At 45.2% G+C, this 45,036-nt stretch carries 36 protein-coding genes and 4 pseudogenes; 20 read left to right on the top strand and 20 right to left on the bottom strand.

What is annotated here, in order from left to right:
* The 4 genes and pseudogenes from ACO4R2_RS05600 to mtaB form a co-directional block, all read right to left on the bottom strand.
* Positions 1–352, bottom strand: a pseudogene (locus tag ACO4R2_RS05600) (hypothetical protein); the annotation flags it as partial.
* Between the two features lie 44 nt (positions 353–396).
* Positions 397–1,116 carry an SAM-dependent methyltransferase gene (locus ACO4R2_RS05595; protein WP_484769504.1) on the bottom strand — a complete coding sequence of 240 codons (720 nt, stop codon included), beginning with the start codon at positions 1,114–1,116 and terminating at the stop codon, positions 397–399.
* A gap of 32 nt (positions 1,117–1,148) precedes the next feature.
* Positions 1,149–2,192: a glycosyltransferase family 2 protein gene (locus ACO4R2_RS05590; protein ID WP_484769503.1), complete on the bottom strand. Its 1,044-nt coding sequence runs from the start codon at positions 2,190–2,192 to the stop codon at positions 1,149–1,151.
* A 65-nt stretch (positions 2,193–2,257) separates the two neighbouring features.
* On the bottom strand, positions 2,258–3,595 hold the full coding sequence (gene mtaB / locus ACO4R2_RS05585) for a tRNA (N(6)-L-threonylcarbamoyladenosine(37)-C(2))-methylthiotransferase MtaB (protein WP_484769502.1): 1,338 nt from the start codon (positions 3,593–3,595) through the stop codon (positions 2,258–2,260).
* Between the two features lie 252 nt (positions 3,596–3,847).
* On the opposite strand from mtaB, the gene ACO4R2_RS05580 reads away from it, so the two are divergent.
* Positions 3,848–4,051: a hypothetical protein gene (locus tag ACO4R2_RS05580; RefSeq protein ID WP_311491264.1), complete on the top strand. Its 204-nt coding sequence runs from the start codon at positions 3,848–3,850 to the stop codon at positions 4,049–4,051.
* Positions 4,052–4,309: 258 nt separating this feature from the next.
* On the opposite strand, the gene ACO4R2_RS05575 is transcribed toward ACO4R2_RS05580, so the two are convergent.
* On the bottom strand, positions 4,310–4,777 hold the full coding sequence (locus ACO4R2_RS05575) for an Lrp/AsnC family transcriptional regulator (protein WP_311491265.1): 468 nt from the start codon (positions 4,775–4,777) through the stop codon (positions 4,310–4,312).
* A gap of 240 nt (positions 4,778–5,017) precedes the next feature.
* Here ACO4R2_RS05575 and ACO4R2_RS05570 point away from each other — a divergent pair, with 240 nt between their 5' ends.
* Positions 5,018–6,301, top strand: coding sequence for an O-acetylhomoserine aminocarboxypropyltransferase/cysteine synthase family protein (locus ACO4R2_RS05570; RefSeq protein WP_484769501.1), 1,284 nt, complete (start codon positions 5,018–5,020; stop codon positions 6,299–6,301).
* 109 nt (positions 6,302–6,410) lie between these two features.
* Here ACO4R2_RS05570 and ACO4R2_RS05565 read toward each other — a convergent pair whose 3' ends face one another.
* Positions 6,411–6,974, bottom strand: a complete 564-nt coding sequence (locus ACO4R2_RS05565) for a DUF4738 domain-containing protein (protein WP_311491267.1) — start codon at positions 6,972–6,974, stop codon at positions 6,411–6,413.
* Between the two features lie 126 nt (positions 6,975–7,100).
* On the opposite strand from ACO4R2_RS05565, the gene ACO4R2_RS05560 reads away from it, so the two are divergent.
* Complete coding sequence (locus tag ACO4R2_RS05560; protein WP_484769500.1) at positions 7,101–7,541, top strand: DUF4488 domain-containing protein; 441 nt, start codon at positions 7,101–7,103, stop codon at positions 7,539–7,541.
* A 158-nt stretch (positions 7,542–7,699) separates the two neighbouring features.
* Here the strand turns inward: ACO4R2_RS05560 and ACO4R2_RS05555 are convergent, their stop codons facing one another.
* The gene (locus tag ACO4R2_RS05555) at positions 7,700–8,446 is read right to left on the bottom strand and encodes an acyl-[acyl-carrier-protein] thioesterase (RefSeq protein ID WP_484769499.1); all 747 of its coding nucleotides are present in this window, start codon (positions 8,444–8,446) and stop codon (positions 7,700–7,702) included.
* A 223-nt stretch (positions 8,447–8,669) separates the two neighbouring features.
* On the opposite strand from ACO4R2_RS05555, the gene ACO4R2_RS05550 reads away from it, so the two are divergent.
* Complete coding sequence (locus tag ACO4R2_RS05550) at positions 8,670–10,868, top strand: S9 family peptidase (RefSeq protein WP_484769498.1); 2,199 nt, start codon at positions 8,670–8,672, stop codon at positions 10,866–10,868.
* A gap of 609 nt (positions 10,869–11,477) precedes the next feature.
* Here ACO4R2_RS05550 and ACO4R2_RS05545 read toward each other — a convergent pair.
* From ACO4R2_RS05545 to ACO4R2_RS05530, 4 genes are all read right to left on the bottom strand, one after another.
* Positions 11,478–12,731, bottom strand: a complete 1,254-nt coding sequence (locus ACO4R2_RS05545) for a type II toxin-antitoxin system HipA family toxin (RefSeq protein WP_484769497.1) — start codon at positions 12,729–12,731, stop codon at positions 11,478–11,480.
* A 3-nt stretch (positions 12,732–12,734) separates the two neighbouring features.
* On the bottom strand, positions 12,735–13,055 hold the full coding sequence (locus ACO4R2_RS05540) for a helix-turn-helix domain-containing protein (RefSeq protein WP_484769496.1): 321 nt from the start codon (positions 13,053–13,055) through the stop codon (positions 12,735–12,737).
* Positions 13,056–13,210: 155 nt separating this feature from the next.
* Positions 13,211–13,918 (bottom strand): DUF4230 domain-containing protein, encoded by a 708-nt coding sequence (locus tag ACO4R2_RS05535; RefSeq protein WP_484769495.1) that lies wholly within the window; start codon positions 13,916–13,918, stop codon positions 13,211–13,213.
* Between the two features lie 6 nt (positions 13,919–13,924).
* The gene (locus ACO4R2_RS05530) at positions 13,925–14,653 is read right to left on the bottom strand and encodes a DUF4230 domain-containing protein (protein ID WP_484769494.1); all 729 of its coding nucleotides are present in this window, start codon (positions 14,651–14,653) and stop codon (positions 13,925–13,927) included.
* 203 nt (positions 14,654–14,856) lie between these two features.
* Between ACO4R2_RS05530 and ACO4R2_RS05525 the strand changes: the two genes are divergently transcribed.
* The 8 genes from ACO4R2_RS05525 to ACO4R2_RS05490 all read left to right on the top strand — a co-directional run bounded on the left by ACO4R2_RS05525 (position 14,857) and on the right by ACO4R2_RS05490 (position 22,630).
* Positions 14,857–16,080, top strand: a complete 1,224-nt coding sequence (locus ACO4R2_RS05525; protein ID WP_484769493.1) for a sigma-54 interaction domain-containing protein — start codon at positions 14,857–14,859, stop codon at positions 16,078–16,080.
* A complete protein-coding gene (gene lptE / locus ACO4R2_RS05520) occupies positions 16,064–16,585 on the top strand; it encodes an LPS assembly lipoprotein LptE (protein WP_484769492.1) in 522 nt (173 codons plus the stop codon). Before ACO4R2_RS05525 ends, lptE begins: the two co-directional genes overlap by 17 nt.
* A gap of 25 nt (positions 16,586–16,610) precedes the next feature.
* A complete protein-coding gene (locus ACO4R2_RS05515) occupies positions 16,611–17,378 on the top strand; it encodes a tetratricopeptide repeat protein (protein WP_484769491.1) in 768 nt (255 codons plus the stop codon).
* A 7-nt stretch (positions 17,379–17,385) separates the two neighbouring features.
* A complete protein-coding gene (gene secG, locus ACO4R2_RS05510) occupies positions 17,386–17,724 on the top strand; it encodes a preprotein translocase subunit SecG (RefSeq protein WP_484769490.1) in 339 nt (112 codons plus the stop codon).
* Between the two features lie 113 nt (positions 17,725–17,837).
* Positions 17,838–19,151, top strand: a complete 1,314-nt coding sequence (locus ACO4R2_RS05505; RefSeq protein WP_484769489.1) for a UDP-glucose dehydrogenase family protein — start codon at positions 17,838–17,840, stop codon at positions 19,149–19,151.
* A gap of 286 nt (positions 19,152–19,437) precedes the next feature.
* Entirely contained in the window at positions 19,438–19,797 is a 360-nt protein-coding gene (gene trxA / locus ACO4R2_RS05500) for a thioredoxin (protein ID WP_315090280.1), read from the top strand.
* Positions 19,798–19,822: 25 nt separating this feature from the next.
* A complete protein-coding gene (locus ACO4R2_RS05495) occupies positions 19,823–22,249 on the top strand; it encodes an FAD-dependent oxidoreductase (protein ID WP_484769488.1) in 2,427 nt (808 codons plus the stop codon).
* Between the two features lie 9 nt (positions 22,250–22,258).
* Positions 22,259–22,630, top strand: coding sequence for a MarR family winged helix-turn-helix transcriptional regulator (locus ACO4R2_RS05490; RefSeq protein WP_484769487.1), 372 nt, complete (start codon positions 22,259–22,261; stop codon positions 22,628–22,630).
* A 509-nt stretch (positions 22,631–23,139) separates the two neighbouring features.
* On the opposite strand, the gene dinB is transcribed toward ACO4R2_RS05490, so the two are convergent.
* Complete coding sequence (dinB, locus tag ACO4R2_RS05485; protein WP_484769486.1) at positions 23,140–24,246, bottom strand: DNA polymerase IV; 1,107 nt, start codon at positions 24,244–24,246, stop codon at positions 23,140–23,142.
* A gap of 101 nt (positions 24,247–24,347) precedes the next feature.
* On the opposite strand from dinB, the gene ACO4R2_RS05480 reads away from it, so the two are divergent.
* The gene (locus tag ACO4R2_RS05480) at positions 24,348–24,770 is read left to right on the top strand and encodes a Fur family transcriptional regulator (protein ID WP_484769485.1); all 423 of its coding nucleotides are present in this window, start codon (positions 24,348–24,350) and stop codon (positions 24,768–24,770) included.
* Positions 24,771–24,846: 76 nt separating this feature from the next.
* On the opposite strand, the gene ACO4R2_RS05475 is transcribed toward ACO4R2_RS05480, so the two are convergent.
* Positions 24,847–25,278 carry a hypothetical protein gene (locus ACO4R2_RS05475; RefSeq protein ID WP_484769484.1) on the bottom strand — a complete coding sequence of 144 codons (432 nt, stop codon included), beginning with the start codon at positions 25,276–25,278 and terminating at the stop codon, positions 24,847–24,849.
* Between the two features lie 101 nt (positions 25,279–25,379).
* Here ACO4R2_RS05475 and ACO4R2_RS05470 point away from each other — a divergent pair, with 101 nt between their 5' ends.
* The 3 genes from ACO4R2_RS05470 (at position 25,380) to ACO4R2_RS05460 (ending at position 29,919) form a co-directional block, all read left to right on the top strand.
* Positions 25,380–27,152 (top strand): glycoside hydrolase family 20 protein, encoded by a 1,773-nt coding sequence (locus ACO4R2_RS05470; RefSeq protein WP_484769483.1) that lies wholly within the window; start codon positions 25,380–25,382, stop codon positions 27,150–27,152.
* A gap of 133 nt (positions 27,153–27,285) precedes the next feature.
* The gene (locus ACO4R2_RS05465; RefSeq protein WP_484769482.1) at positions 27,286–28,656 is read left to right on the top strand and encodes a TrpB-like pyridoxal phosphate-dependent enzyme; all 1,371 of its coding nucleotides are present in this window, start codon (positions 27,286–27,288) and stop codon (positions 28,654–28,656) included.
* 90 nt (positions 28,657–28,746) lie between these two features.
* Entirely contained in the window at positions 28,747–29,919 is a 1,173-nt protein-coding gene (locus tag ACO4R2_RS05460) for an iron-containing alcohol dehydrogenase (protein WP_484769481.1), read from the top strand.
* Between the two features lie 417 nt (positions 29,920–30,336).
* On the opposite strand, the gene ACO4R2_RS05455 is transcribed toward ACO4R2_RS05460, so the two are convergent.
* The 7 genes and pseudogenes from ACO4R2_RS05455 to glmS all read right to left on the bottom strand — a co-directional run.
* A complete protein-coding gene (locus ACO4R2_RS05455; RefSeq protein ID WP_484769480.1) occupies positions 30,337–30,819 on the bottom strand; it encodes a hypothetical protein in 483 nt (160 codons plus the stop codon).
* Between the two features lie 99 nt (positions 30,820–30,918).
* Complete coding sequence (locus ACO4R2_RS05450; RefSeq protein WP_183695841.1) at positions 30,919–31,230, bottom strand: DUF4387 domain-containing protein; 312 nt, start codon at positions 31,228–31,230, stop codon at positions 30,919–30,921.
* A 134-nt stretch (positions 31,231–31,364) separates the two neighbouring features.
* On the bottom strand, positions 31,365–32,723 hold the full coding sequence (locus ACO4R2_RS05445; RefSeq protein WP_484769479.1) for an acyclic terpene utilization AtuA family protein: 1,359 nt from the start codon (positions 32,721–32,723) through the stop codon (positions 31,365–31,367).
* A gap of 16 nt (positions 32,724–32,739) precedes the next feature.
* Positions 32,740–33,984: a methylaspartate ammonia-lyase gene (locus ACO4R2_RS05440; protein ID WP_484769478.1), complete on the bottom strand. Its 1,245-nt coding sequence runs from the start codon at positions 33,982–33,984 to the stop codon at positions 32,740–32,742.
* A gap of 61 nt (positions 33,985–34,045) precedes the next feature.
* On the bottom strand, positions 34,046–35,524 hold the full coding sequence (locus ACO4R2_RS05435; RefSeq protein WP_484769477.1) for a methylaspartate mutase subunit E: 1,479 nt from the start codon (positions 35,522–35,524) through the stop codon (positions 34,046–34,048).
* 22 nt (positions 35,525–35,546) lie between these two features.
* Positions 35,547–36,911 (bottom strand): methylaspartate mutase accessory protein GlmL, encoded by a 1,365-nt coding sequence (glmL, locus tag ACO4R2_RS05430; protein ID WP_484769476.1) that lies wholly within the window; start codon positions 36,909–36,911, stop codon positions 35,547–35,549.
* 107 nt (positions 36,912–37,018) lie between these two features.
* Positions 37,019–37,423, bottom strand: a pseudogene (glmS, locus tag ACO4R2_RS05425) (methylaspartate mutase subunit S); the annotation flags it as partial.
* 942 nt (positions 37,424–38,365) lie between these two features.
* Between glmS and ACO4R2_RS05420 the strand changes: the two are divergent.
* From ACO4R2_RS05420 to ACO4R2_RS05405, 4 genes and pseudogenes are all read left to right on the top strand, one after another.
* Positions 38,366–39,559 carry an Lnb N-terminal periplasmic domain-containing protein gene (locus ACO4R2_RS05420; RefSeq protein WP_484769475.1) on the top strand — a complete coding sequence of 398 codons (1,194 nt, stop codon included), beginning with the start codon at positions 38,366–38,368 and terminating at the stop codon, positions 39,557–39,559.
* Positions 39,556–41,061, top strand: a complete 1,506-nt coding sequence (locus tag ACO4R2_RS05415; protein WP_484769474.1) for an alkaline phosphatase family protein — start codon at positions 39,556–39,558, stop codon at positions 41,059–41,061. Before ACO4R2_RS05420 ends, ACO4R2_RS05415 begins: the two co-directional genes overlap by 4 nt.
* A 128-nt stretch (positions 41,062–41,189) precedes the next feature.
* Positions 41,190–43,229: pseudogene (locus ACO4R2_RS05410) on the top strand (preprotein translocase subunit SecA); the annotation flags it as partial.
* Between the two features lie 117 nt (positions 43,230–43,346).
* Positions 43,347–44,618 (top strand): annotated as a pseudogene (locus ACO4R2_RS05405) (preprotein translocase subunit SecA); the annotation flags it as partial.
* Positions 44,619–45,036: the final 418 nt, after the last annotated feature.

Raw genomic sequence — 45,036 nt, 5'->3', positions numbered from 1 at the left:
TTTTATTGAAACTTTTTTTGAGGAAAAAGAAGTATTGCTTATCCCGAATTGGGGTGTAGATACGTATTTCAGAGAACGATTGCTTTCGCTGCCACAAAATGAAAGTGCCGATGGCCAGAGGTATAAGCGCAACCCAAAACTCATTGATAAGAAAATTTGCATTTTTAGTGCCTCCTTGGACACCACAAACAGAAATCGCAAAATCGGTAATTTCTGTTTGGATAAAAGAGAAACGCGTTGCAAGAAGTATGGAGATAACAACAGTCCACACGATGACTACTCCTTTCCATTTACCTTTTCCTGCGTATTGGCTCATATCCAATACGTGCTTAGATACCAATATATCTTCCATTTCTAAATTGTGTGTATGTAGTAAATAAAAAGATATGCACGAGCCTACCGCGCATAGATTGCAAAGATAGCAGGAATTTTCGCCAGTTCGGGAAGTCCACTCTGTTTCCACTGCTTGAGCGTCTGTGTCTTTATCCATTCCTGCTCTGTTGTTATGCCCGCTGCCAAGCAGAGTCGGGTTGTTGGTGAACAGGCACGGAGAATATCATCGAACATCTTTTTGTTGCGATAAGGCGTTTCGATGAACAGCTGCGTTTGATGCTCGCGTCGCGAAACCTCCTCCAGATGCTTCAACTTCTTTTGGCGCTCAGAAGGATCTATAGGCAGATAGCCATGAAAAGCAAAACTCTGCCCATTGAAACCGCTGGCCATAACGGCCAAGATGATACTCGAAGGACCAACAAGCGGGACGACACGGAGCCCTTCACGCTGAGCAATGGCTACAATATCTGCACCAGGATCGGCCACAGCAGGACAACCTGCTTCGCTGATAACACCTACGCTTTCTCCCTTGCGCAACGGAGCTAAATAAAAAGCAAATCTATCAATATCGGCGTGCTTTCCCATGGGATAGAAGTGCAGGTCATCGATATTTATTTCGCGATCCACCTGCTTGAGAAAGCGGCGAGCGGTGCGGATTTCCTCCACAATGAAATGGCGAATACTGAGAATCACTTCCTTGTTGTAGGCAGGAAGCACTTGTTCTATGGGGGTTGCACCTAGGGTGCAGGGAATCAGATATAATGCGGGAGAAGATTTTTCCATACTTTATTTACTAAGAATGAATGATAAGAAATTTAGGAGCGAACTTTCGGAAAAATATCACTAAACTTCTTCTTTCCCTTCGCATAATAGAGCCACAAAAGACTTTGAGGAATGCGCTCGGGAATGGGATTAGTATTCCCCTTTACCTGAATGGCTTTTGCCAAATTTTCTTGGCGAGATGGGTAAAAATCAGATTTCAGCCGGTGAAACTCACAGCGCGCATCATAAACAGCTTTGGCGTGTTTCCAACCATCGGTAAGTAGCATTTTTGCAGCTGCCACATAATCAAGAATAGCTCTTATCCGCATCACTGGCTTCAGTTCTGCTTCAGGCAAATTCTTGTAGAGCATCAGCAAGTTATTACGGAAATTGAGGAAGGTCTTACGCGGATGACCTGCATTGAGCGTTCCACCACCAACATGATAAACAACGCTCTCGGGCACACACACAAGGCCTCGACCGCGACTACGCAAACGCCAGCAGAAATCAATCTCTTCCATGTGGGCAAAGAAGCGCGCATCCAGCCCACCTACTTCGTGCCAATCAACACTGCGCACCATCAACGCTGCTCCAGTAGCCCAAAAGATGGGGGTTATATCATCGTACTGTCCATTATCTTTCTCGACATCAGCAAAAAGACGGCCGCGACAGAAAGGGTAACCATATTTATCGATAAAACCACCCGAGGCACCAGCATATTCAAAACTATCGCGCTCACGTTCGGCCAACAATTTAGGCTGACAAGCGGCCACTTCAGGATGCTTATCCATATAGTTCAACAACGGTTGCAACCAATTCGGCGTGACTTCCACGTCTGAATTTAGCAGCAGATAGTATTCAGCTTCCACCTGCTCTAAGGCTTTATCATAACCTTCTGCAAAACCATAGTTTTTATCCAAGAGAATGAGTCGGACAGAGGGAAACTTCTGCTTCAACATTTCAACAGAATCATCTGTCGAACCATTGTCAGCTACAATCACTTCGGCTTCTTCACTATTCTGTATCACTGAAGGAAGAAACTTCTGCATCATGGCCGCCCCATTCCAATTCAGAATAACAACTGCAATGCGTGTCATTACGTTCGTATTTGTATAAAACTAAAAGGGACTATTCGGGCAAACTCGAATAGTCCTCTATTTTATTATCTCACCGTCAAAGCCTGCCCGTCTGCTGTAAAGTCACCCAAAGTGACAACAGAAACGGTATTGTCGGGCATCTCAACACCTAAAGGCAATTCAACGCGGATATAATTATCTGTAAAGCCATGAATAGGATGTCCTGGCTTAGCATGCTCCCAAAGTACAGGGCGTTCTTTCCCTATAAATTTTGAATAAAACCCTTTTCGCTTCTCTTCCGAAAGATTTAGCAAACGCTGGCTGCGTTCGCGGCGAGTTTGTGGCGACACTACATAAGGTATCTCCAAAGCCTTTGTTCCTGGGCGCTCGGAATAGCTAAAAACGTGAAGTTGGGCAATGTCCAAACTCTGGATAAACTCATAAGCCTCTTCGAAGAATTCATCCTTCTCACCGCGCGTACCGACTATAACATCCACACCGATAAAGGCATCAGGAATGGTCGCTTTTACTCGCTCCATCTTCTGACGGAAGAAAGCTGTATCATAGCGGCGACGCATCAGCTTGAGAACATCGTCCGAACCGCTCTGAAGAGGAATATGGAAATGCGGCATAAAGGCACGCGAATGAGCACAGAAATCAATAATTTCGTCAGTAATCAAGTTTGGCTCGATAGAAGAAATACGATAACGCTCAATCCCTTCCACCTGATCTAAAGCCTTAACAAGACTAAAGAAATCTTCGCCCGTAGAACGACCGAAATCTCCAATATTTACACCAGTAATAACAATTTCTTTTCCGCCTTCTGCTGCTACCGCTTCAGCTTGGGCCACTAGCGAAGCAATAGAACCATTTCGGCTCCGCCCGCGAGCAAAGGGAATGGTGCAATAAGTGCAATAGTAGTTGCAACCATCTTGCACCTTAATGAAATAGCGAGTACGATCGCCACGCGAACAACTGGGAACAAAAGTTTGTATGTCCTTTGTTGGAACAGCATAAGCCTCGTGGATATTCTCGCCCTGCTCTAAAGCCATGCGTTGGGCCAGTCCTTCTTGCAGATAGTGGATAACATTTCCTTTCTGTTCCATACCCACCACCAAATCCACTCCAGGAAATTTTGCAATCTTTTCGGGCTGCAACTGCGCGTAGCAACCCAAAACAACAACAAAAGCTCCAGGATTTTCACGAGTTAGGCGATTGATAGCCTGCCGACACTTATGGTCAGCAACATCTGTAACGCTGCAAGTATTTACAATACAGATATCTGCATGCTCCCCGTCTGCCGCAGGCTCCACACCATATTTACACAGCGCATCGCTTAGCGAAGACGTCTCGGCAAAGTTCAGTTTGCAGCCCAATGTTTGATAGGCAGCTTTCTTCCCCTTTAATATATTATATGTATCCAAGGAAATAATCTCTTTAAAATTTCACTTGCAAAGATACAACAAAGTTAGCGATTAGCAGAAAAAGAGGGTAATAGCCCCACAAATACCCATTTTTGATAGGTATTAATAGCAAAAACAGCTTTTTATTGTTAAATCTGCATTTTTATACTAAAAATAATTACCCAAACTCTTGCATGGATATAAAAAGTCCGTACCTTTGCATCGTTTTAATAAAGGCAATTGATTGTTTTACATTTAAAAATTTCAAAACCAATGAAAAAGTTAGTTTTCATGCTCGTAGCTTTCGCAGCTATTTCTTTCGCTTCTTGCGGTAACAAAACAGACAACAACGCTGCTACTACCGATTCTGATAGCGCAACTGCTGTTGATTCTATGAACGATTCAGTTAAGGCTGACAGCACTAAAGCTGCTGATTCAGTTAAGACTGACTCTGCTACTCAGACTCCTGCTGCTTAAGCAAAGCTACCTACATGGTAAAAGATCAGCCCTTCAAGCTCAGCTTGAAGGGCTTTTTGTTGTAAGAAAGCTCTATCCTTTACGAAAAAGAAAAGGGAAATGTATTTTCACTTCCCCATCTATGCCTAATCTTAATTGCTAAGACACAAAAATATCCTTATAGCGTTTGAAAATTTCCTTATTGTGTCAGCTGACGCAATAAGGATGTCAGCCAATACCCTTATTGTATTTTAGATACATAATAAAGATACTGACAACTTAGAAGTATAAGCCATAACTTTGCTTAATTTCGTCCATCACAAAAGTACTTTCGATGGAGCCTAAACTTTCTATTCCGCCCAGCGTATTGATGACAAACGACTGGTAAGCACGCATATCCGTGGCATGAACCTTGAGTAGATAGTCATAATTACCAGATATATTATAGCATTCCGACACTTCTGGAATGTCTTTTATAACATCTACAAAACTCTGCGCTATATCGCGATTCATTTGTTTAAGCTTCACTTGACAAAACACCGTGAATCCCTGATTAAGCTTTTCTGCATCAAGAATTGCAATATATTTCTTAATAATACCATCGCGTTCCAAGCGTTTTAAGCGTTCAAACACAGGGGTTGTTGAGAGGTTTACCTCATGAGCCAACTCTTTTGTCGTCATCCGTGCATTCTGCTGCAACACGCGCAAAAGTTGCAAGTCTGTCTTGTCTAATTTGTCCGTTCCCATTATTTTCTTTTTTTACTGTGCATTGGGAAAAGCAAGCGTTCACTTTATTTCTCTATCCTGCAAACAGAAAAAAATTCTATTCAAATAGGAAGAAAAAAGAAGCGACTTACTTATTTTCCTTTTTGTGAATGCAAATATAGTATTATTTTTCAAATCATGAAAACCACTTGGTATTTATTTCTATTATTTCTTACCTTTGCAGTCAGAATAGAAACAGAATAACAAATAAATACAATAATTATGAGTAACAAAAAATGGCATTTTGAAACGCTTCAACTTCATGTAGGTCAAGAGCAAGCAGACCCAACAAGCGACAGTCGGGCAGTACCTATTTATCAGACTTCTGCGTACGTTTTTCACGACTTCCAGCATGCAGAGGATCGTTTCTCACTTAGCGATGCAGGCAACATTTATGGTCGTTTGAACAACACAACTCAAGGAATCTTTGAAGAACGCATATCTGCTCTTGAGGGTGGGGTTGGTGCATTAGCTGTAGCCTCTGGAGCTGCAGCTGTAACCTACGCCATCATCAACATAGCTAACCAAGGCGACCACGTCGTAGCATCTAAAACAATCTACGGTGGAACTTACAACCTCCTAGAACACACGCTACGCCGTTTTGGAATTTCTACGACCTTTGTAGATTCAGACGACTTGGATGCTTTCGAGAAAGCAATTCAGCCCAACACAAAACTTCTATATATTGAGACGCTTGGTAACCCCAATTCGAACATTACAAATATCGAAGCCACTGCTGAGATTGCACATCGCAACGGAATTCCCCTCTTGATTGATAATACGTTTGGCACTCCTTATCTGATACGCCCCATTGAGCATGGAGCAGATATCGTTATCCATAGTGCCACAAAGTTTATCGGTGGACATGGCACTTCTTTAGGCGGTGTCATCGTTGACGGTGGCACATTCAACTGGGCAAAGAGTGATAAATTCCCTCAATTCACTGAGCCAGATCCTTCATATCATGGTCTGAAATTCGGAGCAATCCCCGCCCCATTCGTGACACGCATCCGCGCACTCATATTGCGCGACACGGGTGCAGCTATTAGTCCATTCAACGCTTGGGCACTTCTACAAGGACTTGAGACTCTTTCTTTACGCGTAGAGCGTCACGTTGAAAACGCATTAAAGGTTGTGGATTTTCTCCAACAACATCCGCTCGTGGAGAAGGTGAACCACCCGAGTTTGCCCACACATCCTAATCACGATCTTTATCAGCGCTACTTCCCTAATGGAGCTGGCAGCATCTTCACCTTTGAAATCAAAGGTGGCAAAAAAGCTGCACAACAATTCATCGACAGCCTGCAAATTTTCTCATTAGTGGCCAACGTGGCAGATCTCAAATCACTTGTCATTCATCCTGCTACAACTACCCATTCACAGGAAACTCCAGAGGAGCAAGCCAGCCAAGGCATTTTCCCAGGCACTATCCGCCTCAGCATCGGTACGGAACATATCGATGATCTTATTACTGACCTCAAACAGGCCTTTGATAATGTAAAATAAAAAAATATAACTTACAACTTCATAGCAGAAAGGATTCTGTTCCCCTCCTTTGCGGCAGGACAGAATCCTTTCTTTGTTCAAAAAAAATAAAGAAGTGGTGTAAGATTTCTCAATCCATGCCCTCCATATCGGTCTTCGTTGTCACTTGGTTGGACACACTGCGGATTACAACAGAACCATCATGAGAAACACTTACAGAAAAAGCCGGACCTTCACCATCCAATCCTGGCTGGCCTATTTGTGCTCCCAACACAATCGTTTGTGCCGAAGAATGGTCCTTATCGAGAGCCATTCCTTGCATAACATCCCGAGCGGCATCATCAGCAGAAATTTTATCGACAAAGTCTTTTTTTGTAAACGTTCTTGTAAACATTTCTTCGCCGTCACATAGAATGCGCACATCCACCTTATTGTCGTAGAAAAGCACATCCATCTCGTCTTTAACAGTTGGCAAACTCTTATCCGTTTGTCGGTTCGTTGTGATTTCAAAAACGTGGCCTCCTACGCGCAACGTATCGGTGCGATTGAGTGGAGTAGTCGACTCGTTAACCCCCCCCGTTGTAGCTGCCGCTAAAGACTTTGGAGTTGCATCTGCTTCGGTCTTATTCTTTTTGCCGCAACTGGCAAATGTTAATACAACAAGACAAGAAGCAACAAGAAGTATCTTTTTCATTTCAACACTGACATTTATTTATGCGGACAAAGTTATAAGATTTTACTGAAAAAAGATAAGCGAAAGTTGTAATACCACTAAAATCTTGTACATTTGCGGAAAATATCAACCTAAACACAGTTAATTATGAACAAATTCAGACACATCATCCTCTTATTGGCCTTCATCGTAGGACTCACGGCTTACGCACAACATTCTCACCCTTTGCTCGGCATTTGGCAACAAGAAATAATAACGCAAGAAGGCAACCGCATACTTATTCCTGTATGGAAAATCATCAGTGGCGATGGGACGTTCAGCGTTATTCTTATGACCAAAGACAATGGGCGCACAGTACAGACCATTGAGGGCAACTACGTTATCAACTCGGATAAGACTTACACTGAACAGGTCAAGACCAACGTTTTTGACCCTCAGCAGAAGAATACAACAAATACGTTGAATTATTCCTTTGATACACCCGACCGACTACGCATTTCATATCACTTGCAAGGTAGAAGCGTTCCTGCTATTGAATCCTGGCAACGTGTCAAACTGGAGAATCCTTTTCCTCAAAACGATAAATAACCAAGTAAAAAGTAATTAAGCAACTAAGAAGAAAGAAGTCCCACTAATCTCAAAATACTTATGAGATAAAGAGGAACAATCTTTTGCTTTTCAAAATACACATTTATGACACAAAAGGAGGAAGCTGGCAGAGATGCTAACTTCCTCCTTCTATCTTTCTAAAGCTCAGCAGTTTCGATTTCCGCTCTTACTATAACGGAAGCGCCCTTACGGATTTCCACGTCGCAAACGTTCTCTTTCTTATCTTCCCTAAACAGTAGCAACGTGTCGCCACAATAGCTCTCATTACAGAACTGAAGTTCTATGCGACGTATTTGATGTGTTCGATGATAGTCGGCCGAAAAGAGATTGAGAATCATCTCCAAATAGCGCATAGAATTGACATGTCCGTTAATATCCAAGTCGCTAAAACCAGCACGATACTGACAGACCGGCTCTTCGCTTTTCACCCTGACGCGTCCTGCTCCAGAGATAGGAAAATCCTCCTTGGGCAGAAGGACAGAAGTAAAGCCGCCGTCAGGAAGTTTCTCCAAATCAATGGGCTGCCGCGTTTTGTAGTCGATAGCTGCCCAAATGCTGAAACCATACCCCGTCGGTTCTCCGTTTTCTGCCTCCAAACGGAAGAGGCGCTCCGTAAACTGGCGGTAAACCTTCGTCACCCACGTTGAGATAGTATAATGTTCAAGCGTTTTCGGGCGATCTTCAAATGTTAGTACCAAGCGCGAGAGCACCCAAACAAGATTGTTCGCAATGAGTTGCTCATAACCAAAACCATGAGCCGTGGCGTGCATTCCTGCACAACGCAAAATCTGATTTCCCAAGAAACTCAGGCTCACATGTCCCGTGGCATCTTCCGTATAAGGTTCCACACAGAAGCCGTAACAGCCTATATTTCCATTTTCCATAACTATATATTTGAGCATGTGGGACAAAGAGAAAGACAGAGCTGCGAGTGGCCAAAACTTCGTTTATCACCCCGACTCGCAGGCACATGTAAACCTCCAACTTGTCCTATATCACTGATTTACTACTTTGCAAAGTTAAGAAAAAGTATTAACTTCGCAAACGTAATTCTTTACGAACAGAAAGGTTTCCACCTTCTGCTTGAACCCTGAAACATAAACACTTATGAACAAATTACTCGTATTGGCCACCTGTGCCGTTCTTTCCGTGAGCAACCTTGCAGCACAGAGCGAACCGCTCAATCTGAAGGATATCACGTCTGGTCGGTACTACGCGCACCGCATTTATGGTGTGCGCCCTGCCAATGATGGCAACAGCTACACTCAACTTTCGGAAGACTCCCGCCGCATTATTCGCCGCTCCTTCAAGAATGGTGAAGAAATTGGTACACTCTTCGATGCCAGCACAGCCCGTGGACCGATCAAACTGGAGCACATCGATGGTTATATCATGTCACCTGACGAAAGTCGCATCCTACTTCAGACAAAAACGAAAAGCATCTATCGCCGCTCGTTCACAGCCGAATACTACATCTTCGACGTTAAAAACAATCGTTTCACCCATCTGAGCGAAGGCGGCCCGCAGCAAGTGCCCGTTTTCTCCCCCGACGGAACGATGATTGCCTTTGCGCGCAAGAACAACCTTTTCCTCGTCAAGCTCCTCTTCGACAACGCCGAGAGTCAGATTACGAAAGACGGAAAATTCAACGAGGTACTCAACGGCATCCCTGATTGGGTCAACGAAGAGGAGTTCTCCACAAATTGTAGTTTCACTTTCTCGGCCGACAGCAAAATGCTGGCGTGGATTCGCTATGATGAAAGCAAAGTGCCCATCTATTCTATCCAAGAATTCAAGGGCTCTCACCCCACTCTCGAGCAATACGACGAATACCCAGGTACATACGACTACAAATATCCTGTTGCAGGCGCGAAAAACTCGGAAGTTTCTGTCAAAACCTTTGATATAAAGAATCGCGTAACACGAACGATGGCCGTCCCCGTAGATTCTGACGGTTATATTCCACGCATACAATTCACGAGCGACCCAGACCGTCTGGCTGTGGTCACGCTCAACCGCCATCAGGACAGAATGGACATCTACATGGTCAATCCGCGTTCAACGGAAGCCAAACTGGCTCTGCGCGAGAATGGCACTAAATATATTCAAGAGAGTGCCTACGATGCCTTGACTTTCTATCCAGGACAATTTACTTTTATCTCTGATCGCACCGGCTACCAGCACGTTTATCTCTACAATCTCAACGGACAACTCGTGCGGCCCCTCACGAAGGGCAACTACGATGTGACGACTTTCTATGGCTACGACCCGAAAACGGGCAACTGCTATTATCAGTCGGCACAGGAAAGCCCGCTACGCCGCTCGGTTTACATGAACGACAAAAACGGACATACGCGCAAACTCTCCACTGAAACAGGTACGAACAGCGCTACCTTCTCCAAAAATTTCAACTACTTTATGAACGTGTGGTCGAACACTACTACACCTTATGTTACCACTCTGCGCGATGGCAACGGAAAGACACTGTCTACACTTTTGGACAACAAAGAGCTGAAAGAAAAGGTGGCGTCCTTCACGGGTCAGCAGGAGTTCTTTACCTTCACTACGAGCGAGGGCGTTCAGCTCAATGGCTGGATGCAAAAACCTAAAAACTTCGACGCCACAAAGAAGTATCCCGTCATCATGTACCAGTATAGCGGTCCTGGCTCTCAAGAAGTGACCGACAACTGGAAGATAGGTTTCAGCGGAGGCGGCATCTGGGAAAGCTACATGAACGAGCAGGGCTACATCTTCGTCATCGTCGATGGACGCGGCACGGGTGCTCGCGGCTCTGAGTTTGAAAAATGCACCTATCTGAAACTTGGTGAACTGGAGTCCAAAGATCAGGTCGAAGCCGCACAATATTTGGGCACACTCCCCTATGTTGACAAAAACCGCATCGGCATTTGGGGCTGGAGTTTCGGCGGATTTAACACGCTCATGTCCATGAGCGAAGGCCGCCCCGTATTCAAAGCTGGTGTAGCTGTGGCTGCTCCCACCAATTGGAAGTACTACGACACGGTTTACACAGAGCGATATATGCGCACTCCAAAAGAAAACGAAGGCTACAATATCAACCCAATCAACCGCGTAGAGAAGCTCCACGGCAATCTCTTGTTGATTCACGGAACGGCCGATGATAATGTCCACTACCGCAATTGTGCTGAATGGGCAGAGGCAGCTGTTCAAGCCAACAAGCAATTCCAGATGCAAATCTATACGAACCGAAATCACTTCATCTCAGGCGGAAACACACGTCTCCACTTGATGACGCGCATTTCCGAGTTCTTCAAGAACAATCTCTAAAGTGTGCAGACCGACAGAACTAAACTACAATTCAGTAGCAGCCTGCCCAACTTCCACACATCTATTCTATCCACAATGCCTCTTGAGCATTGTGGATTTTTCTTTTTCATAAGCTACGGTTTCCTACACACAGCAAACCACACATTTATCATAGCGTAAAGAACAAACACTTTTGTCAATTATTTTCGCATTCTACACCTCCGAGAATGCCGCGAAATTCAATTTTTCTGCCAGCAACTCGAAAAAATGCAAATTTGAAACACTACTAAAAAGGAGCTTTTTCTAATTTCTATACTACAAATTTTATTTTCTCCTTGAGAAATTAAAAATACAATAAGGGAAATTTCAAAGATAATAAGGCTATCGACTGACATCTTTATTGTATCAGCCGAAAGAATAAGGAGAAAAACGCCTGGCTAAAAGAAAAAACACGCTGTTTTTATGTTGTAGAGCATGAAAACAAAGAAAAATCTAAAAAGGACAATCCTGCCAAAGCCTTTCTTGCGATAATTCACTCATCTAAGTGCTCTACTCGCACTCCAGATTGAGAAAACAATTTGTAAAAATATCGGACAGTATGTTATCTCTATAAAAAGAAACATACAGGGTTCAAATTGTCTTGTTATAAACCTGAGCAAACATATTTCTCTCGCGCTTACTAATGCCCAAACTTATTGCCAACGTCTCCCACTGTCTCACACCTTGTCGTACCTCCTCTATAATAGCACAGGCATCATTCTTAGCTATCATATACTCTCCGCAAGAATCTTGTAAAATTTGGAGACTAGCATCATTGGTATAAGAATTGATAAGCAAACTCTGACAGTTATTCAAAGTGGGGTTCATATCGTAAGCTGGAGATAGAGTCCAACCACGAGAAGTCAATACAAAACCATGATTGCGAAAGTGGTCATCACTATTACCTATAGCTATATTAAAAGCTACACGCCGAAATAACTGAGAAAGATTCTCACTCACATCACAACAGTGCTGAAGAATAAAATCAACGATATCAAGATAACCATTCCCCGTTTTAGCATCACAGCCATCAGATAGTCCTAACAGAGTCATTGCAGAAGCAAAATGAATTCGCCTACCACTATGCGTTCGATCAAACCGCAGAGAAAGAAGCGCATGATATTTCGCTCCAGAATTTATCACACGCGTTTCCGCAGCAACAACTCCGCACGCTTTTGCTAACAAATGGCTATGATGCTCCCAAAGGGCTACATCATAATCATCTTTTCGGGAAGGGAATTTAGCCATATAAAGTTTTCCACTCTCATCCACAACTCCTGCTTTAGGACGAGCCCCTCCCAAAGAAGTTCCAGGGAGAACAAGCTGTTGAATCCATTTTTTCTCAGGCAATAAGTTCTTTTCTTCACTTCTTTCAAGTGCCATACTAGCTACGGCCAATGTACGAATATCGGTCAAAGGAGGAATACGAAAATTCTCCTTACTATTGATAAACTCTCCGTTTCTTTCTGTCGCAAATCTAAATCCTCCCATGCGAGAAAAATCATCAATTCCCGTCAGATAGTCAAAAGAAGATAGGCTTCTTACTGGTCGCTTCTCCTCTGCGGCTTGTATCTGTTCACAACGATTTAAGAGTGTTCGTCCCCAGCGGTCGGGCAGCACATCACTAAAGCAGCCAAAAATATCTTTTCCAAGTTGGGTGTACTGCGTACCCACATAATTATTGATATCTGCACTCAACATGAGATTACCATACCTCGCCAACCAATTCTCATCAAAACAAAATGAATAAGAATCAGATCCACGGAGAGATTCATAGCCAAGCTGACCGATTAGAAGGGGATTTTCCAACCAATCAAAGTCGCCATAAACAAACAACCTATTCATCTCTTACCCTTTTTTAGATGCACGCAGCCGATGCTTAAGGGAAAGATCCTGCAAAGCTCTCCCAAGCTCATCCTTTTGCGCTAACAGCAAAATGTCTTCTTCTAATTGCAGCGCATACAACACACGGAGATAAATACCTATGGCTACGGTTGGTGTACCCTTCTCCACTCTGTTGATGGTGACAGGGGAGCAAGTGGCGCGATCTGCCACCTGAGCGACACTCAGATTACGACGTAAACGAGCAAGTCGGATTTGCTCACCAACTATCTGCATCTTCTGCTCTAATTTACGAGGAAGCTTTGTTGCCATTGTAGTCTTAACCATAAACTAACCTTTTATTATGAATACAAAAATAGGTCTTTTCATTCATTTTATGTTAGGTTACGTAAAACAAAAAAGAGATAAGAAGAGACAGTAAATGCTTATTCAGCCACAAAATCCAGAAAAAACGAGAAATGGAACGGCTCCGATTCTACTTTTTAGTTGGAGCGCACACCATAATTAATAATGACGAATTTAAAGCCGAAGTTGAAAAACATTTGATTGAAATGTGCTGTGGAATTTCGGCGAGCAGCCTGCAAATTAGCCTTTGTAAGACAGCGTTTCATCATCTGATTCTTTGCTTTCTGGTAGAGACTTTCGCGCTCTGCGGCTGTCCATGTTCCCGACTCGTAGAATGTGCGCGTGCGAGCCTCATCAATAAAATGATTGTCGAGAAGTCCTACGGCAGGCAAGTTGAGAACAGCTGTATCTCCTTTGGCCGTAAACCATTGCTCGGGAGCTTTCGACATATCTACGCCTAAACGGAGCGTACCACTATAGATGGCAGACAACTGAGATACTGAAAGTGCGTTCTTTTTGTAGAGTTCGGCCATTTCCTCAGTTTCAATAGAAAGAAATTCCCATTGCCCGATATTGCGAATGGCTCGAATCTCTTCAGGCGTCACATCTATTGTTGTCGATTTCTCCATGCGGAGACTGGCCAACTTATTACCACTATTTTTTTCATCGCGGCATTGACGGAAAACTATAGCGGCTACTACGAGGCAAATCATAATGAGCCATATTTGCCAGCCTTTTATCATTGTGTAGACTATAAACTGCAAAAAATAGGCAAATTTGTTCCAAACCTTTTTGCATATCTTGCCGAAGCCAGATGCTTGCGGACGATTATCAAGTTCATTCATAGCGGATTATTGCAAACGTTGGATGGTAATGTTCTTTTGTAGTGACTCAGGCGTGAGGTCGCGGCGGAAAGAAATGGTGGCATTGTGCTCCGAATAGCCCATTCGGTGGAGCATAGGGAGCAAGACACGGGCCGCTCCAGTCTGCGCCGAAGCAAGAATGGCGGATTTGTCCATGTGGCTTATAATGCTATCCTCTCCTTGACGAGCGAAGCTCATCATCTCTTGGTCCGAAAAGCGCGAGCGGAGAGGGTCAATATATTGTCGAACTGCTGCGTGATCGATTTTGGAGGCTGTGACAATAATTTGAGGGTCGGGAAGCACTACAACAATACCCGAATCGGAACGCTCAATATTGGCTCGACTGAATGAAGCAAAGTCGACATAACCTTTCACAGATACATCTATCGGTATAGCTATCTTGCGTTCGCCCAAACGAGTCGGTATCGAAAAACTTGTCGAGCCCAAATTTCCTACTATTTGGGGATCATCGCTATAAGTTATTATCTTATGATATTGGTATTCCGTAGTGTAAAGCCGCGCACAATTGCTAATCTGATGCACAAGAAGAGCCGTTGTATCTACTTTTACTGTGTCTGACACTTTCTCTTCTGCCGTATTTTTCTCTCCTTTCCCGCAGGCGGAAAAGAACGAGAGGAGCAAGCAAAGACAAAAGACAGCAGAAAGGAGGTCGTTTGGCTCCTTACAGCTATTTGTTCTGTTTTTGTTCATCTTCATCTTTTTATTCTTTAAGTACGTTGCAAAATTATATATCTTTCAACGAACAAGCACTCGCTTCCTTACTTTATTTTCCAAAACAAAGGAACACAAGTAAGAAAAAGAAGCTTTCAGGGAAATTCACTACCTATCCAAAATTCAACAGGAGGAAATGATAGATTTATTGATTATTGCTTAACTTTGTACTCCAATTTTCAACAAACATGAACGAAGGTCAACTCCAAAAAATCAAGCAGCGCTATAACATCGTGGGCAACGACGAAGGCTTGAATAGAGCTATTGATGTGGCGCTCAAGATTGCCCCTGTCGATCTCTCAATCCTCATCCAAGGCGAGAATGGTGTGGGTAAGGAGGTTTTTCCTCGCATCATTCACGACCATAGTACACGCAAGACAAAGAAATATTTTGCTGTGAACTGTGGAGCAATCCCTGAAGGCACTATTGACTCTGAACTCTTCGGACATGAAAAAGGAGCTTTTACGGGAGCTATCGAGAAGCGTGAGGGATATTTCAGTGTGGCCAATGGTGGCACTCTCTTCCTTGATGAAGTGGGCGAACTACCCTTGCAGACCCAAGCACGCCTTCTGCGTGTATTGGAGACCGGCGAATATATTCCCGTGGGAGCCAGCGAAGTAAGAAAAACAGATGTGCGCATTGTTGCTGCTACCAATGTTAATATGGAGAGAGCGATTGGAGAAGGAAAATTCCGTGAAGATTTGTACTATCGCCTCAATAGTGTATCCATTGCTGTTCCTCCTCTGCGCGAACGTGGAGAAGATGTGGTACTACTTTTCCGCAAATTTGCCCTAGAGATGAGCGAGAAATACAAAATGCCGCCCATCCGCCTAACAGAAGAAGCACGCAATATGATAAAAGCCTACTCATGGCCTGGAAACGTGCGGCAACTAAAAAACATTGCCGAGAACATGTCTGTAACGGCGGAAGCAAGGGAGATAACACCAGAAATTTTAAGCACATATCTTCCTGAAGAGTTAAAACACAATCAGCTGGCTATTGTTGAAAAGAAAAAGACAGAACGTAGTTTTGAAAACGAACGAGAAATATTGTATCAGATACTTTTCGACCTTCGACGCGATGTGACAGAGCTGAAAAAGGTGGTCTATGAGAATCTCTTGCAAGGAAAGGTTCATGGCCATCAGGAAGCTGTACCATCAGAGAGTAGTGACATTATGTTGTATCGTAAAGACGATCAGCCGATGAAGGTTGCGCCCCCCTATTTTGATGATGCGGAAGAAGTGAAGGATAATGAAACGCAACAGCTCCTCTCACTTGAAGACCAAGAAAAGCTTTCGATTCAAAAAGCACTGGAACGTAGCGGCGGCCACCGTAAGTTGGCAGCTGACCAACTGGGAATTTCTGAACGTACGCTCTATCGTAAAATAAAAGATTATGGCTTGGAAAGTTAAACGACATCTATCTGATCTTCTGCTATGTATGATGCTGTTCATGCTTTCAGCTTGTAGCATCAAATACCATTTTACTGGAACGTCCATCAACTACGATGTAATCAAGTCTATCCAAATAGATAAAATTCCGAATCGTGCACCTTACGGTTGGGCACCTATGGAAAGCATGTTCAACAATAAGTTGCAGGACATCTATGCCAATCAAACTCGCCTGCGCCTCGTTAAGCGTGGAGGAGATCTCCATATCTCGGGAGAGATAACAGCATACGACCAATACAACAAAGCCGTATCTGCCAATGGCTATGCCTCACAAGTTCAGCTGCGCATGACGGTTAATATCCGCTTCCAAAACAACAAAACAAACGAAAGTTGGGAGAAACAATTTTCTGCCACTACTCAATACGATTCTTCACAGCAGTTGGCCACCGTTCAAGAACGTTTGGTAACGGAAATGATAGCCGACCTGACGGATCAGATATTTAACGCCACTGTTGCCGACTGGTAATTTGGCTGTATCTATTATAATACGAATGGAAATTACTGCCTACATAGATCATCCAGAACATCTCGACAAAGATTCTCTCTACAATCTTCGTGAACTTGTAGGGCGCTACCCCTACTATGCAGCAGCGCGCCTTATGTTCTTGCAGAATCTCTTTCTGCTTCACGATCCCAGCTTTGGAGAGGAACTACGCCGTGCAGCACTATTTCTGCCCGACCGCCGTGTTCTCTTTCATCTTTTCGAAGGCTCTCCGTTTGACATCAAAAACACACAGCCGATTGAACAGTCCACACTGCCTGTGCAAACTCCACATAATCGAAGCGAGCGTGCTAATTCTCTCATCGACAACTATCTGCAAGAAGATCCCGTACACACTGAAACACCGCATCGACAACCTACTGCTGCTGATGCAACAACGGATTATACGGCTTTCCTTCTACAACTCGACGATGCAGAACCCGAAGAAGAAGGAACCGTTCTCCCTTCTTCGACTCGGAATCAGCGTAGCAAGACGCTCGTGGAAAACTTCATTGCAAAACCAGGTCGCATCGAACTGAAAGAAGAGCCCGAATTTACGCCTGAACTTCCTGAGGAACAGAGCGACGAAAACGAAGGAATCAGTGAGAACTTTTTCACGGAAACACTCGCACGTATCTATATCAAACAAGGACGGTTTGAAAAGGCAATTGAAATTATCAGAAAGCTAAACTTGGTTTATCCGAAAAAAAATGCTTACTTTGCAGACCAAATTAGGTTCTTAGAGAAAGTTATCGCAAATAATAAACATAAAAAATAAGATAAAAATGTATCAAGTATTCGTCATTCTGGCTGTGATTGTAGCCATTCTGCTGACGTTCATCGTACTGATTCAGGAATCTAAGGGTGGCGGTTTGGCATCCAACTTTTCTGCATCAAACGCTATCATGGGTGTACGCAAAACAACTGACTTTGTAGAAAGAGCCACTTGGACTTTGGCTGCTTTGCTCGTTATTCTGAGCGTTGCTACAGTCTATGTAAAGCCTGAAGCATCTAGTGCCAGCACCGTTGTGACCGACATGAAGGTTAATATGCCTGAACTTCCTACGCAACAAAAAGGTGCAACTCCCGCTGCTCCTGCACAGCAGGCTCCGGCTCAAAAATAAACTCATTTGCTCACTGCAAGACAAATGTTTTATCATTATGCGAATTTTTTCTTTTCAAGAGAGAATTCGCATAATTTCATTACTACAGTTTCTTTTCACTAATCCTAAGAAAAATGAAAATAGCCATTGTCGGAACAGGATATGTCGGACTGGTAAGTGGAGCTTGCTTCGCTGAAATGGGCGTTGAGGTGACCTGCGTTGACATAAATCAAGAAAAGATTGAGCAACTCAAAAAAGGTGTCATCCCTATCTATGAGCCAGGTCTAGATGAGATGGTGCTTCGCAACTATAGAGAAGGCCGTTTACACTTCAGCACTCAGCTGCGCGATTGCATAAGCGATGTAGAAGCAGTATTTAGCGCTGTAGGGACACCTCCCGATGAAGATGGAAGTGCCGACCTTAGTTATGTGCTCAATGTGGCGCACGAGGTGGGACAATATATGAACCAGTATCTTGTTGTAGTCACAAAATCAACTGTTCCTGTTGGAACGGCAGCTCGCGTAAAGGCAGCGATCCAAGAAGAGCTTGACAAACGCGAAAAGAATATAGAGTTCGATGTCGCTAGTAATCCTGAATTCTTGAAAGAAGGAAGCGCTATTAAAGACTTCATGTCGCCCGACCGTGTAGTTGTAGGCGTGGAAAGCGAACGCGCCCGCGAACTGATGACTAAACTCTATCGGCCATTCCTCCTCAATAACTTCCGTGTGATTTTCACAGACATTCCCAGTGCTGAAATGATAAAATATGCAGCCAACTCTATGCTGGCCACGCGTATCTCTTTCATGAATGATATTGCCAACCTCTGCGAACTCGTTGGAGCTGACGTAAACGCCGTTAGAAAAGGTATAGGCTCTGACACACGTATAGGCTCAAAATTTCTCTACCCTGGATGCGGCTACGGCGGCTCTTGCTTCCCCAAGGACGTAAAGGCTCTCATCAAGACAGCCGAGCAAAAAGGTTACCCCATGAAGGTATTGCAAGCTGTAGAGGCGGTTAACGAAATTCAAAAGAACGTACTTTTCAATAAGTTAAATGCCTACTACAATGGCGACTTACAGGGAAAGACTATCACCCTTTGGGGCTTAGCCTTCAAAGCTGAAACCGATGATATGCGAGAGGCTACATCGCTCGTCACTATCAAGAAGCTCCTCAAAGCTGGATGCACTGTTCGCGTTTATGATCCCGCTGCCATGAACGAATGTCGGCGTCGTATCGGCGATAGTATCTACTACGCACAGGATATTTACGATGCCACCTTAGGTAGTGATGCGCTTCTACTCTTGACCGAATGGAAACAATTCCGACTACCGTCTTGGGAAGTTATTCGTCGCTCAATGAATCGCCCCGTAGTGTTCGATGGCCGTAATATTTACGACCCATCCGATATGCAAGCAGCTGGCTTTGAATATTTCTCCATAGGCCGTTAAGCAACTCTTACACAAGAATCATTATCCTAAAACTATCAACGGAAGGTTCCATCCCTATCTGTTGATAGTTTTTTGTATTCTACAAATCTCCTATTCAGTCCATAGTTCCTTCTCATAAATTCATCGACTAAACGCAGAAGACGATACGTTTCTCAAACCTTTTCTTGCCCCACTAAAATATTTTCCTTTGGAAATTTGTTTTATCAGAAAATTAGATGTATCTTTGCACAAGTTTCCGATGGAAAATAAAATTTAGAACTAAATTATTCACTAAAAGAAAAGAACTATGAGTGTACAAAACTTAACAACTCTCGACTTCAAGAAGCAAATCATGGACTTCGATACGAACCCACAAGAATGGAAATATCTTGGCGACAAACCAGCTATTATAGATTTCTACGCCACATGGTGCGGCCCTTGCAAAGCTACTGCTCCTGTGCTCGAAAAGATTGCGGAAGAGTACGAAGGACGTATCAATGTATTCAAAGTAGACGTTGACCAAGAGCAAGAACTTGCTTCAATCTTCGGCATCCAGTCCATTCCCTCCATTTTATTCATCCCGATGAATGAGAAACCTCAAATGGCAACAGGTGCAATGCGACAGAGCGACTTTGAACGCGCCATTAACGACATTCTGCTTAAATAAGTTCGTCGCAAAACGTAGGAAATAAATGAAACACCTCATCATTGGCGGCGTAGCGGGCGGAGCAACTGCTGCGGCCCGCATCCGCCGCATTGACGAACAGGCAGAGATTATCCTTTTAGAAAAGGGGCCACATATTTCGTATGCAAATTGTGGCCTTCCTTATTATATAGGTGGCGTAATAGCTCAACGTGAAAAACTTTTCGTTCAAACTCCCGAAGCTTTCGGACGACAATTCAACGTGGACGTACGCATTTGCAGCGAGGCCATCACTATTCATCCCGAAAAGAAAACGGTAACAGTGCGCAAGGTCGATGGATCTTGCTATGAAGAAAGCTATGACCGCCTTTTGCTCTCACCTGGTGCCACCCCTGTGCGCCCACCTCTAAAAGGTATTGACCTTAAAGGAATCTTCACTCTCCGAAATGTGGAAGACACCGATCGCATCAAAAGCTACCTTCAGGAGCACGAAGTGAAGAAAGCAGTTGTCGTAGGCGGAGGTTTCATAGGGTTGGAAATGGCTGAAAACCTCCAAGAAGCAGGTGCAAAGGTTTCCATTGTTGAAATGGCTAATCAAGTCATGGCGCCAGTTGATTTCTCCATTGCATCATACGTTCATCGCCATCTGACGGATAAGGGCGTTGCTCTATATCTTGAAAAAGGCGTAGACCACTTTGAGCAAATCGACAATCGTATCCGTGTTTGCCTTGCAAACGGTGAAAACATAGATGCCGACCTCGTACTGCTCTCCATCGGAGTTCGCCCTTCCACACATCTTGCTGCCGAAGCCGGCATCCGCGTGGGACGTGGCATTCAAGTGGACGAATATTTAGAAACATCCATCCCCGACATCTTTGCTGTGGGAGATGCAATCGAATTCCCCCACCCCATTACAGGAGAAAACTGGCTCAACTATCTGGCAGGTCCTGCCAATAGGCAAGCGCGCATTGTGGCAGACAATATGGTAAGGGGCAAAGTAGAAAAATACGAAGGCTCCATAGGAACTGCCATTGCAAAGGTTTTCGATCTCACAGTGGCTACTACGGGAGTGCCCGCAAAGCGATTGAAGCAAGCAGGAATTGCGTATGCTAGCTCCACAACTATTTCGGCGGCACACGCTGGCTACTACCCTGGCTCATTCCGCCTAACAACCAAACTGACTTTCGACCCCAAGACTGGACGATTATTTGGTGCACAATGCGTGGGACATGATGGAGTGGACAAACGCATTGATCAAATTGCACTTATCATCAAGAATGGGGGCACTGTGGAAGATCTCATGCGCGTGGAGCAGGCTTATGCACCGCCTTTCTCCTCTGCAAAAGATCCAATAGCCATTGCGGGCTATGTGGCTCATAATATTATAAATGGTGCAATGCCAGCTATTTATTGGAGAGAGATAGATAGCCTCGACCTCAATAAGACATTCCTTCTTGATGTCAGAACTCCAAGCGAATACAAACTGGGCACAATTCAAGGGGCAGTAAATATCCCCTTAGATGAGCTGCGTGAGCGCATCAACGAACTACCAAAGGACAAAGAAATCATAGTGTTCTGCGCTGTTGGTTTACGCGGTTATTTAGCACTGCGAATCCTTCAGGGACATGGTTTTGAGAAGGTGCGAAACCTCTCAGGTGGGTATCAAATTTACTCCCTTGCCACTGCACCTATTTCTATTGCTCCGACTCCGAAGAAGCAACCAGAAATAAATACTACAAAGCCCTGCATCTCTACTCTAAAAATAGATGCCTGCGGACTACAATGCCCTGGACCTATCATGAAACTAAAGAAAGCTATGGACCAAGCACAGGTTGGCGAACGCATCGAGGTTGTAGCTACAGACGCTGGATTTTCGCGTGATGCCGAGGCGTGGTGTCAAACAACAGGAAACAACTTCATCACAAGTACAATCCAAAAAGGTTATCACACTGTGGTCATCGAAAAGAACGCTCCAGTAGAATGCACATCTCACACTGCCAGCAATAGCAAAAACAAAACGCTGATCATGTTCAGCGACGACCTCGACAAAGCTCTTGCCACCTTTGTTTTAGCAAACGGGGCAGCTGCCACAGGGCATAAAGTTTCTATTTTCTTTACTTTCTGGGGACTCAACGTTCTCAAACGCGAACAGAAACCAAAGGTGAAAAAAGATTTCTTCGGCAAGATGTTTTCGTGGATGCTCCCCAAAAGCTCTAAAAGCTTACACCTCTCTCAGATGAGTATGCTGGGCATTGGTGATCGGCTCATTCGTCACATTATGCGCAAGAAAAACATCAACTCGCTTGAGGAGCTACGTGATCAAGCACTCGCTAATGGTGTTGAGTTTATTGCGTGTCAGATGTCGATGGACATGATGGGAATTGACAAAGAAGAATTCATCGATGGAGTAAGCATAGGCGGTGTTGCCACTTATATGCAACGTGCTGAAGAAGCAAATGTTAATCTCTTTATTTAAAGAACAGACATGGACAAAAAATGTATTTGCCACTTGCGCAGTATCTATCGTGCTATCACAGCTTTGGAACAAGAAATGCAAAAGTTTCATGGCATAAATATCAACGAAGGAATGCTCCTTTGCCTGTTGTCCGAGAATAAAAGTTTGACATCGGGTGAAATTGCTGAAGCCTTAGGATTGACATGTTCCAACACTTCAAAGATTATCTGCGCCGTCGAAAAAAAAGAACTCATCTCGCGTGTTATGGGAAAGACTGACAAACGCGAAATGTACTTCTCACTATCGGCAGCAGGCAAAAAACGACTTGAAGAAATGAAAGAATGTGATTGGGAACTACCCGAAATTCTTACACAAGTTCTTGAGAAGACAAACAATGAATAGGAGGCAAAAAAATTCATGGAGAAAGTGCAAATAATCGCTGAAACTATCATCAGTTCCTCACAGTTTTCCTTCTCCCGTTTTTGACCTTTTATAAAAATTCTCCATAACTCTCAACTCTCTATCCGCAACACCCAACAATAGGTGTTGCGGATTTTTAGAAACACTTTCATGTGTGACAACAAGCTTTTGCGCTATCGGTTATTGTCACACTGTTGTCACAACCATAATACAAACTCTTTCAACACTTTAAGTATCAAGCGTGGCGATATAACAACGTGACAACGGAAAAAACAAAATACAGAAGAGAGCGCATCTCTTCATCATTTTCACTCTTCTTATCATCGCCAAAAATACAATAAGCGCGTCAACTGATAGCCTTATTCTGTCAGCTGACAGCCTTATTGTATTTTCAAACGCAATAAAGATATTTACGACCTGATATACAACAAGTTATCTCCTCCAAGAGAAAAACATAAAATTTCTTGCAAACAAGTTTCAAAAATCATCATTTAGGCTCCCCCCAACCAAGTGCTTTCATCACCAAAATCAAACTCCAACTGAATCCATTCGAGCTTTTTCATGTCTTCTTCCTTCGGTGATGACACGGAAAGACCAAGTAGGCGTATAGGGCGGGAGGTGTCAGTTTTTGACAATAGTTGTTTTGCCAATGGGAGTATTTGCTTTTTTGTGCGCAATGGTTCTTGTCGTGTCAAACTGCGGGTGATTTGCGTAAAGTCAGAATATTTCACTTTTAACGTCAAAGTTCTCCCCTCAAACTTATGCTTCTTGATGCGCTCCACAAGTTCTAATGTGACGTGGTATAATTCGACAATAATAGATGCCTGTGTATGTAAATCTTTTTCAAAAGTACGCTCACATCCAACAGATTTGGCCTCACGCGTTGTCACCACGGGGCGTTCATCAATACCCCGCGCGAAATTATAGAACACTTGCCCCATTTTTCCAAAGTCACGTATCAGACTATGTAAAGAATATTCGCGCAGTTGCTCCCCTGTATATATTCCCATCTGATGAAGGCGTTCTGCCGTTTTAGGCCCTACGCCCCAAAGTTTTGTAACAGGCAAATGAGCGATAAAGCGGAGAGCTTTATCGGGATGAATGGTGCAAAGTCCGTCGGGCTTGCGATAATCCGAGGCTATCTTAGCAAGCAATTTACAATAACTCACACCTGCCGAAGCCGTCAACTGTAGTTCTTCGTGAATACGACTTTTTATTTCGCGCGCAATATCCACTGCGAGCTCCATCCCTTTTTTATTTTCCGTTACATCCAAGAAAGCCTCATCAATACTCAAAAACTCTACTTGATCCGTATAATCATGGAAAATCTCACTTAACTGATGATTCACAGCTCTATACTTCTCAAAATGGCACGGAACAATAATCAGTGACGGACATAAGCGTTTGGCCACCTGAACAGATTGGGCAGAATGTACGCCAAACTTACGCGCCTCGTAACTGGCAGTAGTGACAACGCTACGCTCTTCATCATTGCCAACAGCCACAGGTTTGCCGCGCAACTCTGGATTGTCGCGCTGCTCAACGGCTGCAAAAAAGCAGTCCATATCAACATGGATGATTTTCCGCTCTGTAGTCATTCTTTCAGTTACCTAAGATGCAATAAATGAAGTGATAGATTTTTTTCTTACTTTTGCTTCGTAAGTAAAAAGTTGGCCTTTGATGCCAAAGCCGTAGAACCATGCACATAGACATAGAAGAACTCTTCGCTCAACACGAAATACGCCCAACAGCCAATCGCCTTATCATAGCCAGAGCACTATCCGAGGCGTCCCACCCGCTCTCGCTCTCAGATTTGGTACAGAAAATTCCATCCATCGACAAATCTGGTATTTTCCGAACTCTGACCATATTCCGCCAACAGCATTTGGTTCATGTGCTTGAAGACGGGGGCGATGGCGTGAAATACGAACTTTGTCACGGCCATTCCGACACATCAGGACGAGATGATGATATGCACGTTCATTTCTACTGCGAAGAGTGTCATCAAACCTATTGTTTGGAAGAAACGCCTATTCCGCTTGTAACAACGCCCGAAGGTTTTTTCATCAAAAGTATCAACTATATGATGAAGGGGATTTGCCCTAAATGTAAGAAAAGATAGATTGCAGCAACAGAGAGGGGCTACCTATTCTTCAAAAACGAAAGGGGCTATATATTCCGCGGCTTTAGTCCTAAACTTATTCTTTACTCAACGTCTCCCAAAAGGATTCAAGATCTTCGTCAAGTCCTGGCAGCAAATTATCATCTATCTGAATCAAATCATCATCTACCAGATAGAGATTAGCCACAGCAGAAATGTCGTCGTCGAAGAGTACAAAAGAATAAGGTTTGAGCACATTCAGAGAATCCATTTCTTCTTTAATATCTAAAATGGCTTCTTTTAGCACAGGTTGAATACGTTCGTAGAAATCTTCCGAAGTATCGCCAAGCCATTCTTCCACAACGCAACGAGTCAGCTCTGTATCGTTGTCATCAAAAATCAAAAGTTCCCCACCTTCTTGCTTCACTTGCAAAATGATATCTGTCATCGGGAAATTCTCCGCCTCAAGGGGAAATTTCGACGCGGCCTTACGCAACGCACGCTGTATTTGTTGAATTGTTCCGGACATAATAACTATTCTTTTATAGGGCGAAGATACGGATAAATCTTATACATCCATAGAATTTCAAGTAAAAACAGTAACTTCGTGGCATACTAAAGCTTATATTTATGACTATTTTTTCATTTCTACGCAACGTGACAAGAGTTTTGTGCGTTGGAGTTCTTCTTTCTTGCACCTCTCTTATGCAAGCTCAAGAGAAAGAAAACGCAGTTTCTCCTGCCTATTCGTGGCGAGGCTGCATGCTTGACCTTTCGCGTCATTTCTTCACCACTGATTTCTTACGGAAGCAGATTGATTTCTTAGCCGAACACAAGATTAACCGTCTACACCTGCACCTTACCGATGCGGGAGGATGGCGCATTGAGATAAAGAAATATCCACGCCTCACGGAGATAGCAGCATGGCGCACGGAGTCAGATTGGCACAAATGGTGGATAGGCGGAGATCACCGCTATCTGCACGAAGGCGATTCAGCAGCTTACGGTGGCTACTATACGCAGGACGAACTACGCGCTTTAGTGGCTTATGCACAAGAGAAGGGAATCACCATCGTACCCGAAATTGAGATGCCAGGGCATAGTGAGGAAGTAACGGCCACTTATCCCGAACTGAAATGCGTGGGCAATGAAGGAGCACAAGCGGATATGTGTCCATCCAATGAAGCCACTTACACTTTTCTTGAAAACGTTCTGCAAGAAGTGATGCAAATCTTTCCATCCCACTGGATACACATCGGAGGCGATGAAGCCAGTAGAGATACTTGGCTGAAATGTACGCGTTGCCAGCAAAAGGCGAAAGAACTGGGCTTTAATCATGTGAACGAACTACAAGGCTATCTCATTCGGCGCATACAGCGTTTCCTCACTCAGAACGGAAGGGAGATGATTGCGTGGGACGAAGCATTGGAGGACACCACACTTACAGGAGCCACCATCATGGTATGGCGAAATGCTGCGGCAGCTCGCCAAGCCATCCGTCAAGGTAACAAGGTTATCATGAGCCCTACGAGTCATTGCTATTTTGACTATCATCAAGATGCACCCTATCTCCAACCCACGGGAATAGGTGGTTACAATACGTTTAATAACGTTGCTAGTTTTGACCCTGCAACAGGGTTGAGCGCAGAAGAACGTAGCCACATTCTGGGGCTGCAAGGAAATCTGTGGACAGAATTTATTGAAACGCCAGAACATGCAGAGTATATGCTCTATCCGCGGGAGTTGGCCATCGCTGAAATAGGACTAAAAGGACGCATTAGTGATATTAGCCATTTCCGACAAAGCATCATTCGCCAATACCCCCATCTGGATAGTCTAGACATCCACTATTTTGATTTACGCAAAGAAGTAGGCGAACGTCCTGAAAGTCGAAATCAAAAAAACTCTCAAGCGGCCGACATAAAGGTAGTCTATCACCGACCTTTTAGTACATACTACCCTGCTGGCGGAAATGAGGCCCTCATAGATGGCACTTATGGAGGTTGGAGTCACACAGACGGCCGCTGGCAAGGCTTTTGCCAACCTGCCGACACGATAAAGAAGCCCTATTGCATGGACTTGACGCTCGATCTTGGCAAGGTTAAAGCAGTTCACAATATTGACATGGAATTTTTGCAGAATAGTGAAGCGTGGATTTATCTTCCAGAAGATTTTCGCATCTCTATTTCTAAGAATGGGCGCAACTTCCGCGAGATTTTCCAAAAAGGAACACCGCGTGAACCTAACAGCAAACCTCTATACGTTCATTGGAGATGGATAGGAACAAAAAAAGCACGCTACATCCGCCTCCAAGCACGCGCTCCACGCCCTGGAGAATGGGTTTTCAGCGATGAAATTCGCATCAATGAACAAAGGGGAAAATGCGGAACCAAACCATATTAGACAGTCGCCAAAATAACATAAAAAAGCATAATGTGCAGAATTAGCCATCAATAGTAACTGCTTTGTCTTAAAGATACTGCATACATGTGCTTACACAAACTAAAAGAAACAACACTTAAACGCTTATCTTTTCATGAAACAAAAGAAGTTTTATTTGGCAGAACAAGACTCACCCAAGCAATGGTATAATATATTGGCAGATATGCCCAACAAGCCTCTGCCTCCTCTCAATCCCGCTACTCGCAAACCGTTATCTGTCGAGGATTTGACACGTATCTTCAATCACGAATGTGCAAAACAAGAGCTCGACACGGAGCACAAATGGATTGACATTCCTGAGGAAGTGCAAGAGAAGTACACCTTCTATCGCTCTACCCCACTTGTGCGTGCTTACGCCCTTGAGAAAGCTCTCGGTACAAAGGCACATATCTATTTCAAAAACGAATCTGTCAATCCGCTTGGTTCTCACAAAGTCAATTCTGCCATACCTCAGTGCTACTATTGCAAGCAGGAGGGTGACACTAATGTAACAACGGAAACTGGTGCAGGGCAGTGGGGCGCAGCTCTCTCCTATGCTGCACGTCTTTATGGCTTGGAAGCTGCCGTTTATCAGGTGAAACTCACTATGCAGCAAAAGCCTTACCGCTCCATGATTATGCGCACTTTTGGGGCTACCGTAGAGGGCTCTCCCTCCATGAGTACTCGCGCCGGCAAAAACATTATTACGCGCGACCCTCGCCATACGGGTTCACTCGGCACAGCCATTAGTGAAGCCATCGAACTGGCCACAACAACGCCAGGTTGCAAATACACGTTGGGAAGTGTGCTCAATCATGTCACGCTTCATCAAACCATCATAGGATTGGAAGCAGAAAAACAAATGGAAATGGCGGAAGAATATCCCGACAAAGTTATCGCGTGTTTCGGTGGTGGGAGCAACTTTGGAGGTCTCGCCTTCCCCTTTATGCGCCACGTATTTGACGGCACTCACCCCAATACGGAATTCATCGCAGCAGAGCCCGAAAGTTGCCCTAAACTAACGCGTGGAAAATTTGAGTACGACTTCGGTGATGAGGCTGGTTATACGCCTCTTCTGCCCATGTACACACTGGGACACGACTTCAAACCTGCCAATATCCACGCAGGCGGCCTCCGCTACCATGGTGCAGGAACGCTGGTGTCGCAACTTATCAAAGATGGTCACATGCACGGTGTGGACATTGCTCAATTAGAGGCTTTCAATGCTGGTCTACTTTTTGCACAAGCGGAAGGTATCATTCCCGCACCTGAGAGCTGTCACGCTATTGCTGCCACTATCCGAGAGGCAAGAAAAGCCGACGAAGAAGGGAAAGCACCAGTTCTTCTCTTCTGCCTAAGCGGACACGGACTTATCGATATGCCTTCCTACGACAGCTTCATCTCTGGCGATCTGCAAAACTATTCACTCAGCGACGAAGAAATCAAAGAAAATCTTACTAAAATACCACACGTTGATATCTCGTAGAGATTTGCAGTACGATAAAAGGATAACAAACAACATGGTGTGTTTATCTACAAACCACGGAATAAGCACACATCTAAACAGAAAAGAGATATGTTAGGAAATTTCACTTATCACAATCCAACCAAGCTCTACTTTGGCGAAGATGCACTCAATGGCCTCGCCGAAGAGCTTAAGATGACTGGCCCCACAGTAATGCTCACGTATGGCGGGGGCTCAATAAAACGTAACGGCATCTATGATAGCGTGATAGGATTACTAAAAAAAGCAGGAAAAACTATTGTGGAAGATGCAGGAGTCATGTCGAATCCAACACTGGAAAAGTTGCACGAGGGCATACAAATAGCGCGCAATCAGAAAGTAGATTTCATTCTTGCGGTAGGTGGTGGTTCTGTAGCCGACTACTCTAAGGCGGTGGCGGCTTCAGCCCATTTTGACGGAGATTACTGGAACACATTTTTTGTTCAGCAGCAAAATCCGCCCAAAGAACAAAAGATTCTGCCCGTTGGATGTGTTCTGACGATGGCTGGAACGGGAAGTGAAATGAACGCAGGAAGTGTCATCACGGATGCAGAGCATACCGCAAAAATCGGACACGTATTCGATGACCGTTTAATACCGCGTTTTGCCATTCTCAACCCGCGTTTCACCATGACCGTTCCCAATGAGCAGATGAGAGCTGGTATCTTCGACATATTCAGCCATATCCTTGAGCAGTATTTCTCTGGTACAGACGACAATACGTCAGATTATATTGCTGAAGGATTATTGAAGAGTTTGATTGTGGCAAGTCGCAAGGCTGTGGCAGATCTACAAGACTATGAAGCTCGCTCCAACATAATGTGGACTGCTACTTGGGCGTTGAACACTCTCATTGGATGCGGTAAACGGCAAGACTGGATGGTTCACATGTTTGGCCACTCCATTGGTGCTTACACCCATGCTCCTCACGGTTTTACTTTAGCTGCAGTTTCTCTCCCCTATTATAAACACACACTCCCCTTTGCCGTCTCTCGCTTCAAACGCTTTGCCGAAGAAGTGTGGGGCATCTGCCCTTCAGGAAAAACCGACCATCAAGTGGCGGAAGAAGGACTTGCGGCAATGAAATCATGGATGAAAGAAATAGGACTCCCTCTGACTATCAGCGAGATAGGAGCAACAAACGAGATGCTTGAGGGAATTGCCAAAGGAACGATTATCCTCGATAGTGGCTACCGCAAACTCACCTTCGAAGAGGTCGTAAACATTTTAAAAGAGAGCATGTAACTTACTGCAAGCAGGCTCCGATTAAAGAGAGCTCTCCTATTCATAGAAACATCAAAAATTAAGGCTGAATCTTTTAAAAGAAGATTCAGCCCTTTTAGTAAGAGGAATTTTAATCTTGGCATAATTTCAGCACAACCATGCACTCTCTATAAAAAGCGATATTTCATCGTCACGTTGTCACAAACTTTCATAAAATTCTAATGAATATCCCATTACGAGTGTGACAACAAAATTCAGACAGCAATAATTGTTGTCACACTTAGCTTTGTTGTCACCGCAGATACAATAAGGATGTCAGCTGACGGAATAAGGATGCCAGCTGATAGCCTTATTGTATTTTCAAACGCAATAAGGATATTTTCAGGTTTCAATATCAGCTATATTTGCTGCTTAAGAGTAGCTTTCGCTAGGTAGTTCCTATCTCTGCTTTTTTAGTTCACTTTTATCTAAAACCACATAAATTGTGTCAACTACTCGGCCTTGCTGGGCAGCGCCATTAAGACGCTTGGCAACATTTGCAAAGTCTTTATCAAGCACAGTGACATCGTCCACGAAATAATCGGTCTCGCCGCGATTGGTAAAGATATTTTTAAGTCCCCAAACCTCGTGGTATTTTAGTTTCACTTTCCACCCCTCAACTTGTGCTTGATAGAGCAGCTGAATCAAGGAGTCTTGATCAGTACGGTCGTTGTCGAATGAGAAAGAAAAAGGGGCGCCACTGGTGTTCATACCCGTTTGTGTGAGATTTAGGCGACCTTCCCAACTATCCCATATCACGCCCTTGCGCGTGAACTCTATAAGGTTCCCTACCTTTTCTCCATTGGAATAGTTTTCCTTACAACTGTTCAGCCCTAAGGCAAAAGCCATGAGCATAAGGGCATATAAAAGTTTTTTACTCATAATGATTCTCTTTTGGATGCAGCAAACTTACAAATTTCCGCCGACCAAACAAAAAGTCTGTGCCGGCGGAACTCATCTAATCGTTATTGAAAAAAATTGTTAGATTTCTATTTCCATCCCCATAAGGGGAGCGTGCTGCTGTGCTCCATAAACGTCGGTTTCTCCCAAAGCTCCACTGGGGATTGGGCGGCGGATCGTTATTTTCACAGCCTTTGCGGGGTCGAAATAAACAAGGTGAAACACATCGGTTTCAGGAATGCCATAGAGGGCACAAAACTTTTCCTTGCTCACAGCTTGTGCAGCTTTCACTTTCCCATACGTTTCGAAGTCCTTAAAAATAACATCGAATGTTAGCTCATAAGGCCCTGAGTTTTTGCTTCGAATGACAGAAGCTATATCTATTAGTTTCATGATTTCACAAATAATTTTTTATCAAATGTCCCTCTGGATTTTCCCCACGGTAAAGCTTTCCACATTCATCCCACGGATAACGATTGCGAAATACCTTTTAGAGGACAAAACGAAGGAACAATGATTTCATTTTCTTATAGTTCTAACAAATGTATGGGGAACGGCTCACAAGGATCTGCTACGCGCAATAGGTGATAAACATTGAATTCAAACACCTCTCCCATGCGGCAGTCGCTCGGTGAGAAGGGGAAGGCCAGATTTCCTGCTGTGGAGATGCGTCCCTCATAGCCGTAATGCAACATCGTGCTGCGCGCAAACGAGCAGAGCGTATTGGCCTCCTCCTGCGTGGGAGCAACGGCTTCAATGATTATGAGCAACTCGTCGGACGAGGATTCGGGCGTTTCGGGGAACATGTGCATGACGCCTTTCTTACCGTAGACTTTGAAGTCGAGCCATGTATTCCGACTATCTTTCATATTGAAATTGTCCTCCACTCTATTGCGTACACCACGTATCACCTCATCTATCTGACTAATCATAACGGGGTCGTGTGTAGCTGCAGGCGAAATAGTGCGATAGCCCACGCGGCGAACACCTTCCAGTTTAATATAATAGTCCTCCGTAGGAACGAACTCTGTACCTCTGACTTCCACTTGGCTTTCGCTCAACTGCGTGAAAGTGGTCTTATGCAAGTCGATAGCACCTCCAGGGCCGGGCAGTTCGTAAGGATTACTTTTCTCATAAAGTGAATGAGCAGCAACGGAGAGCGTAGTGCATTTACGTTCAGGATTGAGCGGTTCTACCACAAAACTATCCTTGCGGAGCGTTCCTAACATACAGTCGGAGCCACTTCCTGGCAAAGCCGTGATAGCTGCACACTCCAAGATTTTTCCCATATGGATGGCGAGCGCTTTAGGAAACCCTTTGCTGATGGCAAGGGCTGAAAACTCACACGGATCGTAAGAGCGGCCTGCGAGAATCACTTGTGCTCCCATTTCTAAGGCCTTCATATATGGCTCTTCGCCCATCTGTCCCACAATGTGAATACATTCGTCAACATTCGCTTCGGTGAGTTCTGGAGCAGGACCAAGCGGAGTAACGTTTCCTTTGCGCAACTCTGCTTTGATATAGTCCTTTTCAAATTCAGCATCAATCACGGCCATCTTAAAATGGAGATGCTGCTCACGCGCTATTTCGCGAATAATATTCACCGTAAGCTCTACGTGTGGACGAGCACCGCAACCGCCAGCTGTACCAATCATCAGGGGGATTCCCTCCTCCAGAGCGGCAGGTATCATAATAGAAAGGTCGCGTTTCACTGCATTATTGTCTGTAAAACTATAGCCCGCGCCCAAATAGTATGGGCCTGGGTCTGTCGAGCCTGCATCGCAGGCAATGACATCTGGGTGACGACGCATTCCTTCCTTGAAGGATTGCTCTGGAAAGCCATAGCCAAGAATGGCCGTTGGAGATAAAACTTTCAATTCTTCCATAACGATTCCTCCTTTTCTACTTTGCTGCTCTGACGGCCAATATGCGAGCCATCTCGTTATATACAATCATATAACCCTCGTCCACTCCCATTCCTGGTTTGGCAAGATACTGCACGGGGCGAGTAGCCATAGCAATGTGGGCACATACTTCGGCTGATCGGTTTGTTTCGTTACAAGTACCACCCAAATAAGCGCCCATGCCATGTTCTTTACAATAGAGCACAGCTTCTATAGAGTTGTTAATACCTCCCAAGTCGGGCGTTTTGATTTGTGCCATGTGGCCAGCTTTAGCTTCTGTGAAGTCGCGCACATCCTCAAAGGTATTACACCATTCATCGGCCACAATCTCAGCGTCAGTACCGATAGCCTCCATGTGGCGACGGATAGCGGCCAATGCTTCTATCTGAGCTTGTTTTTCTCCCATATCTACTGGCCCTTCCACACGCAGTTTGAAAGGTTTTGCCACTTCTGCCAATTCGGAGATATACTCGGCAATGCGTTTGAAATCATTATCGAAAACAATTCCGAGCGTTCCGTAAACATCTATGTGGAACACGGGTTGATAGTCGGGGCGCGGTCGTTTCTCAATCACTCTATTGCGAAGCCATTCAACATAAGCGCGGATTTTCTCACCTTTCCAGCCCACTTTGTCTTCTACATGATTGAAAAGCGCGTGAGGTAGTACGGCAGCTGTCTTCATAATCATCTTATCGGCATTGAGGTAGCGATCATCACCCGACTGAGTGAAGATGGGAATCATCTCCTCGCTAACTTTTGTGCCATACTCTTCGGCCACAACTTCTGCCATAAGTTTGTGCTGACTCTTGGCCACTGCATCCAAGCAGGCTTGTGTAATGCCGTAGCGGATGGCGGTATGGTAAATCTTACCTGTAGTGGGAGATACCATTTTGTCTACTATGTTAGCCAACTCGCGGAAGGAGGTGATTTCCAAACCTTCGTAATGCGGGGCTATTTCCTTTTCAATGACGGGTATAAAGTCTTTGGCCAAAAACAGAGGGTCGCGGCCGCCTGCACCAGAGTATTGCACTGCGGCACAATCGCCATGAGCCATTTGGCCATCTTCGAGCAAAAAGAGAACAGATATGGATTCGCCAGCTTGGCGAACACTGGTAAAGCCTGGTGTAACAGGCTCGCCCGTATAGAAGTTGCCATCGTTGCGTGCTCCAGCTTTGATGGCGCGCTGATCGTCAAAGAAAAAACCTGTTTTCCCTGCTGAGCAAATCACTTTCTTGATTTTCATAGTGGTATCAATTATTTTGTTGTGTTTTGGGTTATTTGTATTGGCGAACTCATCAGAGTGTCTATCCAATCATTATATTCTCTGTTTCGGGACGTCCCACAAGGAACCCCTTTTCTATAGCGTAAACATCGTCTATCACCATTTGTAAACTAACGGGGCGACCTTCGTGGCGCGCACGTTCTTCAAGTCGTTCTCGATGAAAGTCTTTCAGAGCTTGAGAGAAAGGAAGATGCCCCATTTCTAAGATGCGTATAGCACCTTTATCATCGCGTGCGGGAAGTACTTTACCCGCGTTGTTGCGGTTAGGCGCAAACGGAATATCAAGAACGCCGGCTTCGAAACCAGCCACTGCGCCGAGTGCCATATCGCCCTTACCCAGTTCCTCTACCTTATCAAGGATACATTTCATTTCGGCTTCAATGATTTCCGACTCCTTGATAACTTCAGGTATATTGCGGAGATCTTGATCGCGAAGCATTGAAATGAGCTGTTTTGTTGCGCGAAGTCCCGAAGCATTGGCTTCTTTCGTCGGCACGCCATAGGCCTCGTGTGGGGTCTTTACGATAACTTTTGTGGCCTTTGCCAAAGCGGCAGCAGCAGCTCCCCAACTGATCACGCCGAAGGCTTTGGATTCGTCTTGGGGGAATCCGCCCATCCATTGGTGGAACACGGTTGTAATGCGAGTATCGTCGAAACCATACTTGTTCATATACTTCTTGGCCATTCGGTCAAGGGCGCGGATGGCTGCAACGTCTTGTATCAAATTGCCGCACTGGCCATAACCCACAGTTAAATCCTTCACGCCTTGGGTCGCTGCGAGCAATCCTTCGATAATGGCTACTGAGTTACTGATACACGGCGGAATCAGCGTACCCGTCAAAGGGCCAAAGGGTTCGCGATTGATGCTAACGCCAGCTTCCTCATACATGCCGATAAGACGGTCTGTATATTGCCAATGACGAATAGTTTTTGCTACAGAATGGTTCTTGGAGTACGGAATATTATAAGAGATACCGCCGCCCTCAAAAGAGGTGAAACCACCCGCCATCGTTATTTCGGTGAGCAGTCGAGCATCGGGCGTACCGTGGCGCACCTGCACTGGATTGCGGAGCGCAGAAGTAACAATGCGGCAGATATTGACACCGTAATTAACAGCAGGGAAACCATTGAGCATGGAACGGCCCGAGATTTTACTTTTCTCAATGCCCACTTCTACTTCATTATAGCGATTCAAGCGCGTATAACTGTCGATGGTAGTCGGCAGAAGGTCGGCTCCGCCTTTGTCCTCAAGAAATTGCAACAACTCTATCTGCTCGCGATAGAGTGCCACACCTGCACGCGGCTGTATCAATGTCACTTTGTCGGCAACGGCCTTTTGGAGTTTTTCACCAAAACGTTTTTCACGAGGAATCTGAAGCTGGTAGTCAACAGCATCTTGGAAATTTACCCCACCACCCGTGGGCCACTGGGCCAAGACTTCTTGTCGCTCGGCCATAAATTCACCTTCTGGAATTCTTTCGTTTTTTAGTTTGGTTTCCATATTGGTATTATAAGATTATTAGTTATACTGAACGAGAGACTCTTCCTACTTCCTTCAATGTAGCTTTCATCAGTTCGAAAGCCAATTCTGGATTTGTTTGGGAGAGCAAGCCCATTGCGGCAAATATATATTGCCCATCGAGCATGAGGCGTGGACGGCGCGGTTTAGCTATCTCGGGATGGCACAGGTCATATACACTGCCTTTTAGAATCTCTTCTGGATGACTGCTCCCTAAGAGTACACCGCCAATGCCTATCATCAGCGGAACACTCATTAAGTCTTTCCCCTCCAAAGTGTGCATCAATCCGAGCGGAGTATAAACATCGGCCATCCGTCCACAATGACGTTCAACGGCCACAGAGACGGCCATGCGCCCCAGCAGTTCTTCCATTTGCTTTTCTTCGCTATCGGCTAAAGCCAGTGTTTCGGGCTGGGCCACACAACGTTCCACCCAACTGCGAAGTTCGGCAGACGGATTTTCCATCTGCTCCAACACATGAGGAAGACTATAACGCATACCCAAATCGCCTTCTACGGTGCGCTTACTCCAAGGTTCTGGAAGCCCCTTAGTAAGCGTACTTTCCACCGTTGGCTCTCCCGAAGCCATAGAATAGACATCCGTGGTAGCACCTCCCACATCAACGGCCATCAAGTCGCCCAAACCTTCTTGTTGCTCCGTTCCTCGACTCAGTAGCTCGCAGGCTTGCAACACGGCAAGCGGTGTGGGAATAATTTGGTGGGATGTTAGAGCCTGCACCTTTGATAGGCCTTTGGCTTCTACTATGCGAGAGATAAACAACTGCCGAATGGCATCTCGCGCAGGCTCAATATTGAGCCGGTTGAACTCGGGCATCACATTCTCCGTCAGCACATAGGGTTTGCCTGCCGCTTCAAAGATTTCGACAATATCGTCGGTAGCACTTTTGTTGCCGGCAATGATGGTGGTGAAAGGGCGCTCAATGGAGCAGAGACGACGCGCATTGGCCGTTATCACTTCTTTGTTGCCCCCATCCGTACCGCCACAGAGCAACACGAGGTCCGGATTCAAATCGTAAATTTCTTGCTCCTCACGTTTGCTTATCTCGTAGGCAAACGTCTGCATCACTTTCGCTCCTGCATTAGAGGCGGCAGTGCGAGCGGCTTTTGCTGTCAGATCGGGAACAAGGCCGAGCGCCACCATCTTTAATCCGCCGGCGGCACTGCTACAGACGAGCATATCGTCCCATACGAAATCGCCCAACACATTTAGGGCGTGTTGAAGCCCTAAGGTGACATCTTCGGCTATCGTCGTGAAGGCGCGCGCCGTGCCCACAATCTTTCGCAAGTCGCCATCGATGGCTGTCACTTTCGTGTAAGTACTGCCTATGTCGACTGCTATATATTTCATAATGGAGTACTTTCAGTGGTTGTTCCAACAGTTGTGGCTGCTTGTAGGGTCGAGTTTTTCATGGCTTCTTCCCCATCTTCCGCCATTTCGACCGCTGGTTCTGTCAGTCCTACAGCTCTACGGATATCAACGAGCGTACATTCTATAGGGGTGTTGGGAGGATAAACATAATCGAAGCCCATCTTGCGGAAGCGCGCTTCAACATCTTTGAAATCTTGCTTACCCACCACGAGGTTACCTCCTACGAAGAGAGGTAATCCTTTAAGACCGGCCTCATCACACTTCTCGCGGAAGCCCATGCAGTCGATCTCGCCGTGTCCATAAAGAGACGACACTATGATAGCATCAGCTTGCGTTTCAACAGCTGCCTCTATAAATTCTTCCTGAGAGACCATCACACCGAGGTTTACCACATTGAAGCCTTTTTGCTTCAGCGTTAAATCAATAATCTTATTGCCTACGGCATGGACATCGGCTCCAATAACGCCAATGACAATTGTTTTTTTATCCATAGCATAATCTTTTTTTGTTAGTGGAGGTCTGCGGACGAAAAGCTTCGTACGATTAACGAGCAAAACTCGCTTACTCGAAAACTGCTAAATTCTATCCACTGACACTCACTATTAGTTATTTTTAGTGTCAGATTAACATTACGCTGCCTAATATAAGGCGTTAAATTTGAAACTTTACATTTTTTCAAAGGTTTTTTTGATAAAAAACTTTCTTTTTGCCAAAAAACTGCTTTTCGGCATGTTTTCACAAACTTTTATACACTCTTCGAAGGGGAAATAAGGAGAAATCTTGACGAAGAGAAGGAAAAGAACTGGAGCTTGTATTTTTGTCAAAAATCTTCGTATTCTATAGGCCTGAGAATCGTTTGAAATCCAACTCAAACGCCTTCGGCCGAAAAGAACGCCGTTTTGAAACACCACTACAATAAGGCAATTTCTAATTCCTCAAGGAGAAAATAAAATTTCTATAGGCGGAATTAAAATTCCTATAAGGGAAATTTCAAATACAATAAGGATATTGGCGGACACAATAAGCAAATCAGCTGACTTCTTTATTGTATTTTCACCCCAAATAAAGCTAAAAAGAGATTTTTAGGAGAAAAATGTAGGTTTCTTTGAGGCGGTGAATTGGATTTTAAGAAAAAAGAAGAGCGCAACACTGCTAAGTTTAGCTTTGAAGTACTTTTTCTCGCGCTAGATTGAAAAAGTCGTTTGTCAAACAATTGGACGGTAAAGCAGAATAAATTTACAGCAGTACTAAGAAAGACTTTACGCAGATTTGTGCGAACAAAGAAAAAACGGAAGGGAGAAGGTGGAAATCTCCTCGAAGAGGGAAGAAGGAGAAGAGAACACCTCAGATATTTTCTCTATTTTATATATAGGAGTGATTTTATTACAAACGAAAAGGATTGGTTAAGTTTGTTTTCGTAACTTTGCAGCCGAATGCGCAAATACTTGTACATATTGATTTCTTGGTTGCTCGCGTTGCCATTAGCCGCCCAGTCTGACTCGCTCAAAGCCAGTTTGCTGACATGTGCTCCAGGCACGAAGAGTTACGAGCTTTACGGCCATACGGCTTTGCGCATTCAAAACACAAAAACGGGCGACGACTGGGTATTTAACTACGGGATTTTTTCTTTCCAAGATGCCGGCCGCTTTACCTGGGAATTCACGCTCGGAAAGGCCGACTATATTCTCGGAGTGGTAAGTTTTCCCGATTTTTCGGCCGAATATACTGAGCGACAACGCCCCGTGAGAGAACAAAAGCTCAATATCTCTTCCCAACAAACGGCAGAACTTTTCCAGAATCTTGTGCTCAACGCACAGCCTGAGAATAGAAGTTATCGTTACAACTTTCTGCGTGACAATTGCACCTCACGGGCTATTGACATGATAGGAAAAGTGGCACCGTTCGCCCTTCCTGCTGATAAGCAACCATCTACGACCTATAGGGATATCATTCATAGCTATACACAGGATTCTCCGTGGTTAGAATTTGGACAAGACCTCATTCTGGGATGTGACGTGGATACACTGCTAAATCAGCACGCACGAATGATGTTCCCCCTCTTGGCCGAACAAATGCTTACGCAAGCCACCACAAAAGATAACTTGGGCAACAGCATACCTTTGCTAAAAGATGAAACGATAGTAGTAAACGTGCCACAAGCTGCGCCTTCTGCCACGCCTTTTACTCCACTCATGGTGGCTATACTGCTCTTGTGCTCTACTGTAGCACTTAGTTGGACCGAACTCCGCACGGGACGCGTTTTTCGCCTTTTCGATAACACGCTAATGCTGGTGCAGGGCTTGGCAGGTTTGGTGGTTTTTGTGCTGTTCTTCTTCTCTGCTCAACCAGCGGTAGGAAGCAACTGGCTCATAGGTGTCCTCAATCCGCTTCCTCTTATTTGGCTTCCCATAAAAATAATGCGTGAACACCGAGGCTTACAGGACTATTATCTTCCCTTATATGGGACACTTGCAGCCGTATTTACACTGGTTGTTGCTGGCCTACAGCTACAAACAATCCCTACAGCCATGCTGCTTTTGGCATTGTGTTTGCTAATGCGTGGGCTTATTTCTATCATCCGCTGGCGATGCAGACCGCTGCTTGCTGGCACTTCTTCTGACAAATGACTACAAAACAAGGACGATTCCTCATATCCCTTCTCACCGCAATAACGGTGTTGACGGCTGCAGAACCTGCTGCAGCAGGGACGACCGTCCCGCGTCTTGTAGTGAACATACTGGTCGATGGATTGCGTAGCGATTACGTTCAGGCTTTTATGCCGCTTTACGGCCCCGATGGCTTCCGTCGATTGATCGGACAAGGACTAGTCTATTCACAAGCAGAAAATCCTTCGGCTTGGGCCGACCACGCTGCAACAGCAGCAACTATTTCTACAGGTACAACCCCTTCCGATCATGGCATCATAGGTTTGCGCTGGACGGACCGCAAGACGTTGCGCCCTGTGTCCTGCACCGGTACTAACGACAGTCCGCAATATCTGAGCGTCTCCACACTAGGCGACGAAATGAAGATAGCCACCAACGGGCGGGCCCTCGTCTATTCCATAGCTCCTCTTAAGGAATGTGCCATTCTATCGGGCGGCCATTCTACGGATGCTACTGTATGGATGGATGCACGGACTGGACGCTGGACTACTTCAGCATATTTCGGAACGTTGCCTTCATGGGTACGCGCTGAGAACAATCAAACGCTGCCAACGCTTTGGAAGCCGCTCAACGAACTGGTGGGTAATTTCAACTACTTCCCCTCGGGAGGAATGAAGAAGCCTTTTGCCCACAAACTCACGGCAAATCAGCTTCCGACAAGCGGACTTGTGAACGAAATGGTGGCTCGCCTTGCATCAACGGCTATAAACGGCAGTATGTTGGGGCAGGACGAAATTTCGGATCTCTTATCGCTCACATTCTACGCTGGCGGAAAGCCATCGATGGAACTACAAGATACGTATGTTCGTCTTGACCGTTCGCTGGCAGAACTTTTGCAGGCCATAGACCGACATATCGGTTTGCAAAACACTTTGATAGCTCTAACGTCTACTGGGACGTCCGAAGAAGACGAAGAAGAAGATTTACACAAATATAACGTGCCGACGGGGGCATTCGACATGAAGCGCTCAGCTTCCTTGCTCAACATGTACCTCGCAGCAGTCTATGGACAAGGAAACTATGTAGAGGCGTGCTACGGACGGCAGATATACCTCAACAGGAAGTTCATAGAAAACAAGCAAATCAATCTTGGCGAACTTTTAGAACGTTGTCAGGATTTCTTACTGCAACTTGACGGCGTAAAGGATGTTTATACCTCACAACGCCTCATACAAGGAGCTTGGACACCAGGTATTAGCAAAATTCGCAACGGATATAACGCGCGCACTTCGGGCGACATCCTCATTGAGGTGGCTCCCGGTTGGCGCTACACCAATACTGACGATCAGAAAAACCAACAGGTTCGGGCAACATATATCTCGTTTCCTATTATTTTCTTTGGTTACGGCATCACCCACGAGGAGGTAACAACGCCCGTAACCATCGACTACATCGCCCCAACGCTCAGCAAGGCGATTCGTATTAGAGCTCCGAACGGTTGCAAGCTACAGCCGCTCAAATAATGGCTACAATTCGTTTGTCGCAGGTGAACGGCGACAAACATCTCGTTGCTACCACTCATTATATATATAGTGACGCAACATTACAACAACTTTATTTATTCTCCATTTGATAACAAAAAAATACAAATATGGATATAATTAAATTCCTCCAAAAGCTATTCGGCGACAAGAGCCAGCGCGATATGAAGCTGATTCAGCCGCTTGTAGAAAAGATTAAGGCCGCCGCCGCTGAGATTGAGGCGCTCGACAATGATGGCCTTCGAGCTAAGACGCAAGAACTGAAAGAAAAAGTTCAGCACTCTGCGGACGACATCAAGGAAAAGATAACCGAGCTCAAAGCAAAGATTGAAGAAACTCCTATTGAGGACCGCGAACCGATTTTCAATCAAATCGACAAACTCGAAAAGGATGTTCTCGAACGCTACGAAGAAGCACTCAACGAAGTTATGCCCCAAGTGTTCGCTATTGTTAAGGACACGGCGCGCCGCTTTACTGAAAACGAAATCATAGAGGTGACGGCTAACGACTTCGACCGCGAACTGGCCACCACACACGACTTCGTCACCATTGAAGGAGAGAAAGCTCTCTATAAGAACCACTGGGTTGCTGGCGGCAATGAGGTAACGTGGAACATGATCCACTACGATGTTCAGCTCTTTGGTGGTGTTGTTCTGCATCAAGGTAAAATCGCCGAGATGGCTACGGGTGAAGGTAAGACACTTGTATCTACGCTGCCCGTCTTCCTTAATGCACTGACAGGTAACGGGGTTCACGTCGTGACTGTGAACGACTATCTCGCCAAGCGTGACTCTGAATGGAACGGTCCTATATATATGTTCCACGGTTTCAGCGTTGACTGCATCGACAAACACGAACCTAACTCACAGTCGCGCCGTCAGGCTTACTTGGCTGATATTACATTTGGTACGAATAACGAGTTTGGTTTCGACTACCTTCGTGATAACATGGCAATGAGCCCAGCAGATCTCGTACAGCGTGGACATAACTTCGCGATTGTCGATGAGGTTGACTCAGTGCTTATTGATGACGCTCGTACGCCGCTGATTATTTCTGGTCCTGTGCCTAAGGGTGACGATCAGATGTATGAGCAGTATCAACCGCTGGTAGAACGCCTCGTGAATGTTCAGCGAAAACTCGCTACTGAGTATCTTGCCGAAGCGAAGAAACTGATTGCTGAAGGAAAGACAGAAGAAGGTTTCCTCTCTCTCTATCGCAGCCACAAGGCTCTGCCTAAAAACAAACCGCTCATTAAGTTCCTCTCCGAACCGGGCGTAAAAGCTGGTATGCTCAAGACGGAAGAAATCTATATGGAGAATAACAACAAACGAATGCCCGAAGCTGTCGAGCCGCTTTACTTTGTTGTTGATGAAAAGATGAATTCTGTCGACCTGACGGATAAAGGTAGTGCTTGGTTGGCTAAAGAAGTGAACAACGACAAACTCTTTGTCCTCCCCGACATTACTTCTGAAATGTCGGAAGTAGAAGCCGACACAACGCTGAGTGAGCAAGAGCGCGTTGACAAGAAAGACCAGATGCTGGCTGAGTACGCAATCCAGAGCGACCGTGTACACACACTCCTGCAGCTCCTCAAAGCCTACTCCATGTTTAATATCAACGAAGAATACGTTGTTATGGACGGACAGGTAAAAATCGTAGACGAACAGACGGGTCGTATTATGGAAGGCCGCCGCTGGAGCGATGGTCTGCACCAAGCTGTGGAGGCTAAGGAGCACGTGAAAGTAGAAGCTGCCACACAAACCTTTGCTACCATCACGCTACAGAACTATTTCCGTATGTACCACAAGCTCTCCGGTATGACAGGTACTGCATCTACGGAAGCAGGTGAGTTCTGGAACATCTACAAGTTGGATGTAGTGGAGATTCCAACAAACCGCCCCATCCTTCGCAATGATATGAACGACCGCGTATACCGCACGCAGCGTGAGAAGTATAAGGCCGTTATCGAAGAAATCGAAAAGATGCGCCTACAAGGCCGTCCGGTGCTCGTGGGTACCACTAGCGTTGAGGTCAGCGAGCTTTTGGGCCGTATGCTTGACTTGCGTCGCATCCCACATCAGATTCTTAATGCAAAACTTCACCAACAGGAGGCACAGGTTGTTGCGCAAGCAGGTAAGAGCACATTGGGCAAGTCCTATATTGCTGCCGATGGTACTGCGTTTGGTGATAAGCAAAGTGCCGAACTATATCAGAAGAGCATCAACGACAATACTCCGGGTGAAGTTCGCGAAGAAGAACGCCTCTTGGGTGCAGTGACTATCGCCACAAACATGGCAGGTCGTGGTACCGACATCAAACTTTCCGACGAAGTAAAAGAAGCTGGTGGTTTGGCCATCATAGGTACGGAGCGCCACGAAAGTCGTCGCGTCGATCGCCAGTTGCGTGGTCGTGCCGGCCGTCAAGGCGACCCAGGCTCTTCAGTATTCTTCGTAAGCCTTGAAGATAAACTTATGCGCCTATTTGCTAGCGAACGTATCGCCAAAGTTATGGACCGACTCGGTTTCAAGGATGGTGAGATGATTGAAGCTAAGATGGTGAACAACTCCATTGAGCGCGCACAAAAGAGAGTGGAAGAAAACAACTTCGGTATCCGTAAGCGTTTGTTGGAATATGATGATGTGATGAACAAGCAGCGTACTGTAATCTACGAGAAACGCCGCCACGCCCTCATGGGAGAGCGCATAGGCATGGATATCTCCAATATGATTTGGGACCGCATTGTTACCATTATCGACAGAGCAGGCAACGACTACGAACGCTGCCGCGAACAGTTCCTCGACATTATGGCGATGGAAGTTCCCTTCACAGAGGAAGAACTGCTCAATAAGAACCGCGACGAACTCAAGGAACAATCTTTCCAAGCAGCAGTAGCCAATTTCCGCCGCCGTACAGACCGCTTGGCCGAAGTGGCTATGCCTGTCATCAAGCAGGTGTATGAAAACCAAGGCGAGCAATATGAGAACATTCTCATTCCTATCAGCGACGGACGCCTCGTTTATAACATCCGCACAAATCTGAAGCAGGCTTACGAAAGCGAGAGCAAGGAAGTGACACGCGACTTTGAGAAGGCCATTCTACTTCACAACATCGACGATGCTTGGAAGGAGAACCTCCGCGCTCTCGACGACTTGAAGAAATCTGTGCAGAATGCGTCCTACGAGCAGAAAGATCCGCTTCTCGTCTTCAAACTCGAAAGTGTGAAACTCTTTGACGACATGGTGGACCGCATTAATAACAACAGCGTTAGCACTTTGATGCGCTGCCAGATTCCTGTAGCAGCCCCCGAAGAGGTTCGTGAAGCCGAAGAGGATGTTCACGAAAATCAGAACTATACTACCAATCGCGGTAGCGAAGACCCGATGGCTGATCCCGATCAACAGGCTGCAGCAGGACAGGACACACGTGCTCAACATCCGCAGCGACCTATCGTGAAAGACAAGATGCCGGGGCGCAACGATCCTTGTCCATGTGGTAGCGGCAAGAAGTTTAAGAACTGCCACGGCAAAGGCATCGTTTAAGACATGTTTTTGATAATTTAGACTCATAGGCCTAAACAAACATCTTCATATTTACAAAGACAGCCACTCCCCTCAGCGGGTTGAGTGGCTGCCTTTTTTCGTTTTCCAACCTTATTTGTCGGAAGCATCCGAAAGTTGCCTATTCTCCTACTATTACCGCCTAATTCTTTTACATTATACCAGCTGTAAAGAGAAGAGGAAATTTCTCTAAATCAAGCCACAAACTCAGTTTTTATACATTACGAAGGATTCGCCGGAGGGGAAAAACTCTGTTTCCTCTTCAGAAGAATCTTTTCAATAAGGAAAAACTTTTCGACATTCCATTTTTATCGAAAAGCAGAAAAGAGGAATCTGTAATTTTCCGGCATAAGTGACAAAAAGAGACCTAAAATGGGTCTCTTTTTCTCTTATATGCCAA

This window comes from Alloprevotella sp. (genome assembly GCF_057240785.1).
The sequence above is the reverse complement of the archived record's forward strand: the minus strand, read 5'-3'. Positions and strand labels throughout refer to the sequence as shown.

Coding starts and splice junctions, on each gene's coding strand:
- ACO4R2_RS05595 (WP_484769504.1), bottom strand. CDS start 1,116: ATGGAAAAATCTTCTCCCGCATTATATCTGATTCCCTGCACCCTAGGT.
- ACO4R2_RS05590 (WP_484769503.1), bottom strand. CDS start 2,192: ATGACACGCATTGCAGTTGTTATTCTGAATTGGAATGGGGCGGCCATG.
- ACO4R2_RS05580 (WP_311491264.1), top strand. CDS start 3,848: ATGAAAAAGTTAGTTTTCATGCTCGTAGCTTTCGCAGCTATTTCTTTC.
- ACO4R2_RS05575 (WP_311491265.1), bottom strand. CDS start 4,777: ATGGGAACGGACAAATTAGACAAGACAGACTTGCAACTTTTGCGCGTG.
- ACO4R2_RS05570 (WP_484769501.1), top strand. CDS start 5,018: ATGAGTAACAAAAAATGGCATTTTGAAACGCTTCAACTTCATGTAGGT.
- ACO4R2_RS05565 (WP_311491267.1), bottom strand. CDS start 6,974: ATGAAAAAGATACTTCTTGTTGCTTCTTGTCTTGTTGTATTAACATTT.
- ACO4R2_RS05560 (WP_484769500.1), top strand. CDS start 7,101: ATGAACAAATTCAGACACATCATCCTCTTATTGGCCTTCATCGTAGGA.
- ACO4R2_RS05555 (WP_484769499.1), bottom strand. CDS start 8,446: ATGGAAAATGGAAATATAGGCTGTTACGGCTTCTGTGTGGAACCTTAT.
- ACO4R2_RS05550 (WP_484769498.1), top strand. CDS start 8,670: ATGAACAAATTACTCGTATTGGCCACCTGTGCCGTTCTTTCCGTGAGC.
- ACO4R2_RS05545 (WP_484769497.1), bottom strand. CDS start 12,731: ATGAATAGGTTGTTTGTTTATGGCGACTTTGATTGGTTGGAAAATCCC.
- ACO4R2_RS05540 (WP_484769496.1), bottom strand. CDS start 13,055: ATGGTTAAGACTACAATGGCAACAAAGCTTCCTCGTAAATTAGAGCAG.
- ACO4R2_RS05535 (WP_484769495.1), bottom strand. CDS start 13,918: ATGAATGAACTTGATAATCGTCCGCAAGCATCTGGCTTCGGCAAGATA.
- ACO4R2_RS05530 (WP_484769494.1), bottom strand. CDS start 14,653: ATGAAGATGAACAAAAACAGAACAAATAGCTGTAAGGAGCCAAACGAC.
- ACO4R2_RS05525 (WP_484769493.1), top strand. CDS start 14,857: ATGAACGAAGGTCAACTCCAAAAAATCAAGCAGCGCTATAACATCGTG.
- lptE (WP_484769492.1), top strand. CDS start 16,064: ATGGCTTGGAAAGTTAAACGACATCTATCTGATCTTCTGCTATGTATG.
- ACO4R2_RS05515 (WP_484769491.1), top strand. CDS start 16,611: ATGGAAATTACTGCCTACATAGATCATCCAGAACATCTCGACAAAGAT.
- secG (WP_484769490.1), top strand. CDS start 17,386: ATGTATCAAGTATTCGTCATTCTGGCTGTGATTGTAGCCATTCTGCTG.
- ACO4R2_RS05505 (WP_484769489.1), top strand. CDS start 17,838: ATGAAAATAGCCATTGTCGGAACAGGATATGTCGGACTGGTAAGTGGA.
- trxA (WP_315090280.1), top strand. CDS start 19,438: ATGAGTGTACAAAACTTAACAACTCTCGACTTCAAGAAGCAAATCATG.
- ACO4R2_RS05495 (WP_484769488.1), top strand. CDS start 19,823: ATGAAACACCTCATCATTGGCGGCGTAGCGGGCGGAGCAACTGCTGCG.
- ACO4R2_RS05490 (WP_484769487.1), top strand. CDS start 22,259: ATGGACAAAAAATGTATTTGCCACTTGCGCAGTATCTATCGTGCTATC.
- dinB (WP_484769486.1), bottom strand. CDS start 24,246: ATGACTACAGAGCGGAAAATCATCCATGTTGATATGGACTGCTTTTTT.
- ACO4R2_RS05480 (WP_484769485.1), top strand. CDS start 24,348: ATGCACATAGACATAGAAGAACTCTTCGCTCAACACGAAATACGCCCA.
- ACO4R2_RS05475 (WP_484769484.1), bottom strand. CDS start 25,278: ATGTCCGGAACAATTCAACAAATACAGCGTGCGTTGCGTAAGGCCGCG.
- ACO4R2_RS05470 (WP_484769483.1), top strand. CDS start 25,380: ATGACTATTTTTTCATTTCTACGCAACGTGACAAGAGTTTTGTGCGTT.
- ACO4R2_RS05465 (WP_484769482.1), top strand. CDS start 27,286: ATGAAACAAAAGAAGTTTTATTTGGCAGAACAAGACTCACCCAAGCAA.
- ACO4R2_RS05460 (WP_484769481.1), top strand. CDS start 28,747: ATGTTAGGAAATTTCACTTATCACAATCCAACCAAGCTCTACTTTGGC.
- ACO4R2_RS05455 (WP_484769480.1), bottom strand. CDS start 30,819: ATGAGTAAAAAACTTTTATATGCCCTTATGCTCATGGCTTTTGCCTTA.
- ACO4R2_RS05450 (WP_183695841.1), bottom strand. CDS start 31,230: ATGAAACTAATAGATATAGCTTCTGTCATTCGAAGCAAAAACTCAGGG.
- ACO4R2_RS05445 (WP_484769479.1), bottom strand. CDS start 32,723: ATGGAAGAATTGAAAGTTTTATCTCCAACGGCCATTCTTGGCTATGGC.
- ACO4R2_RS05440 (WP_484769478.1), bottom strand. CDS start 33,984: ATGAAAATCAAGAAAGTGATTTGCTCAGCAGGGAAAACAGGTTTTTTC.
- ACO4R2_RS05435 (WP_484769477.1), bottom strand. CDS start 35,524: ATGGAAACCAAACTAAAAAACGAAAGAATTCCAGAAGGTGAATTTATG.
- glmL (WP_484769476.1), bottom strand. CDS start 36,911: ATGAAATATATAGCAGTCGACATAGGCAGTACTTACACGAAAGTGACA.
- ACO4R2_RS05420 (WP_484769475.1), top strand. CDS start 38,366: ATGCGCAAATACTTGTACATATTGATTTCTTGGTTGCTCGCGTTGCCA.
- ACO4R2_RS05415 (WP_484769474.1), top strand. CDS start 39,556: ATGACTACAAAACAAGGACGATTCCTCATATCCCTTCTCACCGCAATA.